Here is a 57,671-nt window from a genome sequence, read left to right as displayed (position 1 = left end):
GCACCCGGGGGTGATCCGGCCCTCCGGGCTGACGCACACCATCTCCGTCATCACCAGGCCGGCGCCGCCCAGCGCGCGGGCGCCGAGGTGGACGAGGTGGAAGTCGCCGGGCAGCCCGTCGGCCGCCGAGTACATGTCCATGGGCGAGACGACGACCCGGTTGCGCAGGGTGAGTCCGCGCAGCCGGAACGGGGTGAACATCGGGGGCGTGCCGGGCGGGCAGCCGAAGCCGCGCTCCACCGCCTCGGTGAAGTGTGCGTCGCGCAGCCGAAGGTTGTCGTGGGTGACGCGGCGGCTGCGGGTGAGCAGGTTGAAGGCGAACTGGCGCGGCGGCTGGCGCAGATACAGGGCGAGGTTCTCGAACCACTCCAGGCTGGCGCGGGCCGCGCGCTGGGTGGAGGCGACCACGGGCCGCCGTTCCGCCTCGTAGGCGCGCAGGGCGTCGGTGAGCGTGGGCTGCTCGCTCAGACAGGCGGCGAGCGCGAGGGCGTCCTCCACGGCGAGCTTGGTTCCGGAGCCGATGGAGAAGTGGGCGGTGTGGGCGGCGTCGCCGAGCAGCACGACGTTGCCGTGCGACCAGCGTTCGTTGACGACCGTACGGAAGGTCGTCCAGGCCGAGTTGTTCGAGCGCAGGGGGCGGCCGCCGAGCGCGTCCGCGAAGATCTTGGCGCAGCGTTCGACGGACTCGGTCTCGTCGAGCTCGTCGAACCCGGTGGCGCGCCACACCTCTTCGCGCATCTCCACGATCACGGTGGAGGCGTCGGCGGAATACGGGTAGCCGTGCAGCTGCATCACGCCTTGCTCGGTCTCGGCGATCTCGAAGCGGAAGGCGTCGAGGGGGAAGTCTGCGGCCAGCCAGATGTAGCGGCAGCGGTGCGCGGTGATGTGCGGGCGGAACACGTCCGCGAAGGCGGTGCGGGTGGTGCTGTGGACTCCGTCGGCGGCGATCACCAGGTCGTGGGTCTGGGCGAGGCGGGCCGGGTCGGGGGCCTCCTCGCGGAAGCGGAGTTCCACCCCCAGGGAGCGGCAGCGGTGGTGGAGGATCTCCAGGAGGCGGCGGCGGCCGAGGGCTGCGAAGCCGTGTCCTGTGGAGGTGTGCCGGATGCCTCGGTGGACGATGTCGATGTCGTCCCAGCGGACGAATTCCGCCTGGAGGGCGGCGTAGACCTCCGGGTCCGCGTGTTCGATGCCGCCGAGGGTTTCGTCGGAGAGGACCACTCCGAAGCCGAAGGTGTCGTGGGGGGTGTTGCGTTCCCACACGGTGATGTTCCTGGACGGGTCCAGGCGTTTGAGGAGGGCGGCTGCGTAGAGGCCGCCGGGGCCTCCGCCCACGATGGCTACGCTCAGGTGCGGCGCCGTGGGGGCTTGTCGCGCAGTTCCCCGCGCCCCCGGGGGTGCTGGTGGCATCGGTGCTACCTCCCTCGCCACTTCGGGGCTCGCTTCTCCGTGAAGGCCGCGTGGAACTCGGCGTAGTCCTCTCCTGTCATCAGGAGGGCCTGGGTGGAGGCGTCCAGTTCGATCGAGGCGGCCAGCGGCATGTCGAGTTCCGACGTGAGCAGCGCCTTCGTCTGGGCGTGGGCCAGGGCGGGGCCGTCGGCCAGGCGGCGGGCCAGTTCGCGGGCCGCCGTGTCCGCGCCGCCCTCGTCGGCGAGCGCGCTGATCAGGCCGATCCGCTCGGCCTCCGGGGCGCGCACCGGCTCGCCCAGCATCAGCAGGCGGGTGGCGTGGCCCAGGCCGACGACCCGGGGCAACAGGTAGGCGGCGCCCATGTCGCCGCCGGAGAGGCCGACCCGGGTGAACAGGAAGGCGAAGCGGGCGGTGGGGTCGGCGACGCGGAAGTCCGCGGCCAGCGCGAGGACGGCGCCGGCGCCCGCGGCGACTCCGTGCACCGCGGCGACCACCGGGAACGGACATTCCCGTACCGCGCGGACGACCTGGCCGGTCATGCGGTTGAAGTCGAGGAGCTGCGCGGTGTCCATGGAGAGGGTGGCGCCGATGATCTCGTCGACGTCGCCGCCGGAGCAGAAGCCGCGCCCCTCGCCGCCCAGCACCAGCGCGCGCACGGCCCGCTCCCGGGACAGCTCGGCGAGCAGGTCACGCAGGTCGGCGTAGGCGCCGAAGGTGAGCGCGTTCAGCTTGTCGGGGCGGGCGAGGGTGACGTGGGCGACGCCGTCGGCAACCTCGACGCGCAGATGCTCCCAGCGCGCGGTGCGGGCGGCGGAGCCGGTGAAAGGACTCATGAGGGCGGCCTCCTCGGGCGGGCACTGCGCGGCTCAGTGAGGTCTGCCACTCGAAGTTATCACTGGTTGGTGACTGTCGTCACGACTGCGCGATACGCCGTTCGGGCGCCGTCACACACGTCACGGGACGTCGACGCCCCGGTAACGGTGCGGGCGGGCATGCGAGGCGGGGTCGCCGGGCGGGTAGGCCGCGGATACCGGGGCACGGCGCCCCGGGCGGCGGGCCCGGCAGGGCTCCGGTGGCTCCCCGTCCCGGGAGCGGGACCGGTCGGGGCGCGCCGTACCATGGGCACTCGAACACGGGAGCGCCCGCTCCATGAACGGAACCGCTGTGCACGAACCCCCCGCCCTTCCCACCTCCTGGCGCGTCGCGCTGCCGCACACGACCGCGGCCGTGCCCGTCGCGCGTGCCCTGGTGCGCACGGCGCTCGCCGAGCGGGAGCACTCCGCCGACTGCGACACGGCGGAGCTGCTGACGGCGGAGCTGGTGGCGAACGCCGTGGAGCACACCTCCGGCGCCACCCCGATCGAACTGGTCCTGCGGCTGCTGCCGACCGGTTTCCAGGTGGAGGTGCACGACGCCGACCCGGAGCCGCCCCGTGACCTCACCCGGCCGAACGTCGACCTGCCCGACCCGTGGCAGGAGCACGGGCGGGGTCTGCTATTGATCCGCTCGCTCAGCTCGTCCTGCGGGCACCGCCCCACCGAGTCCGGCAAGGCGGTGTGGTTCCGGCTGCCGGGCCAGCGGCGCCCGGTCTGACGCGCGGCGTCAGCCGAGGGTGGCGACCAGGACCGCCTTGATCGTGTGCATGCGGTTCTCGGCCTCGTCGAAGACCAGCGAGTGCGCCGACTCGAACACCTCGTCGGTGACCTCCAGCGACTCCAGGCCGTGCGCCTCGTACACGTCCCGGCCGATCGCGGTGCCCAGGTCGTGGAAGGCCGGCAGGCAGTGCAGGAAGCCGACGTCCGGGTTGCCGGTGGCGCGCAGCACGTCCATGGTCACCGCGTAGGGCGCGAGGGCGGCGATCCGCTCGCCCCAGACCTCCTTGGGCTCCCCCATGGACACCCAGACGTCGGTGGCCACGAAGTCGGCGCCCGCGACGCCTTCGGCGATCTCCTCGGTGAGCGTGACGCGGGCCCCGCTCACCGCGGCCAGCTCACGGGCGCGGTCGATCACCTCCTGCGCCGGCCAGTACGTTTTCGGCGCGACGATCCGCACGTCCATGCCGAGCAGGGCCGCGGTGACCAGGTAGGAGTTGCCCATGTTGAAGCGGGCGTCGCCGAGGTAGGCGAAGGCGATGTCCGTGAGCCGCTTGTCGCTGTGCTCGCTCATGGTGAGCACGTCGGCGAGCATCTGGGTGGGGTGCCAGTCGTCGGTGAGCCCGTTGAAGACCGGCACGCCCGCGTACGCGGCCAGCTCCTCGACCTTGGCCTGGCTGTCGCCCCGGTACTCGATCCCGTCGTACATCCGGCCCAGCACCCGCGCGGTGTCCTTCACGGACTCCTTGTGGCCCATCTGCGAGCCGGACGGGTCGAGGTAGGTCGTGGAGGCGCCCTGGTCGGCGGCGGCGACCTCGAAGGCGCAGCGGGTGCGCGTCGAGGTCTTCTCGAAGATCAGCGCGATGTTCTTCCCGCGCAGGTAAGGCGTCTCGGTCCCGGTCCGCTTGGCGGCCTTCAGCTCCGCGGCCAGCTCCAGCAGGCCGCGGAACTCCTCCGCGGTGAAGTCGGCCTCCTTGAGGAAGTGGCGGCCGGCGAGGGGGGTCGGGACTGTCGCCATGGGGGCGCTCCAGGACTGGGGGACACGAACCATGGAAGTCTATACGACGACCTGCAATTCTATACAGAGCCGGTCCCCGCCCGTCCTATACGGCGTCCCGCTCGACCGGGCAGCTCATGCAGCGCGGCCCGCCCCGGCCACGGCCCAGCTCGCTGCCGGGGATCTCTATCACCTCGATGCCCTGTTTCCGCAGGTGGGTGTTGGTGGTGGCGTTGCGCTCGTAGGCGACGACCACACCCGGCTCGACGGCCAGGACGTTGCAGCCGTCGTCCCACTGCTCACGCTCGGCCGCGTGCACGTCCTGGGTGGCGGTCAGCACCCGGATCTCGCTCAGGCCGAGCGCGGCGGCGATCGCCCGGTGCATGTGCTCCGGCGGATGGTCGGTGACCTTCAGTTCCTTCTCGTCGGCGCCCGGCTCGATGGTGTACGAGCGGAGCATGCCGAGGCCCGCGTACTGGGTGAAGGTGTCGCCGTCGACCATGGTCATCACGGTGTCGAGGTGCATCAGGGCGCGTCTCTTCGGCATGTCGAGGGCGACGATGGTGCGCGCCGAGCCGGCCGCGAACAGCTTGTGCGCGAGCATCTCCACGGCCTGCGGGGTGGTGCGCTCGCTCATCCCGATCAGCACCGCGCCGTTGCCGATGACCAGCACGTCCCCGCCCTCGATGGTGGACGGGTAGTCGGCCTGCCCCTCGGACCAGAGGTGGAAGGACTCCCTGCGGAACATCGGGTGGTGCCGGTAGATCGCCTCGAAGTGCACGGTCTCCCGCTGCCGGGCCGGCCACCGCATGGCGTTGATGGCGACGCCGTCGTAGATCCAGGCGGAGGTGTCGCGGGTGAAGAGGTGGTTGGGCAGCGGGCGGAGCAGGAAGTCGTCCAGCTCCATCGCGTGGAAGCGCACGGAGACCGGCTCGGGGTGGGAGTCGAGGAACTCCCGCTTGGTCATGCCGCCGATCAGCGCCTCGGCCAGCTCCGGCGCCGGCAGCGTCTCGAACGCGGCGCGCAGATGGTCGGTGGCCAGCGGGCCGTACTCCTTCTCGTCGAAGACCCGGCCGAGCACGAGCGCGCGCGCATCGGGCAGCTCCAGCGTCTCGGTGAGCAGGTCGCCGAAGAGGTGGACGGTGACGCCTCGGTCGCGCAGCACGTCCGCGAAGCCGTCGTGCTCCGCGCGCGCCCGGCGCACCCAGAGCACGTCGTCGAAGAGCAGCGCGTCCTTGTTGCTCGGGGTGAGCCTTTTGAGCTCGAGGTCGGGCCGGTGCAGGATGACGCGGCGCAGCCGCCCGGCCTCGGAGTCGACGTGGTAGGTCATGCCTCCATCCTGACCGCCCGGACCCGGGTTCACCCCTGCCCTTGCCGAATCCCGTCCGCCGCACGCGGGACGCGGGCGGGGACGGAGGGTCGCCCCTCCGCCCCCGCCCGCCTCACAGGCGCGGGTCGACCGGCTCGGACTCCAGGGCGAGCACCGCGAACACCGGCTCGTGGACGCGCCACAGCGGCTCCCCGCCGGCGAGCCGGTCCAGGGCCTCCAGGCCGAGGGCGTACTCGCGCAGGGCGAGGGACTGCTTGTGGCCGAGGAAGCGGGACCGCAGCCGGGACAGGTTCTCCGGGCGGGTGTACTCGGGACCGTAGATGATCCGCAGGTACTCCCGGCCGCGGCACTTGATGCCCGGCTGCACCAGCCGTCCGGCGCCGTCGCGGGCCAGGGCGCCGACCGGCTTGACGACCATGCCCTCGCCGCCGCGTCCGGTCATCTCCAGCCACCAGTCGACGCCGGCCCGCACCGACTCGGGGTCGGCGGTGTCGACGTAGAGCCGGCGGGTGGTCTGCAGCAGGCCCGTGGCGTCGTGCTCGACCATGCGGTCGATCAGGGCGAGCTGCCGGTCGTGCGGCAGCGCGGCCAGGCTGCGCCCCTGGACGGCGAGGATCTGGAACGGCGCGAGACGCACGCCCTCCAGTCCGTCGGTGGTCCAGCAGTAGCGCCGGTAGGCGTCGGTGAACCCGGCCGCCGCACCGGCGCGCTCGCGCTGGCGGGTCAGCAGCTCACCGACGTCGATCCCGCGGGCCGCGGCGCCCTCCAGGGCCGCGAGGGCGGAGGGGAGGACCGCGCCGGCCGCGGCGCCGACCGCCGCGTACTGGGTGCGCAGCAGCCCGGACGCCTTCAGCGACCACGGCATCAGCTCGGCGTCGAGCAGCAGCCAGTCGGTCTCCAGTTCCTCCCACAGCCCGGCCTCGCCGGCCGCCGTGCGCAGCCGGCCGAGGATCTCCTCGGTGACGTCCGCGTCGTCGAAGAACGGCCGGCCGGTACGGGTGTACAGCGAGCCCGTCCCGCCTTCGGACGCGCCGAACCGGCGGGCCGCCGTCTCCGCGTCACGGCACACCAGGGCCACCGCGCGCGAGCCCATGTGCTTCTCCTCGCACACCACCCGGGCCACGCCGTCCTGCTCGTACCGGGCGAACGCCTCCACCGGGTGCTCCAGGTAGCCGTCGAGCTGCGAGGTGGCGGTGGGCGCCATGGTCGGCGGCAGGTACGGCAGCAGCCGCGGGTCGAGCGCGAACCGGCTCATCACCTCCAGCGCGGCGGCGGCGTTCTCCTCCCGTACGGTCACCCGGCCCATGTGCCGGGTCTCCACGACCCGCCGTCCGTGCACGTCCGCCAGGTCCAGCGGACGCCCCTCGTGCCCGCCGGGCGCCTCGGTGCGCAGCGGCCGCACCGGCTCGTACCAGACCCGCTCGGCCGGTACGTCGACGAGCTCGCGCTCCGGCCAGCGCAGCGCGGTGAGCTTGCCGCCGAACACCGCGCCGGTGTCCAGGCAGATGGTGTTGTTGAGCCAGGTCGCCTCGGGCACGGGCGTGTGGCCGTAGACGACGGCGGCCCGGCCGCGGTAGTCCTCCGCCCACGGGTAGCGCACGGGCAGCCCGAACTCGTCGGTCTCGCCGGTGGTGTCGCCGTAGAGGGCGTGGCCGCGGACCCGGCCCGAGGTGCGGCCGTGGTACTTCTCGGGCAGGCCGGCGTGGCAGACCACGAGCTTGCCGCCGTCGAGGACGTAGTGGCTGACCAGTCCCTCGACGAACTCCCGGACCTCGGCGCGGAACTCCTCGCTCTCGCCCTCCATCTGCGCGACGGTCTCGGCGAGTCCGTGGGTGAGCTGGACCTTGCGGCCCTTGAGGTGGCGGCCGAACTTGTTCTCGTGGTTGCCGGGCACGCACAGGGCGTTGCCCGACTTGACCATCGTCATCACGCGGCGCAGCACGCCGGGGCTGTCGGGCCCGCGGTCGACGAGGTCGCCGACGAACACGGCGGTGCGGCCCTCCGGGTGGACGCCGTCGACGTAGCCCAGCTTGCCGAGCAGCGCCTCCAGCTCCGAGGAGCAGCCGTGGACGTCGCCGACGATGTCGAACGGGCCGGTGAGGTGGGTGAGGTCGTTGAACCGCTTCTCCGTGACGACGGTGGCGTGCTCGACCTCCTCCACGCCGCGCAGCACGTGCACCTTGCGGAAGCCCTCGCGCTCCAGGTGACGCAGGCTGCGCCGGAGCTCGCGGGTGTGGCGGCGGATGACCCGGCGGGGCATGTCCGCGCGGTCGGTGCGGGCCGCGTTGCGCTCGGCGCACACCTCCTCGGGCACGTCGAGCACGATGGCGATGGGCAGCACGTCGTACTGCTTGGCCAGGTCGATCAGCTGGCGCCGCGCGTCCTGCTGCACGCTGGTGGCGTCGACGACGGTGCGGCGGCCGGCCGCGAGGCGCTTGCCCGCGATGTAGTGCAGCACGTCGAAGGCGTCACGGGAGGCGCTCTGGTCGTTCTCGTCGTCGGCGACCAGACCCCGGCAGAAGTCGGAGGAGATGACCTCCGTCGGCTTGAAGTGACGGTCCGCGAAGGTGGACTTGCCCGAGCCGGAGGCGCCGATCAGCACGACCAGGGACAGGTCGGTGACCGGCAGGGCACGGCCGCGCGCGGCCGCGGTGGTGTCGGTGGTGGTCATGCGGCCTTCGCCTCCTTCGGGGTGCCGAGCCGGAACACGGCCATCTGGGTGGGCGGTCCGACCTCGGGGTCGTCCGGCCCGACGGGCAGGAACTCCACGGCGTACCCGTGCCGTTCGGCGACGGTGCGGGCCCAGCCGCGGAACTCCTCACGGGTCCACTCGAAGCGGTGGTCGCCGTGCCGGGCGTGCCCGGCCGGCAGGCTCTCCCAGCGCACGTTGTACTCGACGTTCGGGGTGGTCACGCAGACGGTCCGAGGGCGGGCCGACCCGAACACCGCGTACTCCAGCGCCGGCAGCCGCGGCAGGTCGAGGTGCTCGATCACCTCGCTGAGCACGGCCGCGTCATACCCCTTGAGGCGCTTGTCGGTGTAGGCGAGGGAGCCCTGGAGCAGGGTGACGCGGGACGCCTGCCGCTCCCCCATGCGGTCCAGCTTCAGGCGGCGGGAGGCGATGGTGAGCGCCCGCATCGACACGTCCACGCCGACGATCTCGGTGAACGCCGGGTCCTTCAGCAGCGCCTGCACCAACTGGCCCTGCCCGCAGCCGAGGTCGAGCACCCGGGCGGCGCCGGACGCGCGCAGCACGCCGAGGATCGCCTCGCGGCGCTGCACGGCGAGCGGGGTCGGCTTCTCCTCGTCCTCGGCCTCCGGCGCGACGGCGTTGTCGAGGTCCTCGACCTCGCTGTCGTCCGCCTCGGCCAGCCGTACCAGCTCCAGCCGCTCGTTCGCCTGCCGGGTCAGCGACCAGCGGTGGGAGAGGTAGCGGCGGGTGATCAGTTCCCGCTCGGGGTGGGCGGCCAGCCAGCCGTCGCCGGCGCGCAGCAGCTTGTCGACCTCGTCCGGGGAGACCCAGTAGTGCTTGGCGTCGTCCAGGACGGGGAGCAGCACGTAGAGGTGGCGCAGCGCCTCGGCGAGGGTGAGGTCGGCGGCCAGAAGGGTCAGGCGTATGTAGCGGGAGTCGCCCCACTCCGGGAACTCGGTGTCCAGCGGCACGGGTTCGGCGGTGACCGTCCAGCCGAGCGGCTCGAAGAGGCGGCGGACCAGGTCGGCGCCGCCGCGCGCGGGCAGCGCGGGCACCTCGATGCGCAGCGGCCGCGGGGCGCCCGGCAGCTCCGGACGCGCCGTGCACACGCCGCGCATGGCGCTGGAGAAGACCGAGCCGAGGGCGACGGCGAGCAGCGAAGAGGCCGCGTAGGGGCGGTCGTTGACGTACTGGGCGAGGGCGGCGTCGGGTGCGCCGCCGCGGCCCTTGCCCTTGCCGCGCCGGACCAGTGCCACCGCGTCCACCTCCAGCAGCAGCGCCGCCGTGCAGCGCTCGGCGTCCGCCTCGGGGTAGAGGACGTGCGCCGTGCCGTACGACGTGGAGAACGCCTGCGCCTTCTCGGGATGCTTGTGCAGCAGATGACCGAGGTCGGTCGCCGGGCGCTGCGCGGATCCGGTGGTACTGATCGTCAGGAACACGGAGTCACACCTCGAGACACCTTCTGAGCTGGGGGGACACACCGGGATTTCGGTGTCGGCCCAACGTACAGGGAAGGCGTCGCGGCGGTCCGCGCATTTTTCGCGCGCCTGCCGGGCGGGGCCGCCCCGGGTGGGACGGCTCCGCCCTGTGCTCCGGTCAGGACAGCTGGGACTGGACCTGGGAGGAGATCAGCTCCAGGTGGTCCAGGTCGGACAGGTCGAGCACCTGGAGGTAGACGCGCCGGGAGCCGGCCTCGGCGTAGCGGCCGATCTTGTCGACCACCTCGGCCGGGGAGCCCGCCAGGCCGTTCGCCTTCAGCTCGTCGACCTCGCGGCCGATCGCGGCGGCGCGGCGCGCCACCTCCTGGTCGTCGCGGCCGACGCAGACCACGAGGGCGTTGGAGTAGACGAGCTCGCCGGGGTCGCGTCCGGCCTCACGGGCGGCGTCGCGGACCCGCTCGAACTGGGCAGCGGAGTCCTCGACCGACGCGAAGGGAATGTTGAACTCGTCGGCGAACCGGGCCGCGAGGCGCGGGGTCCGCCTGGCGCCGTGGCCGCCGATCAGCACGGGCACCTTGGACTGGGCCGGCTTGGGCAGCGCGGGCGACTTGGTGAGGTCGTAGTAGGTGCCGTGGAAGTCGTAGGTCTTGCCGGCCTCGGTGGCCCACAGGCCGGTGACGATCTCCAGCTGCTCCTCGAGGCGGGCGAACTTCTCCTTGGGGAAGGGGATGCCGTACGCCTTGTGCTCCTCCTCGAACCAGCCCGCGCCCAGGCCGAGTTCGACGCGGCCGCCGGACATCTGGTCGACCTGCGCGACCTGGATGGCGAGCACGCCGGGCAGGCGGAAGGTGCCGGCCGTCATGAGTGTGCCGAGACGGATCCGCTTGGTCTCGCGGGCGAGTCCGGCGAGGGTGATCCAGGCGTCGGTGGGACCGGGCAGGCCGTCCCCGGAGCCCATGCTCAGGTAGTGGTCGGAGCGGAAGAAGGCGTCGAAGCCGAGGTCCTCGGTGGCCTTGGCGACGGTGAGCAAGGTGTCGTAGGTGGCCCCCTGCTGGGGCTCGGTGAAGATGCGCAGATCCATGCCTCTTATCCTGCACGTTCCCCGGGACGGGGGCGCGCGGGGGCCGTCGGCGTGCCTCGTCGCACGCCGGTGGTACGGCCGGTCGTGACCGGGGGTGGGGAAGATCGTTGGCTCGTTCGGAGCCGGAGCGTCCGGCGCCCGCGCCGGCCCTGTGACGCCGGGGCGTCACCGTGTCGGCCCCGGGCGGGGCCATGGGCCGAGGGGGCCGTCATGTCGGACGAGCAGAGCAGTGTGCCGCAGCGGGGCGGGGCGGCAACCGGAGGGCCGCAGGGGGGTCTGCTCGCGCAGATGGATTTGCTGATGGCGGCGCTGAACGCGGACCTGTCCGCGCTGGACGCGGAGCTTCAGGGGGCCGGCGGGAAGAGCGAGGCGTCAGGGGGGTCAGGGCCGTCAGGGCCGTCAGGCGGAGGGTGCGCGGCGGAGGTCGGGGGGGCCGCCGGGGAGGGCTCGGGGAACGGTCCGGGCGTCTGAGGCGGGCTGCGGGCCGCCCAGCACGTTCGCCCGGCCCTGTTCTTCGTCCTCGGCTCGGACGACCCGACAGCGAGGAGGGCTGTACCGGGCGGGGCGGCCGCGCGGGCCCGAGGACGTCTGAAGCGGACCGCGGCCGAGGGCGCCGACGGACGACCCGACAGCGAGGAGGGCTGTACCGGGCGGGGCGGCCGCGCGGGCCCGAAGACGTCTGAAGCGGACCGCGGCCGAGGGCGCCGACGGGCGGGGCGGAGCGGGAGGGCGAGGGCCGCGGCGCAGGCGGCCGCGGCGGCCAGACGGCGCCGGGTGCCGGACAGGTCCCAGCCGCGCTGCTCCCCGATGGCGCCGCGACCGCACTGCGAGGTCGCGTTCGGCCGGCTTCGGCGGGTGCTCCGACGGGTGCGAGGGAGGCGGGCGGTCAGCCTGCCTCCCGCCGAGGTAGCGCCGCCTCCCGCTCCGCCAGTTTGCGGAGCATGTCCCGGACGCGGTCACGGGCCTCGTCCGCCGCGTCGATGGCCTCGACACAGCTCCAGTACGTCGCCTCGTCGTCGGCGGCGCAGGCGATGCCGACCAGGGCGATGCCGACGTCGCCGAGCAGGCCGCCCAGGTGCATCAGGCACGCGCGGGTGTCGCCCAGCTCGGTGAGCCGGGCCGCGCGCGGCTCACCGGAATCCAGCGGCGCCCGGTCGAGGACGCCGATGCCGTGGCCGGCCAGATCGGCCAACCCTGTTGCCTCACCACGCAGGTGCGGCGGACCCGCGAGGGCCAGGCGGCTCCCTATCGCCTGGGCCAGGGCCTGCGCCTGCCACACCTCGGTCAGCAGATCCGGGACCCCGCCGCCGGCGGCCAGGGCCCTCCTGCTCGTCACGATGAGCCGCACAGCGTCCATGCGCTGCCCCCGTCTGTCCGACGCGCTGCCCACGCGTCCGCATCCGTTGAACTCCCTTGTTCACTACCCAGAGTGAAGCTCTGTGAGACAAAAGGCCAGAGGAAGTCCGAAATCTGTGGACAGCCCTGGGTGTCGGGTCGAATGTTCGACCACGGAGCGTAAGAGCGGAAGGGGTGGCTCCTAGGCGTGGGGCGGAGCGCCGGACCGCTCCGGGTCCGGCAGCGGGAACCTGTGCTCGTTCCGGTCGATCTTCTCGGCCAGCGCGGCCAGCGGGTCGACGCCGAGGACCTCGCAGAACTGGAGGAGGTAGGCGAGCACGTCGGCCACCTCGTCGGTGACGCGGTGCGCGCTGTCCGGGTCGTCCATCACGCGGGCGGACTCCTCCGGCGTCAACCACTGGAAGATCTCCTGCAGTTCGGCGGCCTCCACACCGAGCGCGGCGACGAGGTTCTTGGGCGTGTGGTACGGCTGCCAGTTCCGCGCGGCGGCGAAGTCGGCGAGGCGCCGCTGGAGCGCGGGCAGGCCGGCGGGCCGGGACGCGTCGTCGTGCGGGTCAGTCACGCCTCAGGTGTACCACGGTCGCCCCGGACACCCCGGCGGCCCAGGTCGCGTCGCTCACCGCGCCGACCAGGCGGATGTGCCCCCGCTCGCACATCCGCGACGCCAGCGCCAGCAGGGCCGCGCGCTGAGCCGGATCCTGCGCCCGGTCCAGGCCGTCGGCGAGGACGGTGAGGCACTGCAGGGCGGTCGGGACCTCGCCGGGCACGTCGGCCTCCAGCACACCGGGTCCTGTCAGCAGCACCAGCGCGAGGGCGGTGTAGCGCAGTTCGCCGTCGCCGAGCCGCCGCAGCGTGGTGCGGGCGCCGTTGCCGCGGTCCAGTACGGCCCGCACCAGGCGCCCTCCGGCGCACGGCTCGGCGAGCAGGTCGGCGACGGGTCCGGCGCAGCCGACGCGCACCGCGTCGACGAGCAGGGCGTGGCGGCGGGTGCACTCGGAGCGGGTGCGCCACAGCACGTCGGCGAGGTTCTCGCAGCCCGGGAGCAGCCGCCCGCTGCCCGCCGGGACGGGGTCCCGCATCCGCTCGGGGCGGGGGTCGCAGGGGAAGACGGAGCGCAGCGCCACCAGCATCTGCTCGGCCGCGGCCAGCACGCGGAGCTGCCCCTCGGTCGTGCCGGCCACGCGCAGGGGAAGCAGCGCGGTGCCGAGACGGTCGTCGGGGAGGGGCGCACGGGTGACGGCGGTGGCGCCCGCCGTGTGCCAGGCGGCCTGCACGGAGCGCCGGCTCGGGTCGCGCAGCGCGGTCTCCAGCAGGACCAGGCCGTCGGCGGACAGCCTCTCCCCCACGATGCGCAGTTCGGGTTCCGCCTGGACGGCGACCTCCAGGCGGACCAGGCCTTCGGGACCGTCGGCGGTGCAGCCGATGCGGAAGCCGCGGCGACGCTGGGCGTCGGGCCGGGCCCGCTCCGGGACACAGGCCGACGGGTCCGGGAACACCTCACCCAATTCGGCCCCGCCGCCGAGCCGGGCGAGCGCCTCGTACGCGCGCAGCGCGGTGGTCTTGCCCGTGCCGCTGGGGCCGGCGAGCAGGGTCAGGTCGCCCAGCCGGAACGTGGTGCCCCGGTGCCCGGCGAAGGCGGAGAGCAGCAGCTCGGTGACCCGCGGCAGCGAGGGGCGCCGGGCCTGCCCGGCATCCACGCGCGCGTGTGTGGGCGGCGCGGCGGGCGGCGGGGGCGTCGTCGCGACCGGCTGGGGCGGGGGCGGCGGGGTCATGCGCCGGACGCTAAACGCTTCCGCTGCCGCCGAACCGTTCCCTCAGGGGGTCGTTCCTACGAACGGACGGCGCGCCGATCCGTGCGCGCGGGGCGCGTGGACCGTCACGCGCCGGGCGCCCCTACGCCTTCCATCAGCCCGGTGACCTCCATGCCCTCCGGTGTCAGCAGGAAGACGTTGCGGTCCACACGGTGCATCCCGCTGGCGAGGCCGAAGACGACGCCCGTGCTGAAGTCGAGGACGCGCTTGGCGACGTCCGGTTCCGCGCCTGTCAGGTCGAGGAGGACGGGTATGCCGGACATCAGGGTCTCGGCGACCTCCCGGGCGTCCGCGAACACGTTCACACGGAGGACGACGAAGCGGCGCCGCGCCTCCGTGGGGGCCTCGGGCACGGCGCGGTGGCCGACCGAGGACGGCCATGCGTCGCGGCCCCGCAGCGGCACGACCTGGGCGAGCCCCTCCCACTGTTCGTCGGTGACATCGTGGCTGCTCACCGGCATGCTCCGTCCCCTGTCGCGCTGGCTGTCTGCATCGGCCAATTCTTACCCATGGTCACCCGTTCGGCCCAATAACGACACGCTCCGCCATCGTTTCACCCGCAACACCCCGGTGTCGGGCGGCCGTTGACCCGGCCGCCGAACCGGGCTTGCATGGGCGCATGGCAGGTGGGACGGGCGGTACGACAGGGCCGGTGCTGGGTTTCGAGACCCAGGAGGACTTCGAGGCGTGGCTGGAGGAGCATCAGGGGGACGCGGAGGGGCTGTGGCTGAAGATTCCTCGGAAGGGGTCCGGGCTGAAGGGCGTCGACTACGCCACCGCGCTGGAGTCCGCGCTGTGCTTCGGCTGGATCGACGGGCACAAGAGGAGTCTGGACGAGACGCACTGGGTGCAGCGCTTCACCCCGCGCCGTGCGCGGAGCCGGTGGTCCGCGGTCAACCGGCGGAAGGCGCTGGATCTGATCGAGCAGGGGCGCATGCGGCCGGCCGGGCTGCGGGAGGTGGAGAGGGCGAAGGCTGACGGGCGGTGGGAGGCCGCGTACGCGAGTCAGCGGACGGCGACCGTGCCCGACGATCTGCGGGCGGCGTTGGACGCTGCGCCTGCGGAGGCGCGGGAGTTCTTCGACGCGCTGGACAGCCGGAATCGGTATGCGATCCTGCATCGGATCGAGGAGGCGAAGCGGGCGGAGACGCGGGCGGCGCGGATCGAGAAGTTCGTGGCCATGCTGGCCGAGGGCGAGAAACTGCACCCATGAACGGCGGGGGTGTTCGCCCCCTCCGCGCTTTCCCTTCCCGCCCCGAGGGCTCCGTCCCGGACCCCGCTCCTCGAACGCCGGAGGGGCGCTGGTTCTCAGCCCCTCCGGCGTTCGGTCAGCCCGCCAGGACCGCCTCCGCCGCGGCCACCCCGCAGACCCTCGCCGCCCCGTGCGTCGCGATGTGCACCGCGCCTCGGGGAGTCGACTGGGGCACCCCCATCTCCACGACCACCGTGTCCGGGCCGGCGGCGATCAGTGTGTCCAGGGCCGCCCCCATCCACGGGTGGCGGTGCTCGTCGCGGACCACCGCGACGACCCGTCGGCCGTCCGCCGCGCGCAGCGCCTCGGCCCCGGCGTCGGGCCCGGTGAAGTGGCCGGTGACGGTGCCCGGGAGCAGGCGTTCCAGCTCCGTGCCGACGCCCCACGGCGTCTCGTCGCCCACCGCGATGTTCGGGGCGGGGCTGAACGTGGCGACGTACACGGGGTCCGTGACCGGCGCGGGACCGGCCGCGCGGGTGACGGTGACCGCGCGGCGGGCGGCGGTCAGGCCGATCTCCGGCGCGGGGTCGTCGGCGGCGGGCGGGCGCCGCATGCCGGTGGTCCACGCGGCCAGCGACCTGACCCGGGCGGCGGCGTCGGCGAGCCGCTCCTCGGACAGTTCGCCGGAGCGCACGGCGGTGACGAGGGCGTCTTGAAGCCGCAGCACCGTGTCCTCGTCGGCGAGTCCGCCGCCCACGCAGATCGCGTCGGCGCCGGCCGCGATGGCCAGCACGACACCGTGTTCGAGACCGTAGGTGCCGGCGACGGCGCCCATCTCCATGCCGTCGGTGACGATGAGGCCGTCGTAGCCGAGCTCGTCGCGCAGCAGGCCGGTGAGGATGCGCGGGGAGAGGGTGGCGGGGCGGTCCTGGTCGAGCACGGGCACCCGGATGTGGGCGGTCATGACGGCGCGGGTGCCGGCCTCGATGGCGGCGCGGAACGGGCGGAGTTCCCGCTCGTGCAGCGTGGTGGCGTCCACGTCGATCTGCGGGAGCGCGTGATGGGAGTCGACACTGGTGTCGCCGTGGCCGGGGAAGTGCTTGGTGCAGGCGGCGACGCCGTTGGACTGCAGACCCTCGACGTAGGCGGCGGTGTGCCGGGCGACCAGGGCGGGGTCGTGGCCGAAGGAGCGTACGCCGATCACCGGGTTGTCGGGGTTGGCGTTGACGTCGGCGGAGGGCGCCCAGTTGAGGTTGACTCCGCACGCGGCGAGCCGGCGGCCCAGTTCGCGGGCCACCCGCCGGGTGAGCGCGGGGTCGTCGACGGCGCCGAGGGCGTGGTTGCCGGGGAACGAGGAGCCGGTGCGGACCTCGAGGCGGGTGACGTCGCCGGCCTCCTCGTCGATGGCCACCAGCAGGTCGTCCCGTTCGGCCCGCAGCGCGGCGGTAAGGGCGGTGACCTGCTCGGCGTCGGCGACGTTGCGGCCGAACAGGGCGACGGAGACCAGGCCCTCGGCCAGTCTGCGCCGCACCCAGTCGGGTGCGGTGGTGCCGGTGAACCCCGGTTGCAGCACGGCGAGCGCGTCCCGGGTGAGGGTGCCGGCGCCGGTGGTGAATGTCGTCATCAGGTGGCGTTATCCCTTCACGGCGCCTGCGGTGAGGCCGCTGACGGCCCGGCGCTGCAGGAAGACGAAGAGGATCAGGATCGGCACGGCGAACAGGGAGGAGGCGGCCATGGTGGCGCCCCAGTCGTCGCCGAACTGGGTCTGGAAGCTGGACAGCCACAGCGGCAGGGTCTGCGCGCCGCCGGACTCCTTGCTGAGCACCAGGACGAGGGGGAACTCGTTCCAGGCGGTGATGAAGCCGAACATGGAGGTGGACATGAGACCGGGCGCGAGCAGCGGCAGGATGACCCGGCGGAACGCCTGGGCGCGGGTGCAGCCGTCGACCATCGCGGACTCCTCCAGTTCCTTCGGCACGGCGGCGACGAAGCCGCGCAGCGTCAGAATGGTGAAGGGCAGGATCATCATCATGTAGAACGCGGTCAGCGGCACCAGGCTGTTCAGCATGGAGGCGTCGCGCACGATCATGTAGATCGCGATGACCATGACCTCCCAGGGCGCCATCTGGGCCAGCATGAACCCGATGACGAAGCCGCGCCGCCCCTTGAACCGCATGCGGGCGAGGGCGAAGGAGCCGGCCAGCGCGATGACGAGGGAGAAGAGGACGGCCAGGCAGGTGACGGTGAGCGAGTTGCGGACGAACGTCCAGAAGTGCTCGGCGTCCGTCGCGGTGCCGAAGTGCTCGAACGTGATGTCCGTGGGGAACCAGACCGGGTCCTCCGCGATGATGTCGCCGGTCGGCTTCAGCGCCGTGGCGAACATCCAGTACACGGGGAAGACGCAGGCGGCGAAGACGACGAGGGCGGTGGCGTTGGGCCAGACACGGCCGAAGAGCGAGCGCTTCACAGCTCGTCCTCCTCTTGCTTGAGCACGATCCTGAGGTAGTACGCGGTCAGGCCGAGCATGATCAGGATGGTCAGCACCGCGATCGCCGCGCCCATGCCGTAGTGCTGGTTGCCGACGCCCTCGATGTAGGCGTAGACGGGCAGGATCTCGGTGAGCCGGTCGGGGCCGCCGCCGTTGAAGGTGAAGACCTGGACGAACGCCTTGAAGATCCAGATGATCTCCAGGAACGTCGTGGCGTAGAGGAACGGCCGCAGGAACGGCAGGGTGACGGTGGTGAAGCTGCGCCAGGCGCCGGCGCCGTCGAGCGCGGCCGCCTCGTACAGCTCGCCGGGGATGGTGGTGGTCGCCGCGTAGAGGTTGATCGCGACGAACGGCACGGACATCCAGACGATGAGCAGGGTGACGACGAAGAACGTCGACATCTGGCTGCTGGTCCAGCTGTAGTCGGCCATGGAGTGCCAGCCGAGTTTGTCCAGGACCCAGTTGACGACGCCGAAGCGCTGCGCGAACAGCCACTGGTAGACGGTGGTGGCGGCGACCACGGGCATCGCCCAGGCCAGCACCAGGCCGATCATCAGGGTGAACCGCATCCGCTTGCCGAGGCGGGCGAGCAGCAGACCGACGAGGGCGCCCAGCAGCATGGTGAGGACGACGTTGACGGCCGTGAACAGGATGGAGCGGAGGGTGACCCGCCAGAAGTCCTCCCCGGTGAGGACCTCCTTGTAGTTGTCGATGCCGTTCCACTCGGTGACGTGCTGGATCAGCTGCGCCATGTTGAGGTTCTGGAACGACAGCAGCAGGTCCTTCAGCAGCGGCCAGCCCAGCAGCAGCACGGTGGCCGCGCAGGCGGGCAGCAGCAGGAGGTACGGGGCGAGCGCGCCGGCCCGCGACGCGGCTCTGGGTCGGGACCCGGCGGGTGCGGGGTCGTCCGACTTGCGGACGTCCGCCGGTCCGGAGGGCGGCCGTTCGGTCTGCACGGTCATGCTCGCGATCTCTCTTCTCGGCGTGCTCAACACGGGGCGGGGACCGTCCCGTCGGCCGGTCCCCGCTCCGGTCGGAGCGCGTGCGCTGTTACTGCTGCTGCGCCAGGCGCTTGTTGAACTCGCCCTCGACCTGCTTCGCGGCGGCGGCCGGGGACTTGCCGTTCAGAACGGCGGTCAGGTACGTCTTGATCGGGTTGGGGTCGTTCTCGACGGCGGCCCACTCGGGGATCAGCGGGGTGGTGCCGCCGACGGCGGCGGCGGGCGCGGCGGCCTCGGCGGGCGCGTTGCCCTTGAGGTTGACCTGCAGCGACTCCTTGTTGGGGATGACGCCGTTCTCCTTGGCGAGCTGGCCCTCGAACTTGTCGGAGAGGGCGAGCTTCAGGAACTCCTTGGCGAGCTCCTGCTTCTGGCTGCCCGCGGCGACGGCGAGGTTGGAGCCGCCGAGGAAGACGCCCTCGGGCTTGTCGGCGGTGGCGCCGGGGATGGTGAAGTAGCCGATCTCCTTCTCGATGGCCGGGTTGGCCTCGACGGCGATGCCGGCCTCCCAGCCCATGCCGATGAAGGCGCCGACGTTGCCCTTGGCGAAGACCTCGCCCTGCTGCGGGGTGGCCTCGTCCTTGTCCTTGGGGGCCTTGGACAGGGCCTGGAACTTCTTGTAGGTCTCGGTGGCCGCGGCGACCTTCGGGTCGTCGAGGTTGGAGACGTACTTGTCGCCGTCCTTCTTGACGAGTTCGCCGCCCTCGCCGATGACCAGGCCGACGAAGTGGTACCAGTTCTGGCCGGGGAGGTAGATCGGCTCGGCGTCGGTCTTCTCACCGATGGTCTTGAGCGCGGCGTAGAACTCGTCGCGGGTCTTGGGGGTGTCCTTGAGGCCGGCGTCGGCCCAGACCTTCTTGTTGTAGAGGACGACGCGGTTGGCGAAGTACCAGGGGGCGGCGTACTGCTTGCCCTCGAAGACGGAGGACTCGTTGAGGGACTCGGTCCAGTCGGCGCCGATCTCCTCCTTGAGGTCCGCGAGGTCGGCGAGGCCGCCGGTCTTGGCGTAGGCGGGGGTCTGGGTGTTGCCGATCTCGAAGACGTCCGGGGGGTTCTCCTCGGACAGGGCGGTGGTCAGCTTCTGCTGGATGCCGTTCCACTGCTGGACCTCGAACTTGACCTTCGCCTTGGTCTTCTTCTCGAACTCGGCGGCGAGGTCCTTCTGCCACTGGTCCGGTGAGGAGCCGTCCATGACCCAGACGGTGAGCGTCTGCCCGGCGTAACCGTCCGCGCCGGCCTTCTTGCCGTCACCGCCGTCGTCGCCACCGCACGCAGCGACCGAGAACAACATGCCCGCGACCCCGATCGCGGCTATCAGCTTGCGCTTCACGCGCCACCCCTCCTCAGGAATGCCTTGCACACCCACGCCCTCGCGGTGACCCTGACAACGGCGCAACAGCTCGGCGGGCTGGGACCCGGCTTCCGCTAAATGGTTTAGACCAGCAAGGGGAGCTTGGCCTAGACCTATGGTCATGTCAAGGGTTGTCCAACTCACGGCTGGGTAACGGCAACGGTCCATGTATGGGGCGGAGATGTCCGCCCAAAGAGGGACGGGTTGTAGGGTTGGACTAGACCAAAGCGAGAGCGCGCCGTTATAACGGGATCGCCGAGCGTGCGGCGCCGATCCCCTGGCGGTCCGCCGACGTGCACCGCGGCCGGCCCCTGCCGTCCGCGCGCCGGACACCGCAGCCGGAAGGCAGGACATGAGCACGGACGTCAGCAGCGCCCAGCTCGGCACGGGGGCGCCGGGCCGCCGGGACCGCGTACCGAAGTACTACCGCATCAAGCAGCGGCTGCTGCAGATGACGGACGAGCGCACCCCGGGCTCCCCGATGCCGGCCGAGCGCCTGCTCGCCGTCGAGTTCGGCACGTCCCGTACGACGGTGCGCAAAGCGCTGCTGGAGCTGGTGAGCGAGGGGCGGCTGGACCGGATCCAGGGCAAGGGCACGTTCGTGGCGCGCCCCAAGGTGTACCGGACGCTTCAACTCACCTCCTACACCGAGGACATGAGGGCGCAGGGCCTCAACCCCGCCTCCCGGGTGCTGGACATCGGCTACGTCGCCGCCGACGAGGAGCTGGCGGCACTGCTGGAGGTCGAGCCGGAGAGCAAGGTGCTGCGCATCGAGCGGCTGCGACTGGCGGGCGGCGAACCGATGGCGATCGAGGCGACCCACCTCTCCGCCCGCCGCTTCCCAGGCCTGCGCCGCAACCTGACCCGCTACACCTCCCTCTACACCACGCTCGCCGAGGTGTACGGGGTGCGGCCGGCGGAGGCCGACGAAACCATCGAGACCTCCCCGGCGACCCTCCGCGAGGCAGGCCTCCTCGGCACGGACGTGGGCCTGCCGATGCTGCTGCTGTCACGCCACTCACGGGACGAGAACGGGACGCCGGTCGAGTGGGTGCGGTCGGTGTACCGGGGGTCCCGCTACAAGTTCACGGCCGTTCTGACGCGTCCGGCGCCGTGACATCGGTGTCGGTCGGCCGCCCGCACGGTGACGCGGGTACGCGCACAAGCGGCCGACCGCGCCGCCTCGAAAGTCACGTCGGCCGCTAGACGTCGGGGAGCGGGACCGTCGGGGGCGGTGGGACGAGCACCGTGCGAAGGCGCGTGAGGAGGGCCTGCCACTGCTTGGCGTCGTCCGGGTCGACCCAGTTCGGCGCCGGGCCGCACGGGTCGGCGGCTATGCGGGCGAGGGCTTCGTGAGCGAGCTTCCGTAGCTGGTCGGGAAACGCGGGCATGGGTTCCTGCGGCCCGTCGTCCGGGTCGACGGGTGCCCCTCCGGGGCACTGCGCCGCGACGAGTGCGGCCGCGGCGACCGCCTCGTCCGCGTCCGTGAACAGGTCCGTGGCATCGATCGTCCGGACGAGGACGTCGCGGACCATCGCCACGCGCCGTTCGGGTTCGGCCTCGTCGAGGCCGGCGGCGAAGTCCGCCGCCGCGTCGTTGTCGAAGTGTCCGGTGCCCCACGTACCCATGCCGCTCTCCTCGTGTGCCGTCGGCCGCATCCTCGCGGCGCGGCCCGCCAACCCCGCGGAACGGTCGCTTCAGCGGTTATATCTCGGACATCCGTGGAGCGTGCACGAAATCGTTCGAACAGGGGGCGGTGGGTGGAGTTCCGGTCCTGGGCCGGGGAGGCAGGGGGCGCTCGCGGCCCGGCGGGGGCAGGGGGGTCATGTGAACGACATGTGTGCCCGGACCTCGGCAGTCACCGTCCCGACGGGGGGCGCGGGGCGGCCGGCGAGACGCCTTCGGCGCGGGTCGTAAGTGTCATCACGCAGTCGTACGAGGGGAGTTGAGACGCGGGCGCGAGAGCCGGGCGGACGGGTTCCGGACGGCGTATCCGGCCACGCCGCCTGAACACAATTTCCCCACACCCTCTCTTCTTACCGGCCGCGATGGTCTAGATTGACCCTGCTTCGGCCGTTCGGGCCCGGGGCGACCGATTGAATGATCTTTGAGTCCGGCGCCCTGGGAGGAATTCGTCCCACGGCGCCAGGCGTGGGGGTGATCACACCGCTGGGCCCCGGGGGGGCTCGGGTGCGGGGGCGCACCCGAGGAACCGGCCAGGTTCGCTCGGCTCCATGGACCGGCACGGCCATGTGCCGCTGCCGCCGCGACAGGTTGTTCACGTTGTTCTTCGTCCGTTCGTAGCCGGCATGCCGGCGCGCGGGAGGCGGGGGTCTCCCGTGGCGAGGAACAGCGCGGTTCGGGGGGTGGGGTCCCCCCGGCGGAGACAGTGTCAGGCGAACACGTCGCATCACTGGGAACCTGGGGGGTTCTGTGCGGCAAGGGGGATTGGTCAGCCCGTTCCCGTCGGAGCGGGGTCATCTGGCGGACGGGGAGTTCAACCGTGGCACGGCCGACTGGGAGCACCGCTACCGCCGTACCGTGATCACGAGCGACACGGTGGCGACCGCCGTCGTCGTCGCCGGGATCGGCAACTTCTTCGGCGTGCGGGACGCCGCCGACTGGCACGAGAAGTGGGGCATCCTCGCCTTCGGCACCTGGTTGCTGGTGCTCGGGGCGCTGGCGGTGAGCCGGTCCTGGTCGCCGACCGTGCTCGGCCAGGGCGCCGAGGAGTTCCGGCGGCTCGGCCGCTCGCTGTTCATGGCGACCGTCGTGCTCGCGCTCGGCGGGATCGCCCTGACCTCGCGCAACATCAAACTCTGGATCTTCGTCGCGGTCCCCGCGATCGCGCTCGTCACCATGACGATGCGCTACCTGCTGCGCCTGCGGCTGCACCGGCAGCGCAAGGAGGGCCGCTGCCTGCGTCCGGTGCTCGCGGCCGGGAACCCGGACACGGTGCGCGACCTGATCGCCCGCACCCGCAAGTACCCGCACCTGGGCTGGCGCGTGGACGCCGTGTGCACCACCGACGGCCCCGTCGTCGACGGCGGCCGGCTGGACGGCGTGCCGGTGGTGGGACGGCTGGCGGACGTCGCCGACCACGTCCGCCGCGACGGCTACCGCGTCGTCGCCGTCACCTCCGACCCGCACTGGTCCCCGGACCGGCTCCAGCGGCTGTCGTGGAACCTGGAGGGCTCCGACGCCGAGATGGTCGTCGCGCCGGTACTGATGGAGGTGGCGGGGCCGCGGCTGCACGTCGACGCGGTCCTCGGCATACCGCTGCTGCGCGTCAGCATGCCGGCGTTCACCGGCGGCCGCCGCGCGGTCAAGGGCGTCGTCGACCGGCTCGGCGCGCTGATCCTGCTGGTGCTGTCCGCGCCGCTGATGCTGCTGGTCGCGCTGCTCGTGGCGACGGACAGCCGGGGCGGGGTGTTCTACCGGCAGCGCAGGGTCGGCAAGGACGGCCGCGAGTTCACCATCCTGAAGTTCCGCACGATGATCCCCGACGCGGACCGCGTACGCGCCGCGCTCGCCGACCGCAACGAGGGCGCCGGGCCGCTGTTCAAGATGCGCCGCGACCCGCGGGTGACGCGGATCGGGGCGGTGCTGCGCCGCTACTCGCTCGACGAACTGCCGCAGCTGTTCAACGTGCTCACCGGGTCGATGTCGCTGGTCGGCCCGCGGCCTCCGCTGCCGGAGGAGTGCGCGTCCTACGGCCCGGACATCCGGCGCCGGCTGAAGGTGAAGCCGGGGCTGACCGGACTCTGGCAGATCAGCGGGCGCAGCGACCTGTCGTGGGAGGAGGCGGTCCGGCTGGACCTGCGGTACGTGGAGGACTGGTCCCTCGCCCTGGACACGGTGATCTTGTGGAAGACGCTGCGCGCCGTGGTGCAGGGACAGGGGGCGTACTGATGCGCGGCGGCCGTGGGGCGGCCGGGGTGCGGACCGCAGGCCGAGAGGGCCTGCCCGGGGGGAGGAACGGGTCATGAGAGTCAGCGTGTTCGGGCTCGGCTACGTGGGCTGCGTGTCGGCCGCGTGCCTGGCGAGCATGGGTCACGAGGTCGTCGGGGTGGACGTCAACCCGGTGAAGGTGGACCTGGTCAACGACGGCAAGGCGCCCGTCGTCGAGGAACGGATCGGCGAGCTGATCGCCGAGGTCGTGGGCAGCGGGGCGCTGCGCGCGACCACCGACGTGCGCGAGGCGATCGAGGGCAGCGAGGTGTCCCTCGTCTGCGTGGGCACCCCGTCGGAGCCCAACGGCAGTCTGTGCACGGCCTACTTGGAGCGGGTCACCGAGGAGATCGGCGCGGCGCTGGCCGAGCGGGGCGGGCGGCACACGGTGGTGTTCCGCTCCACGATGCTGCCGGGCACCTGCCTGGGCCTGCTGGTGCCGATCCTGGAGAAGCAGGTCGGCGGCACCGCGGGTGTCGACATCGGGGTCGCGGTCAACCCGGAGTTCCTGCGCGAGGGCACCAGCGTGCGGGACTTCTTCGACCCGCCGAAAACCGTCATCGGCGAACTCGACACGGCGAGCGGCGACATCGTCGCGGCGCTGTACGAGGACCTGCCGGGCGAGGTGTTCCGGGTGCCGGTGCCGACGGCCGAGGCGATCAAGTACGCGGACAACGCCTTCCACGGGCTGAAGATCGGCTTCGCCAACGAACTGGGCGCGGTGTGCCGGGCGCTCGGGGTGGACTCGCACCAGGTGATGGACGTGTTCCTCGCCGACCGCAAGCTCAACATCAGCCCCGCCTACCTGCGTCCGGGCTTCGCCTTCGGCGGCTCCTGCCTGCCGAAGGACCTGCGCAGCCTGGTGCACGCGGCGCACCGGGCCGACGTCTCGGTGCCGATCCTGTCCCACGTCCTGCCGTCCAACGAGGAGCACCTGCAGCGCGCGGTGGAGCTGGTGGAGCGCACGGGGAAGCGCAAGGTCGGCCTGTTCGGGCTGTCGTTCAAGCCGGGCACCGACGACCTGCGTGAGAGCCCGCTGGTGGAGCTGGCGGAGCGGCTCTTCGGCAAGGGGTACGACCTGCGGATCCACGACGCCAACGTCAGCCTGTCGCGGCTGCTCGGCGCGAACCGCGAGTACATCGAGACGCGGCTGCCGCACCTGGCGCAGCTGCTCGCCGACTCCGTCGAGGACGTGCTGGACCACGCCGAGGTCGTCCTGGTCGGCACGAAGGACCCGGCGGTGCTGTCCGCGCTGCCGCACGGCGACGACCCCGTGATCATCGACCTCGTCCGCCTCCCCGACGCCGACGCGCGCCGGGCCGAACCCGGGTACGTGGGCCTTGCTTGGTGAGCCGAAGGGCGCGCGGGGCCGCCGCGCGCTGATCCTGGTGGAGAACCTGTCGGTGCCGTTCGACCGGCGGGTGTGGCAGGAATGCCGCACGCTCCGCGACGCGGGCTGGGAGGTCGACGTCATCTGCCCGCAGGGCACCAAGCGGGACACCGAGCCGGAGGCCGTGATCGACGGGGTGCGGATCCACCGCTACCCGCTGCGCGCGGCCACCGGGGGGCCGGCCGGCTACCTCAAGGAGTACGGCGCCGCGCTGTGGCACACCGCCCGCCTGGCCCGCAAGGTCGGCCCGGTGGACGTGGTGCACGCCTGCAACCCGCCGGACCTGCTGTTCCTGCCCGCGCTACGGTTGAAGCGGCAGGGGGCGGCGTTCGTCTTCGACCAGCACGACCTGGTGCCCGAGCTGTACCTGTCCCGGTTCGGGCGGGGCAAGGACCTGCTCTACCGGGGCGTGTGCGCGCTGGAGCGGGCGACGTACCGGGCGGCGGACGTGGTGCTCGCCACCAACGAGAGCTACAAGGACGTCGCCGTGCGCCGCGGCGGGCGGCGGCCCGAGGACGTGTTCGTGGTGCGCAGCGCGCCCGACACCGAGCGGTTCCACCCGGTGGACCCGGAGCCGGAGCTGAAGCGCGGCAAGCCCCATCTCCTGTGCTACCTGGGCGTGATGGGCCCGCAGGACGGCGTCGACTACGCGCTGCGGGCGCTGGCGAAGCTCCGCGACGAGGTGGGCCGCACCGACTGGCACGCGGTGTTCGTCGGGGCGGGCGACACCTTCGACGCGATGGTGGAGCTGTCCCGGGAGCTGGGACTCGACGGCCAGGTGGAGTTCACGGGACGCGTGCCGGACGCCGACCTGGTGCGCTGGCTGTCCACCGCGGACGTGTGCCTCTCCCCCGACCCGTGCAACCCGCTCAACGACGTGTCGACCATGAACAAGGTCCTCGAGTACATGGTGATGGGCCGGCCGATCGTCTCCTTCGACCTGAAGGAGGCGCGGGTCTCGGCCGGCGAGGCCGCCGTGTACGCGAAGGGCGACGACGAGGGCGAGTTCGCCGCGCTCATCGCCCGGCTGCTGGACGACCCCGAACAACGCTCCCGGATGGGGAAGTCCGGGCAGGAACGGATCAACGGCCCGCTGGCCTGGCGCAACTCGCAGGCGGCGCTGCTGGCCGCCTACGAGGCAGCCGTCGGGGGCGGCGCGGCGGCCCGGAGCGGGCGGGAAAGAGGCACGTCCCTTGAGCGATGACGCGATACGCCTGGTCACCATCGGGCGCATGCTCCACAGGCGCGGCAGGCTGCTGACGGTCCTCGTCGTGCTGGGGGCGCTGACCGGCTTCGGCGTCTCCCTGGTGTTCCCGCCGCGCTACACCACGTCGGCGTCGGTGCTCCTGCCGGGCGCCTGGGAGGAGCGTGTGCTGCTGACCCAGGCGGAGATCGCCACCAGCACGGTCGTGACCGACCGCACGGCCGAGGAGCTGGGCTGGGCCGGGGTCGACGGCGAGGAGCTGCGCGAGCGGGTGCGCGCCGAGGTCACCGACGGCAACATCGTCAAGATCTCCGGTACCGCCGAGAGCCCCGCGAAGGCGCAGCGGCTCTCCGACGAACTGGCCCGGCAGTTCGTGACGTTCTCCGCGCGGATCGTCGACGAGACCGCGGACCCGACGGCGGCGGCCGGACCCGACCAGCTGCGGCAGATGGTGCTCACCACCAGCCGCCGCATCACCGAGCTGGCCGACGCGGCCGACCCCGGCCAGACCGTGGAGAGCGTGCAGACCCGCACCGAGCTGGCCAAGCTGCGCACCGCGCTGCAGGAGGCGGTCGGCGAGCTGAGCCAGGCCGACTCGAACGCGGCCGGCTCCCGGCTGGTCGTGATGGGTCCGGCGGCCAGGCCGACCGGTGAGGCGCCTCCGTCCCGGGTCCAGCTGATCGCCGCGGGGGCGGTGCTGTTCTTCCTGCTGGCGGTGGTCGGGCATCTCACCGCGGCCCGGGTGAACCGCCGGCTGCGCTCCGAGCGGGAGATCGCCGCCGCGCTCGGCTCCGGGCTGCTGGGCGGCGTCGACGTGTCCGCGCGGCGGGGCGCTCACCGTCCTGAGAGGGGCGGCGCCCGGCACCGGTTCCGCCGCCTGCTCGGTCTGGACACCCCCTGGAACGCGCCCGCCCCGCCGGCCGCCGGGGACGAGGCGAGCCTGGGGATCCGCTACCGGAGGGTGTGCGGCCGCATCCGCGACCTGGTGCCGGGCGCGCGGCGGCTGCTGCTCGTCGTGCCCGACGACGACGGCATCGCCCTGCGGGCCGCCGAACGGCTGGCGGAGGAGTCCGGGGGCGACCCCCTGCTGCGGCTGACGGAGGTCTCCCCCGAGGCGCCGCTGGTGCCCGACCGCGAGGAGGAGTCGGGCGTCCTGGTCGTGCTGGGCGCGGGCACCCGCACCGCCGCCGAGCTGGCAGGTGTCGCCGAGGCGTGCGCGGACGCGGGCCACGACGTCGTCGGCGTCGTCCTGGCCGACGCGGTCCGGACCCGTCCGGCGCGGTCCGCCGGCCCGCCGCGGGAGGCCGCGGCACCGGCGCTCGCCCTCGGCGACGGCGCGCGGGGAGGTGCGCGATGACGGGTACGACCGCGGAGCCGACGGCCGCCGCTCCCCTGCTGGACCTTCAGTCCCTGGTGGTGTCGGTGCGCAGACGCCGGCGTCTGTGGGGCTCCCTGGCGCTGCTGGGGCTGCTGCTCGGGGCGGCGGTGGCGGTGCTGCTGCCCCCGCCGCCGACCGCCGTGACGAAGGTGCTGGTCGCCCACCAGGACGACCAGCCGAACGATCCCGGCACCCTGATCCTCACCGACGTGGCGCTGCTGCACACCACGCGGATCGCCGACGCGGCCCTGAAGTCCCTCGGCTCCTCGACGAGCGCGGAGGACTTCATGGAGGAGTACGAAGGCGCCGGCCTGACCAACAACCTGCTGGAGATCAAGGCGACGGGTGACACCGGCGAGGAGGCGGTGGCCCGCGCCGAGGCGGTCGCCGAGGCGTTCGTCGCGGACCATGTGCGGCGCGTCAAGCAGGCCGCGGCGGCCGACGCCTCGACGCTGCTCGCCCAGCGCGACCGCCTGCAGAAGGAACTCGACCAGGTGAACGAGGCGATCGGCGACGGGCCGCCGGAGGGCAGCCCGGAGGAGTCGGCGAACCTGGAGACGCTGTTCGCCCGCCGCGCCGAACTCAGCTCCCGCGTCAGCGACTTCTCGCAGCGTGCGGCGGAGGCCCGGGTGGGCACGCCCCGGCTGATCGCGGGCACGCAGATCGTCGACGCCCCGCACACCGTGAAGCACTCGATGCCGCTCGCCCTCGCCACCAACGGCGGCATGGGGCTGGTCCTCGGCCTGGTGCTGGGCCTGGTGATCGCCGCGGTCGCCTCCGTGGTGGGCGACCGCCCGGTGCTGCGCCGGGAGATCGCGCGCCACCTGGGCGCCTCGGTCACCGCGGAACTGTCCCGGTCCGCGCTGCGGCCGGGCCCGCTGTGGCGGCGCGGGCGCAGGCGCGCGGCGCGGTCCCGGCTCACCTCGTCGCTGGCCCGTACGGTGCGCGGCTCCTCGGAGCCGGTGGCGCTGCTGGAGCTGGGCTGTCCGCGCGGGGCGGGCGTGATCGCCCTGGACCTGGCGCGGACGCTGGCGGCGGACGAGCCGGTGGTCGTGGTCGACGCCCTGCCCCGGCACGGTCTCGCCGGCGGGCGGCGGAAGTCGGGCGACCCGGAGGTGGTCGGCGTGGAGCGGGCCGCGGCCCTGCCGTCCGACCGGCGCCGGATCGGTGTGGCGTCGGTGGCGCCCGGCGCGGCCTGGTCCGACCTCGCCGACCTGGCGGGCCGGGCCGTGCTGGTCGTCCGGGCGGGGCACGGCACGACCGCGTGGCTGCACACCGTGGCGCGGCAGCTCGCCGACCGTCGCGTGGAGGTGGCCGGAGTCGTGCTGCTCGACCCGGATCCGCGTGACCGGACGGACGGGACGCTGTGGGACGGGCCGTTCCCGGCGCCGCGCGTCCGCGAGGGGCGGCCGGCCCGGCAGAACGGTACGGGGTCCAACCCCACCGTGCAGGCGGTCACGGACGGTCCGCGGCGCACGGAACGGCTGCCGATGTGGGCGGCGCGGGTCCCCGACAGCGACCAGGAGGCGCGGTAGCTCATGTGCGGCATCGCAGGCACGTACCGGTGGCCGGACGGCAAGGCGGTCACCGACCGGCTCACCGAGACCCTCGCCCACCGCGGCCCGGACGGCTCCGGGACCTACGCCCACGCGCTGGGCGACGGCGAGGTGCACCTCGGGCACCGCAGGCTGGCCATCCTCGACCTGTCCGGCACCGGCGCCCAGCCGATGGTGTCGGAGGGTCTGGCCCTGACGTACAACGGCGAGCTGTACAACGCTCCTGAGCTGCGGGCCGAGCTGGAGGGCGCCGGGGTTCGGTTCCGGGGCACCTCGGACACCGAGGTGCTGCTGGAGGCGTGGCGGCGCTGGGGCACGGACTGTCTGCCCCGGCTGCGCGGCATGTTCGCGTTCGCCGTGTTCGACGAGCGCACCGGTGAGCTGGTGCTGGCCCGCGACCAGCTCGGCATCAAGCCGCTGTTCCTGCTGCGGCGCGGCGAAGGGCTGCTGTTCGCCTCGGAGTTGAAGGCGCTGGCGGCGGTGACGGGCGGGTCGCTGGAGGTGGATCCGGCGGCGCTGGTGGCGTCGCTGCTGTACTACTGGGTGCCGGACTCGCGGTGCGCGTTCCGCGGGGCGGAGAAGCTGCCGCCGGGGACCTGGCTGCGCTGCCGGCCCGACGGATCGGTGCAGCGCGGGCGGTTCTGGGATCTGCGCGAGGTCGCCGCCGAGGGGCAGGAGCGGGCCCGTTCCGGTGATCTGCCGGACCTGGCGGCTGTGGTGGAGGAGTCGACGCGGCTCCATCTGCTGTCCGACGTGCCCGTGGCGACGTTCCTGTCCGGCGGCCTGGACTCCAGCTATCTGACCGCGCTGGCGGCCCGCGACCGGCCGGGCATCCCCGCGTACACGATCGGGTTCCGGGCGGAGGACGCGCGGTTCGAGGCGATGCCGGACGACCTGCGCTACGCCCGGCAGGTGGCGGAGCGGTTCGGGGTGGATCTGCGGGAGATCGAGATCGCCCCGGACGTGCAGGACCTGCTGCCGCGGATGACGTACCACCTGGACGAGCCGGTCGGCGACCCGGCCGCGATCAACACCTTCCTCATCTGCTCGGCCGCCCGGGAGGCCGGGGTGAAGGTGATGCTGTCCGGGATGGGCGCCGACGAGCTGTTCGCCGGCTACCGCAAGCACCTGGCGAACCTGATCGGGGTGCGCTACCGGCGGGTGCCGGGGCCGGTGCGGCGCGGGGTGGCCGCCGCCGTGGACCGGCTGCCGGTCGCCACCCGCCGGCGCGGTCTGCGGTCGGTGCGGTTCGCGAAGCGGTTCCTGTCGTTCGCGGGCCTGCCGGAGGAGACCGCGTTCCGCCGCAGCTACACCCTGTACGACCGCGAGGAGCTGATCGGGCTGCTCGACCCGGACCTGGCTCCGGCGGTCGACGACGTGCTGACCGAGCACGCCGACGTCTACCGGGACAACGCCCTGGACGACTTCGTGAACCGCATGTGCCTGACGGACGCGCGGATGTTCCTGCCGGGCCTCAACCTCGCCTACACCGACCGGTCGAGCATGGCCGCGTCGACCGAGGTGCGGGTGCCGTACGTGGACGTCGAGGTGGTCAGGGCCGCGTTCGCGGTCCCCGGCGCGCGCAAGATCGCCGGGCGGCAGGGCAAGGCGGTGCTCAAGGAGGCCGCCACGACGGTGCTGCCCCGGGAGATCGTGTACCGGCCCAAGGGCCTGTTCAGCGCCCCGCTGCGGGCCTGGATGAGCCGGGACCTCGCACCGCTGGTGCGGGAGGTGGTGCACGACGGTCTGCTGGTCCGCTCCGGCTTCCTGCGCCGGGACGCGCTGGCGCGCATGGTCGCCGAGGACGCCGCCGGGCAGCGGGACTTCTCCAAGCACCTCTGGCACGTGCTGACCCTCGAGCACTGGTACCGCGACGCGACCTCCAAGGCCGGCCACGACTCCCCCGCCTCGACGGCGTAGAGACAAGAGGAACTCCGTGAAACAGGTAGTGCAGAACTACAAGAGCGGCGAGCTGACGCTGCTCGACGTGCCGGCGCCGCGCTGCAAGCCGGGCGGGGTGCTGGTGCGCAGCGCCTTCTCACTGATCTCCACCGGCACCGAGATGATGAAGGTGTCCGAGGCCGGCATGTCGATGCTGGGCAAGGCGCGGTCGCGGCCGGACCAGGTGGCGAAGGTCGTGCAGAGCGTCGCCGCCAACGGGGTGCCGGCGACGTACCGCAAGGTGATGGGCAAGCTCGACTCGTACACGCCGCTCGGGTATTCGCTGTGCGGGGTGGTCGAGCAGGTCGGCGCCGGGATCGACGACGTCAAGGTCGGCGACGTCGTGGCGTGCGCGGGCAACGAGCACGCGCTGCACGCCGAGCTGAACTGGGTGCCGAAGAACCTCTACACCCCGGTCCCGGACGGGGTCGCGCCCCGGCACGCGGCGTTCGGCACGGTCGGGTCGATCGCGCTGCAGGGTGTGCGGCAGGGTGAGTCGCGGCTCGGCGAGGTGGCCCTGGTGATCGGTCTCGGGCTGATCGGGCAGCTGGTGACGCAGCTGCTGAACGCCTCCGGGGTACGGGTGGTCGGCGTGGACCCCGACCCGGCGCGCTGCGAGCTGGCCGAGCGGCTCGGCGCGGCGGCCTGCGGGGACCCGGGCTCGGCGAGCGTGGAGAGCGCGGTCGCCGAACTCACCGGCGGCATGGGCGTGGACCAGGTGTACCTGGCGGCCGGCGGGAGCAGCAACCAGCCGGTGGAGCTGGCCGCGCGGCTGTGCCGGGACCGCGGCCGGGTGATCGACATCGGCAAGTGCCGGCTCGACCTGCCGTGGAACGCGTACTACGAGAAGGAACTCGACGTCCGCTTCTCCCGCAGCTACGGACCCGGGCGCTACGACCCGGAGTACGAACTGCAGGGCCGCGACTACCCGATCGGCTACGTCCGCTGGACCGAGCGCCGCAACCTGGCGTGCTTCCTCGACCTGATCGCGCGGGGCAGCGTGGACGTCGAGCCGCTGGTGTCGCACGTCGCGGACTTCGAGGACGCCGTGGAGACGTACCGGCGGCTCGAGGAGGGCGACCTCAAGGCGGTGGCCGTGCTGTTCCGGTACGCGTCGGCCGGGGACGCGCCCGCCGTCGAGGCGCCGGAGATGACGGTGCCCGAGGTGCCGCGGCCGTCCGGCCGGACGGCGCCCGCGCGACGCTCGGGCCCGGTGCGGCTGGCGTTCGTCGGCGCGGGGAACTACGCGTCGTCGATGCTGCTGCCGCATCTGACGGGACGCGACGGCGTGGAGCTGTCCACGGTCGTCACCACCACGGCGCTGTCCGCGGCCAACGCGCGGCGCAAGTTCGGCTTCGGGAAGGCCACCACCGACCTGGACGCGGTGCTGGGCGACCCGGCCGTGGACGCCGTGTTCGTGGTGACCCGGCACAGCTCGCACGCCGAGCTGACGCGGCGGGCGCTGCTGGCGGGCAAGGCGGTGTTCGTGGAGAAGCCGCTGGCGCTCACCGAGGAGGAGCTGGCCGGAGTACTGGCGGCGGTGGAGGAGTCCGGCAACGACCGGATCCAGGTGGGCTTCAACCGCCGCTTCGCCCCGCTGCTGCGGGAGGCCCGGGAGCTGTTCGGCGCCCGCACCGGCCCGGCGAGCCTGCGCTACCTGGTCAACGCGGGCCGCCTTGAGCACGGCAGCTGGTACCTGCGGCAGGACACCGAGGGGTCCCGGTTCGCCGGGGAGGGCGGGCACTTCGTCGACACCGCGAGCTGGCTGCTGGACGCCGACCCGGTGTCGGTGTACGCGGCCGCCCCGGCCGGCAACGAGGACCTGCAGATCGTGCTGTGCTACCCCGACGGGTCCACGGCGACGATCAGCTACGTCACCTCGGGTCCTTCGTCCTTCCCGAAGGAGACGCTGGACCTCGTGGCGGACGGCAAGGTGCTGCGGCTGGACGACTTCACGCGGGCCGCCGTGTACGACGGGCGGCGCCGGCAGTGGGTGGGCTCGCGGCTGCCGAAGGCCCGCGACAAGGGACAGAACGCGGAGCTGGCGGCGTTCGTGAGGGCCGTGCGGACGGGCGGGCCGATGCCGGTGCCGCTGGAGTCGCTGGCCGCCACCACGACGGCCACCCTCGCGGTGCCCACGGCGCTGGCGAGCGGTGTCCCGGTCACCCTGGCGGGGGCGCGATGAGCATGAGCGCGGGGTGGTACCTGCGGCGGCTGTCCCGGATGGGGCCGCGGGAGGCCGCCGGCCGGGCGGCCGACGCGGTGCGCCGACGGCGCTGGCGGTCGGGGCTGCCCGAGCGGCCCCCGGTGACGGGCGTCCGGTTCACGGCCGTGCTGCCCGAGGGCGCGCTCGCGGCGGTGGACCCGGACGCGGTGAAGCGTCTGGTCGCCGAGGCGGACCGGCTGACGGCGGGGCGCGCCGAGTTCTTCGGGGTGGTACGCGACGACATGACGGACCCGGACTGGCAGTCCGACCCGAAGACCGGCCGCCGCGCCCCGCTCGACCACGCCTTCGACGTGCCCTACCGGGACGAGGAGACGGTCGGCGACATCAAGCAGATCTGGGAGCCGTCCCGGCACCAGTACCTGACCGTGCTGGCCGCCGCGTACGCGCTCACCGGGAACGACCGGTACGCGGAGCGGACGGCCGCGCATCTGCGGTCGTGGTGGGAGGCCAACCCGCCGCTGCGGGGCGCGCACTGGGTCAGCGGCATCGAGCTGGGCATCCGGCTGCTGTCGTGGGTGTGGATCCGCAGGCTGCTGGACGGCTGGGCGGGCGCGCCCGCGCTGTTCGAGGAGAACCCGGTCGCGCTGGACCAGATCTGGCACCACCAGCGCTGGCTGGCCGCGTTCCCCAGCCGGGGCTCCTCGGCGAACAACCACGCGGTCGCCGAGGCCGCCGGACAGCTCGCCGCGTCCTGCGCGTTCGGCTGGTTCCCGTACTCGCCGCGGTGGCGGGCGGAGGCGCTGCGCGACTTGGACCGGCATCTGCGCGCCAACACCTTCCTGTCCGGGATCAACCGGGAGCTGGCGAGCGAGTACCACGGTCTGGTGCTGGAGCTTGGCCTGGCCGCGCTGGCCGAGGCGGACGCCGCGGGCGTGGCCGTGCCCGCGACGACGCGGCTGGTGCTGCTGCGGATGACGGACGCGCTCGCGGCCGTCGTCGACGACCGGCTGCGCCCGCCCCGCCAAGGCGACGCGGACGACGGGCACGGGCTGGTGCTGGACGGCCCGGACACCGACCGCTGGGGGTCGCTGCTGGCCACGGGCGAGGCGGTGTTCGGCCGGCTCGACTGGTGGCCGGAGGTGCCCGGCGCCGACGTCCGCACCCCGCTGCTGGCCTCGCTGACCGAGCCGTACGGCGAGGGCGTGGCGCGTCCGGGGAGCCGGCCGGCGCACTTCGCGGACGCGGGACTGACCGTGCTGCGGGGGCCCGGGGGGATCTGGTGCCGCTGCGACGGCGGACCGCACGGCTTCCTGTCGATCGCCGCGCACGCCCACGCGGACGCGCTGTCGGTGGAGGTGCGGCACGACGGCGTGGACGTGCTGGCGGACCCGGGCACGTACTGCTACCACGGCCAGCCCGAGTGGCGGAGCTACTTCCGCTCCACGCTCGGCCACAACACGCTCGAGGCGGGCGGCCGGGACCAGTCGGTGTCGGGCGGCCCCTTCCTGTGGACCCGGCACGCCGCGACCCGGGTGCTGAAGGTGGACGCCGACGGGGAGACGGCGCGCTGGTGCGCCGAGCACGACGGCTACCGGCCGCTGCTCCACCGGCGGCAGGTGGAACTCGCCCACGAGCGCCGTGAGGTGCGGGTGGTCGACACGGTGAGCGGCGACCGCCGGGAGGTGCGTCTGGCGTTCCACCTCGGTCCGGACATCACGGCCGAGCTGGAGGGGAGCCGGGCGCGGCTCACCTGGACGCGGGACGGCGAGGACCGCTCGGCCGTGCTGGACCTGCCGGCCGGGCTCACCTGGCGGGCGCACCGGCGCGAGAGCACACCGCCGCTCGGCTGGTACTCCCCCGGGTTCGGGCGCAAGGTGCCGAGCACCACGCTGGTCGGCAGCGGATCCGTCGACAACACGGCCGAGTTCACCACCGTTCTCGGGTTCGACGGCTAGGGGGCCCGATGGTGCTGCGTGGAGGGGGTGTGCGCCGGTGGCGGCGCTGGGCGCCGGCGGCCGGGCTGGCGCTGGCGCTGCTGGCGACCGCCGGCTGCGAGAGCGAGCCCGAGCCGGCGAACAAGCCGGACGGGCGGTCACGGGCGGACGCCCGCACCCAGCCGGAGGGCTCCGGCGGCGCGCCGCGGTCCGTGGCCCGGGTGTGCGAGAGGCCGAAGCCCGGACCGGCGAAGGCGCCGTCCGGCGCGGTGACCGTGGACCCCTCGGTGCCCGGCGACCTCTCCGCGAAGACCGGTTCCAGCCCGGCGGGCACCACGTTCTGGCTGAAGCCCGGCAGGCACCGGCTGGCCGACGACCGGTACGCGCAGGTGGAACCCAAGAAGGGCAACACCTACCTCGGCGCGCCCGGCGCGGTGCTCGACGGCCGGAGGACCAACCAGTACGCCTTCGGCGGAGGGGCGCCCGACGTCACCATCCGTCACCTGACCGTGCAGGGCTTCGTCGCGCCGCACGACGAGGGCGTGGTCAACCACGACTCGGCCGACGGCTGGGTGATCGAGCACTCCCGGGTCCAGTTCAACTCCGGGGCCGGGCTGATGGCCGGGTCGGGGCAGCAGGTGCGGGCGAGCTGTCTGCGCGGCAACGGCCAGTACGGCATGAACGCCTACAAGGGGTCGGGTCCGCTGCGTGACCTCGTGCTGGAGGGCAACGAGATCACCGACAACAACCGGCACGACTGGGAGAAGAAGCGGCCCGGCTGCGGCTGCACCGGCGGCGTGAAGTTCTGGGCCGTCGACGGGGCGGACGTGCGCGGCAACTGGGTGCACGGCAACCGCGGCACCGGTCTGTGGGCGGACACCAACAACAACGACTTCCTGATCGAGGGCAACGTCCTGGAGGACAACCAGGGTGCCGCCCTGATGTACGAGACCAGCTACAACGCGGTGATCAGGAACAACACGATCCGGCGGAACAACTGGGCGGAGGGGAAGCGGTACGCCGAGCGCGGCGACACCTTCCCGTTCGCCACCGTCTACATCTCGGAGTCCGGCGGCGAGCCCCGAGTGAAGGCCCGCACGGACACACTGGAGATCTCCGGGAACCTCTTCGAGGACAACTGGAACGCGATCACGCTGTGGGAGAACGCCGACCGGTTCTGCAACAGCCCCGCCAACACCTCCTCGGCCGACTGCACCCTCCTCGTCGAGGACATCGACCGCTGCGCGCGGCCCGGCATCACCAAGGCGCCGCTGTACGCCGACTGCCGGTGGCGGACCCAGCGGGTGGACGTCCACCACAACCGGTTCCTGCTGGACAGGTCCGCGATGGACTGCACGTCGATGTGCGACCGCATGGCGGTCCTCGCCAACTACGGCACCTACCCGGACTGGTCGCCGTACATGGGCGAGAAGGTCGCCGACGCCATCACGCTGAAGCAGCACAACCGCTGGCGCGAGAACGTCTACGAGGGGCCGTGGACGTTCGTCGCGCACGATCCGAGCGGCGAGCTGGACTTCCGGGAGTGGCAGGGCGCGCCGTACCGGCAGGACGCGGGCAGCACCTACCGTGCCGGGGACGGTGGTTGACGTGCGGGTGGAGCACACGCCGAGGACGGTCGGGACCGTATGGGGGCTGCTGGTCCTCAACACCCTCGGCTCCACCGGGGCGGAGACGATCGTGCCGCTGCCCCGGTCGCTGATCCAGATGGTCACGATGGGCGCGCTGGTCGCCGCGTTCGCGCTGGCGCTGGCCATGAACCCGCGGCTGCGGGTGCGGCCCGGCGCGTTCCTGCTGCTGCTCAGTCTGCTGCTGGTGCCGAGCCTGATCTCCAGCGTGGACCTGAGCGCCGGCTTCGGGGCGCTGTTCCGGTGCGGCCGGTTCGCGGTGTTCGTGGCCACGCTGTGGCTGATCAGCCGCTGGTGGGACGGGTCCACCACGTTCGTGCGGTACCACATCCGCTGGTACTTCCTGGTGCTGTGCTCGGTCGCCGCCGGTCTGCTGCTGTCGCCGGGCGCCGCCCTGCCCGACCTCTACGGCGGACGTCTCGTGGGCGCGCTGTGGCCGCTGACGCCGCCGCAGATCGGGCAGTACGCGGCGGTGGTCGTGGGGCTCGCGGTGCTGATGGTGCTGGGGCGCCGCACCGACCGGCGGAGCGCCGCGCTGGTGATCGTGCCGTCGCTGGCGCTGCTCGCCCTCACGCACACCCGGACGGCGACGATCGGGCTGCTCGCCGGGCTGCTGGTGGCGATCGGCTCGATGGTGCTGACCAGCGCCGCCGCCCGCCGCTGGTTCGGCTGGGCGACGCTGTGCGCGGCGGTCGCCGCGGTCGCGTTCGGGTCGCTGCTCCAGGCGTGGTTCCTGCGCGGCCAGACCGAGGAGAACTTCTCCACCCTGACCGGCCGCGCCAAGGTGTGGGAGGCGCTGCTGGACGCGCCCCGGTCGGGCGCGGAGCGGCTGTTCGGGGTGGGGCTCGGCGACAAGTCGTTCGACGGGCTGCCCATCGACAACAGCTGGCTGGCCGTCTACCACGAACAGGGCCTGCTGGGCGTGGCGCTGGTGGCCGGGTTCGTGCTGGTGCCGGCCACGGTCGCGCTGCTGCGGCCGCCGTCGCTCGCGCGGGCCTGCGCGCTGTTTTTGATCACCTACTGCGGGCTCGCCTCGTACACCGAGGCCGGCCTGGGCGACGCCTCGCCGTACCTGCTGCACCTGGCCCTGGCGGCCTCGCTGCTGGTGGCGCCCGCCGGCCCGTCCGCGTCCGACGCCGGTCCTCCGGCGCCGGATCCCGTCCGCCGGACCGTCGCGCGGCCGGTCCGCGGCAAGGAGGTGGCGTGAATGCACGTCATGGTGGTGCACAACCGCTACGCGTCGGCGCAGCCGAGCGGGGAGAACAAGGTCGTCGACCAGGAGGTGGCGCTGCTGCGGGAGGCCGGCCACCGGGTCGGGGTGTTCGAGCGGCGCAGCGACGACATCGCCGCCCGCTCGCTGCCGGCCAAGGCCGCGATCCCGCTGCTGGTGCCGTGGAACCCGGCGGTGCGCACCCGGCTGGCGGAGCGGCTGCGCGCCGAGCGGCCGGACGTGGTGCACCTGCACAACGTCTTCCCGCTGCTGTCGCCCGCGGTGATCGCCGCCTGCGCGGACGCCGGGGTGCCGGCCGTCGCCACGCTGCACAACTACACCCAGGTGTGCCCGCCGGGCACCCTGCACCGGGACGGCTCGCCGTGCACCGCGTGCGTGGGCCGGGCGCCGCTGCCCGCCGTCCGGCACGGCTGCTACCGCGGCTCCCGGCTGGCGACGGTGCCGCTCGCGGTGAGCCTGTCGGTCAACCGGCGGCGCTGGTGGTCGGGCGTGGAGCGGTTCTTCTGCATCTCGGCGGCGCAGCGTGAGGTCCTCGTGGACGCGGGGATGCCGGCCGGGCGGCTCGTGGTGAAGCACAACTTCGTGCCGGAGACGCCCGTGCGGCGCACCGGTCCTGGCGAGCACCTGCTGTACCTGGGGCGGCTCGCGGAGGTGAAGGGCGTGCGGCTGCTGATGGCCGCGTGGGACGAGCTCGCCGCCGCCGGCGGGGTGGGCGTGCCGCTGGTGATCGCCGGCACGGGCCCGCTGGAGGCGGAGGTGGCGGCCTGGGCGGCGGACCGGGACGACGTGCGCCACGTCGGCCTGTACGACCGGACGCGGTGCCGTGAGGCCGTGGCGGGGGCGGTGGCCGTGGTGGCCCCGTCGACCTGGAAGGAGGCGTTCGGGCTGGTCGTCGTGGAGGCGATGGCGGCGGGGGTGCCGGCCGTCGCCGCCGGGCACGGCGCCTTCACCGAGCTGGTCGAGGACGGGGTGACCGGGCTGCTGCACCGGCCGGACGACGCCGCGTCGCTGGCGGCAGCGCTGCGCCGGGTCACCGCGGACGGCGACGGCAACCGGGAGATGGGCCGGGCGGCCCGGCTCCGGTACGAGCGGGGTTTCAGTCCCGAGGTGGGGCTGGCGCGCCTGGAGGAGGGGTACCGCGCGGCGATCGCGGGACGCGGCGGGGCGGACCCGTCGCGAGGGGACACGCACACGGGTTCGCGCCGGGGGGACCTGCGCGAGCGGGATGGGGGAAGCAGATGACACGTTGCCGACTGTGCGGTTCGACGGCGCTGGAGAGCGTCGTCGACCTGGGGGCGACCCCGCCGTGCGAGAGCTTTCTCGCGGCGGAGCGGCTGGACGCGCCGGAGCCGACGTACCCGTTGCACCTGCGGGTGTGCACGGACTGCTGGCTGGCGCAGATACCGCCGCTGATCACGCCGGAGGAGACGTTCAGCGAGTACGCGTACTTCTCGTCGTACTCGTCCTCCTGGGTGGAGCACGCGCGGGTCTTCGTCGAGGACGCGGCGGCGCGGGTGGGGCTGGGCGAGGACTCGTTCGTGGTGGAGGTGGCGAGCAACGACGGCTATCTGCTGCGGCACGTGGTGGACCGGGGGGTGCGCTGCCTGGGCGTCGAGCCGTCGGTGAACGTCGGCGCGGCGGCGCGGGAGGCGGGCGTGCCCACGCTCACCGCGTTCCTGAGCCCCGAGACGGGCGCGGCGGTGCGCGCCGAGCACGGGCCGGCCGATCTGGTGGTCGCCAACAACGTGTACGCGCACATCCCGGACGTCATCGGCTTCACCAAGGGGCTGCGCGCGCTGGTCGCGGACGACGGCTGGGTGTCGGTCGAGGTGCAGCACCTGCTGACCCTCATCGAGGAGAACCAGTACGACACGATCTACCACGAGCACTTCCAGTACTACACGGTCGCCTCCGCGATCCGGGCGCTGGCGAGCGGCGGGCTGACGCTGGTGGACGTGGAGCTGCTGCCCACGCACGGCGGTTCGCTCAGGCTGTGGGCGCGGCCCGAGGAGGCGGCCGGGGAGCCGGGCCGGCGGGTGGCGGACGTGCTGGCCCGGGAGAAGGCCGCCGGGCTCCAGGAGCTGTCCGGGTACACCGAGTTCTCCGCGCGGGTGGCGAAGGTGCGCCGGGACCTGTTGCGGTTCCTGGTCGACGCGGCGGAGGAGGGCAGGACGGTCGTCGGCTACGGCGCCCCGGGCAAGGGCAACACGCTGCTCAACCACTGCGGGATCCGGCCCGACCTGCTGCCGTACACGGTGGACCGCAACCCGTACAAGCACGGCCGGTACACCCCGGGCACGCGCATCCCGGTCCTGCCGCCGGAGCGGATCGCCGCCGACCGGCCGGACTACGTGCTGGTGCTGCCCTGGAACCTGCGCGCCGAGCTGGTCGAGCAGCTGGCGTACGTGCACGAGTGGGGCGGCCGGCTGGTCTTCCCCATCCCGGAACTGAGCATTGTCGAGGTCGAGCGATGAAGGTCGTACTGTTCTGCGGCGGTTACGGGATGCGCATGCGCGCCGGGGCGAACGACGACATCCCCAAACCCATGGCGATGGTCGGTCCGCGCCCGCTGATCTGGCACGTGATGCGCTACTACGCGCACTTCGGGCACAAGGAGTTCATCCTCTGCCTGGGCTACGGCGCCCACCACATCAAGAACTTCTTCCTCAACTACGAGGAGACCGTCTCCAACGACTTCGTGCTGCGCGGCGGCCGCACCGAGCTGCTGTCCACCGACATCGCGGACTGGACCGTCACGTTCGCGCAGACCGGCATCGAGTCGCCCATCGGGGAGCGGCTGCGCCGGGTGCGGGACCACCTGGACGGTGACGAGATGTTCCTCGCCAACTACGCGGACGTGCTCACCGACGCCCCGCTGCCGGAGATGATCGACCGGTTCTCCCGCCGGGACGCGGGGGCGTCGATGATGGTGGTGCCGCCGCAGTCGTCGTTCCACTGCGTGGAGCTGGGCCAGGACGGCCTGGTGGGCGGCATCACCCCGGTGAGCGAGCTGCCGCTGTGGGAGAACGGCGGCTACTTCGTGCTGCGCCAGGAGATCTTCGACCACATCCCCGAGAACGGAGATCTCGTCGCCGACGGGTGTGCCCAACTGGCCAAGCGGGGAAGGCTCGTTGCGCACCAGCACCGCGGCTTCTGGCAGCCGACCGACACCGTGAAGGAGCGCACGGCGCTGGACGAGGCCTACGCCCGGGGGGACCGGCCGTGGGCCGTGTGGGAGCGTACGGGGGCGGGGGTGAGCGCGTGATCCGGCTGGGAACCGGGCGTCTGGAGCGGATCGTCGCGGTGGGCGCGCACTGCGACGACATCGCCATCGGCGCCGGCGGGACCCTGCTGACCCTGTGCCTGGCCCGCCCGGGCCTCAGGGTCGACGCGCTGGTGCTGTCCGGCGGCGGCACGGAGCGCGAGCAGGAGGAGGCGGAGGCGCTCGCAGCGTTCTGCCCGGGCGCCGACCTCCGGCTGACCGTGGACAAGCTGCCCGACGGCCGGCTGCCCGCGCACTGGGCTGAGGCCAAGGCCGCGGTCGAGGAACTGCGCGCCCGCACCGAGCCCGACCTGGTGCTCGCGCCGCGCACCGAGGACGCGCACCAAGACCACCGGGGCCTCGCGAAGCTGATGACCACCGCGTTCCGCGACCATCTCGTGCTGGGCTACGAGATCGTGAAGTGGGACGGGGACCTGGGCCGTCCGGTGGTGTACCAGCCGCTGGCGCCGGAGACGGCCGAGGACAAGGTGCGGCTGCTGCAGGAGCACTACCCCTCGCAGCGGCACCGGCCCTGGTACGACCGGGAGGCCTTCCTCGGGCTCGCCCGGATCCGGGGCATCGAAAGCAACGCGCGCTACGCCGAGGCGTTCGCCGTCACCAAACTCACTGTCGACCTGGGGGGTTGAAACCTTGCGCGTACTGCTCACCGGACACCAGGGCTATCTGGGCACCGTGATGGCCCCGGTGCTCACGGCCGCCGGACACGAGGTCGTCGGGCTGGACGCCGGCCTGTTCGCCGACTGCGTGCTGGGGCCGACGCCCGCGGACCCTCCGGGGACGCGGGTGGACCTGCGGGACGTCACGGCCGACCACGTGGCCGGGGTGGACGCCGTGATCCACCTGGCCGCCCTGTCCAACGACCCGCTGGGGGCGCTGGCGCCGGAACTGACCTACGACATCAACCACCACGCGTCCGTGCGGCTGGCGAAGCTCGCCCGGGACGCGGGGGTGAGGCGCTTCCTGTACGCCTCGACCTGCTCGGTCTACGGCGCGGCGGGCGGCGACGAGCTGGTGGCCGAGGACGCCCCGCTGCGCCCGGTGACGCCGTACGCGGAGTCCAAGGTGCGGGTGGAGGACGACCTGCACGAGCTGGCCGACGACGACTTCAGCCCGGTGTACATGCGCAACGCGACCGCCTTCGGGTACTCGCCGCGGCTGCGCGCCGACATCGTGCTGAACAACCTGGTGGGCCACGCCCTGCTGTCCGGTGAGGTGCTGGTGCTGTCCGACGGCACGCCGTGGCGGCCGCTGGTGCACGCCGCGGACATCGCCCGCGCGTTCACGGCCGCCCTCCAGGCGCCGCGGGAGGCGGTGCACGACCGGGCGTTCAACATCGGCAGCGAGGTCAACAACGTCACGGTCGCGGAGATCGCCCAGCAGGTCGCGGACGCGGTGGACGGCTCCAAGGTGGTCATCACCGGCGAGACGGGCGCCGACCCGCGCTCCTACCGGGTGGACTTCTCCCGGTTCCGTGAGGCGATCCCGGGCTTCGACTGCGAGTGGACGGTGAAGCGCGGCGCGCTGGAACTCGCCGACGCCTACCGGACGCACGGGCTGACCCGGGAGGCGTTCGAGCAGCGGTTCACCCGGCTCGCCGTGCTGCGCGCCGCGTCCGACGCGGGCACGGTCGACGACACCCTGCGGTGGCGGTCGTGACCACGCCGGGCGAGGAGATGCACGCCCTGGTGGAGCGGATGTACCCGCTCTGCCGGAGCATCACCGGCGACGGGGTGCGCGCCACCCTGGACATCGTCGGGGAGCATCTGCCGCTGGAGGTGCGCGAGGTGCCCACCGGCACGCAGGTGCTCGACTGGACGGTGCCGCAGGAGTGGAACGTGCGGGAGGCGTGGATCGCCGACCCGTCGGGGCGGCGGGTCGTCGACCTCGCCGACTCCAGCCTGCACGTGCTCGGGTACAGCGTGCCGGTGTCGGCGCGGATGGGGCTGTCCGAGCTGCGCCCGCATCTGCACACCCTGCCCGAGCACCCGAAGTGGGTTCCGTACCGCACCAGTTACTACAAGCCCGACTGGGGCTTCTGTCTCGCGCAGGAGACCCTGGACGCGCTGCCGGACGGCGAGTACGAGGTGCGGATCGACTCCACGCTCGCGGACGGGCACCTCACCTACGCCGAGCACGTGGTGCCGGGGCAGGTGCCCGACGAGGTGATCGTCTCCAGTCACGTCTGCCACCCGTCGCTGGCCAACGACAACCTGGCCGGCATCGCGGTGGCGGCCTTCCTCGCCCGGTCGCTGGCCGAGGGCACGCCGTACTACACGTACCGGTTCCTGTTCGCGCCCGGCACCGTCGGGGCGATCACCTGGCTGGCCCGCAACGCCGGACGGGTGGAGCGGGTGAAGCACGGTCTCGTGCTGGCCTGCGCGGGCGACCGCGGCTCGCTGACCTACAAGCGCAGCAGGCGCGGGGACGCGGAGATCGACCGGGTCATGCGGTACGTGCTGGAGACCTCCGGACGCCCGCACGAGATACGGGAGTTCACCCCGTATGGCTACGACGAGCGGCAGTTCTGCTCACCGGGCTTCGACCTCGGGGTGGGGTCGCTCAGCCGGACCCCGTACGCCGGCTACCCGGAGTACCACACCTCGGCGGACGACCTGGACTTCGTGACGCCGGAGGCGATGGAGGACACCCTCGCCGTCTGCCGGGAGGCGTTCGCCGTGCTCGACCGCAACCGGCGGTACGTCAACCTCAGCCCGTACGGGGAGCCGCAGCTGGGGCGGCGCGGGCTGTACGGGGCGCTCGGCGGGCGCAGCGACGCGCAGGAGGCCCAGCTGGCGATGCTGTGGGTGCTCAGCCTCTCCGACGGGGAGCACGCTCTGCTGGACGTGGCCGAGCGGGCCGGTCTGCCGTTCGACACCGTGGCCGCCGCGGCCGACGCCCTGCACGGCGCCGGGCTGGTCAAGGCGTGACACAGATGGCCGCCGAGGGGGACGGGACGACTGTGCCGGCGCGGCCGGCCCGTACCGTGACACGGGCTGTGGCCGGCCGGCTGTCGTGGGGGCTGGCCGACCAGGCGGCCTCCAGCCTGTCCAACTTCGCCGTGGGCGTGTACGTGGCCCGCTCGCTGGGACTGACCGCGTTCGGCGTGTTCAGCCTGGCCTGGGTGACCTACGGCGTGGTGCTCAGCGTCTCCCGGGGTCTGGCCACCGACCCGCTCGTGGTGCGGTTCAGCGGGGTGTCCGAGGCGTCCTGGCGCCAAGCGGTGTCCCGGTCGACGGGCACCTCGCTGGTCGTGGGCGCGGTCATCGGCGCGCTGTGTCTGACGGCCTGGCCGCTGATCGGCGGCGGTGTGGGCGCCGCCTTCGCCTGCCTGGGCGTGGTGCTGCCCGGGCTGCTGCTCCAGGACGCCTGGCGGTACTCGTTCTTCGCGGCCGGCGTCGGCCGCAAGGCGTTCGTCAACGACGTGGTGTGGGGCGTGGCGCTCGTCCCCGCCATGGTCGTGGCGGCCCACGTGGGCACCGTGCCCGCGTTCGTGCTCGCCTGGGGCGGCTCGGCCGCGGTGGCGGGGGCGTACGGCTGGGCGCAGTCCGGCATCCGGCCCCGGCTCACCGGGGCCCGGCTGTGGATCCGCGACCACCGTGACCTCGGCTACCGCTACCTGGCCGAGAACACCTGCGTGAGCGGCGCGGGCCAGTTGCGCGCGTACGGGCTCGGCGCCATCGTCGGCGTCGGCGCGGTCGGCGTCGTCCGGGGCGCCGAGCTGCTGCAGGGTCCGTTCCTGGCCGTGCTGATGGGGCTGACGCTGGTCACCGTGGCCGAGGCGGCGCGGATGCTGCGGCAGGCCCCGCACCGGCTCGGCCGGTTCTGTCTGTTCCTGGGCGGCGGTCAGGCGGTCGCCGCCCTGCTGTGGGGCGGCGTGCTGCTGCTGATGCCGGACCGGGCGGGGGACCTGGTTCTCGGCGACGTCTGGCCCGCCGCCAAGGAGCTCATCGTTCCGGCCACCCTCAGTGTCGCGGGGGCCGGTGTCGGTACCGGAGCGGCCGCCGGGCTGCGCGCGCTCGGCGCGGCCCGGCTCAGTCTCCGGTGCCAGATCTTCGCCTCCGTGTGCTACGTGGGCCTCGGGATCGGCGGTGCGGCCCTCGGCGGCACCGTCGGCTCGGCCTGGGGCGCCGCCGCCGCGTCCGTGTGCGGTTCGGCCGCGTGGTGGCTGCATCTGAGGATCGCCCTGCGCGAGCACCACCGAGATCTCTCATCCGTGAAGTGAGGACGTCATGACCGCGCAACCACGGCTGAGCATCGGCCTTCCCGTGTACAACGGCGAGGAATACCTCGCCGAGTCGCTGGAGGCCCTGCTCGGCCAGACGTACGAGGACTTCGAGTTGGTCATCACCGACAACGCGTCGACCGACGGGACCGAGGACATCTGCCGCCGCTACGCCAAGCAGGACTCCCGGATCCGGTACATCCGGCTGCCCCGGAACATCGGCGCCGCGCCGAACCACAACTACGTCTTCACCCAGTGCCGCGGCGAGCTCTTCAAGTGGGCCTCGCACGACGACCTGTACGCCCGTGACCTGCTGAAGCGCTGCGTGGAGGCGCTCGACGAACGCCCGGAGGTGATCCTCGCGCACAGCGACCAGGCCGTCATCGACGAGGGCGGCAAGGTCAAGGTGCCCTACGCGTACACGCTGAACACCGGCTCGCCGCACGCGCCCGAGCGGTTCCGCAGCCTGCTGTTCGAGCCCGGCGGCGACGACTTCTACGGCGTGATGCGCGCCGACGTGCTGCGCCGGGTCAAGCCGCACGACAGCTACCACCACGCGGACCGCACGTTCGTCGCCGAGATCACCCTGCACGGCCCCTTCCACCAGGTGCCGGAGCTGCTGTACTTCCGCCGCGACCACCCCACCCGCGCCGAGCGGGCGAACCCCTCCAAGCGCGCCCGCTGCGTCAACCTGGACCCGCGCCGGGCGGGACCGCTGCACCCGACGCCCCGGTTGCTCGCCGAGTACGTGTGGGGGTTCGTGTCGGCGGTGAAACGGGCGCCGCTGTCCCCCGCCGACCGGCGTGCCTGCTACCGGCATCTGGCCTCATGGGCGACCAGCCGCGTCCGCCCGGGCGCGGGCGAGCGGGTCGAGGACCGGGCCCCGGTGGACCCGGCCGCGCTCGGCATCTCCGTCGACGCCCTGGTCGCCGGCCGCGAGAGGGGTGCCGCGTGACGTCTCCCCGGGTGGGCCTCTTCGGTCTTTTCGGCTCCGGGAACGTCGGCAACGACGGATCGCTCGTGGCCCTGCTGGACCATCTGCGCGCGGCCCGTCCCGGCGCCGAGGTGGACGCCCTGTGCGGCGGCCCCGAGACCGTCACGGCCCGGTACGGCATACCGGCGGCACGGCTGCACTGGTTCCGCGGCGAGTACCGCACGGCGGCGCGCCCGGGCGACCTCGCGGGCAAGGCCGTGGGCAAGCTCGTGGACGCCTTCCGCATCGCGGCCTGGGTGCGCCGGCACGACGTGGTGATCGTGCCCGGCACCGGCATCCTGGAGAGCACCCTGCCGCTGCGGCCCTGGGGCATGCCGTACTCGCTGTTCCTGGTGTGCGCTGCGGGACGGCTGCTGCGCACACCGGTCGCGCTGGTCGGGGTCGGGGCGTCCGGGACCGGCAGCCGGCCGGTGCGGGCGCTGACCCGGTGGGCGGCGCGGCTGGCCGCGTACCGGTCCTACCGGGACACGCTGTCGCGGGACGCGATACGGGCGATGGGCGTGGACACCCGACGCGACGAGGTGTACGCCGACCTGGTGTTCGCCCTGCCGACTCCCCCGCCGGGCGACTCCTCGGGGCCGCCCGGACCGGTGTGCGTGGGCGTCATGGACTTCGGCGGCAGCAACGACGAACGGGACCGGGCGGACGAACTGCGCCGCCGCTACCTGGACGGCATGACGCGGTTCGTGCGCGCGTTGGCCGCAGAGGGCAGGTCGGTGCGGCTGCTCACCGGCGACGACGTGGACCGGCCGGTGACCGAGGCGATCCTCGAGGCGGTCGACTCGCCGATGGTCACCGCCGCCGCGACGGCGTCGCTGGGGGATCTGATGAAGGAGATGGCGGTCGCGGACACGGTGGTGGCGACCCGCTACCACAACCTGGTGTGCGCGCTGAAGGTCGGCACCCCGGCGCTCGCCGTGAGCTACGCGGCGAAGAGCGACCGGCTGATGGCAGGCATGGGGCTGGGCGAGCACTGCCACCCGGCGCGGGACATCGACGCGGGCCGGCTCCTCGAGCAGTTCCGCGCGCTGGAGCGGAACCGGACGGAGGTCCGGCGGATCCTCGCCGAGGGCAACCCGGTGCTGGCCGGGCGGGTCCGCCGGCAGTTCGAGGCGTTGAACGCGCTCTTACCGGCGTCCGGCGCCGCACCCGACCACGCACGACGGGAGACCCCATGAAGGTGACCGAGGTCCCGGCGATCGCCGGGGCATTTCTGTTCCAGCCGACACCGTTCACCGATGAACGAGGCTTCTTCTGCCGCACGTTCGACGCGGACCTGGCGCGTTCCGTGGGCATCGACCCGGACGCCTTCGTCCAGGACAGCCTGTCCCGTTCGGTGCGGGGCGTGGTGCGCGGCATGCATCTGCGGTCCGGGAAGGGCGAGGCCAAGCTGGTGCGCTGCTCCTACGGCCGTATCTTCGACGTGGTGGTGGACCTGCGGCCCGGCTCACCGACGTATCTGCGCCGGGCCACGTTCGAGCTGTCCGGCGACACGCAGGCCACGCTGTACGTGCCGGCGGGCTGCGCGCACGGCTTCCAGGCGCTGACGGACACCGCCGACACGTCGTACCGCATCGACCGTGAGCACGACCCTTCCCAGGACGTGACGATCGCCTTCGACGACCCCGAACTGGCCGTCCCCTGGCCGCTGCCGGTCACGGTGACGTCCGAACGGGACCGCAAGGCGCCGGGTCTGGCCGAGGTGCTGAGAACGCTGGAGGTGAAGGCGCCATGAACGGCGAGGAGTTGAGGCTGCCCCGGTCGCGGGCGGTGAACGAGCGGCTGCACGCGGCGGTTCCGGGCGGGGCGCACACGTACGCCAAGGGCGACGACCAGTACCCGCAGGACCTGGCGCCGGTCATCGACCACGGCCGCGGCGCCCACGTGTGGGACGTCGACGGCAACGAGTACCTCGAGTACGGCTCCGGGCTGCGGTCGGTGAGCCTCGGCCACGCCCATCCGCGGGTGCTGGAGGCGGTGCGGCGGGAGCTGGACCGGGGCAGCAACTTCGTGCGCCCGTCGGTGGTGGAGGCGGAGGCGGCGGAACGGTTCCTCGCCACGGTGCCGACCGCCGAGATGGTGAAGTTCGCGAAGAACGGCTCCGACGCGACCACGGCGGCGGTGCGGCTCGCGCGCGCCGTCACCGGGCGCAGGCGGGTGGCGCTCTGCGGGGACCATCCGTTCTTCTCGGTGGACGACTGGTTCATCGGCACCACGCCGATGCCGGCGGGCATCCCGTCGGAGACCACGGATCTGACGGTGACGTTCCCCTACGGCGATCTGGCCGCGGTGGAGGCGCTGTTCGACCGGTATCCGGACGAGATCGCCTGCCTGATCCTGGAGCCGGCCACCCAGACGGAGCCGCCGCAGGGTTACCTCCAAGGGCTGCGCGACCTCGCGCACCGCCACGGCAGTGTGCTGGTCTTCGACGAGATGATCACCGGCTTCCGCTGGTCGGAGGCGGGCGCGCAGGGGCTGTACGGGGTGACCCCCGACCTCTCCACCTTCGGCAAGGCGCTGGGCAACGGCTTCGCGGTGTCCGCGCTGGCCGGGCGCCGCGAGCTGATGGAGTGGGGCGGGCTGCGGCACGACGGCGACCGGGTGTTCCTGCTGTCCACCACGCACGGCGCGGAGACGCACGCCCTGGCGGCGGCGATGGCCGTGCAGACGACCTACGTGGAGGAGGGTGTCACCGCGCGGCTGCACGCGCTGGGCGAGCGGCTGGCCGCGGGCGTCCGGGACGCGGCGGCCGCGATGGGCGTCGCCGGACATGTCGTGGTCCGGGGCCGCGCCAGCAACCTGGTCTTCGCGACGCTGGACGCGCGGGGACGGCCCTCGCAGGAGTACCGGACGCTGTTCCTGCGGAGCCTGCTGACGGGCGGGGTGCTGGCCCCGTCGTTCGTGGTGAGCGGCGCGCTGGAGGAGGCCGACGTCGACCGCACGGTGGACGTGGTCGGCCAGGCGTGCGCGGTGTACCGCAAGGCGCTGGACGCGGGCGATCCGACGCCGTGGCTGGGGGGCAGGCCGGTACGGCCGGTGTTCCGGCGGAGGGTGTGAGACGGGGGTGGCGTGGGGCGCCGTTCCAGGGCCGGTGCCCCACGCCCCCTCCCCCGGGCGGCCGGGAGTGCCCGGCGAGCGCTGCCCCGGTGCCGGACCGCGCCCGGCGCGGGGCGCCTGGCGCGGCGCGTCCCGGCGCGAGGCGTCCCGACGCGGCGCGTTGCCGGCACGGCGCGTCCCGGCACGAGGCGTCCCGACGCGGCGCGTTGCCGGCACGGCGCGTCCCGGCACGAGGCGTCCCGACGCGGCGCGTTGCCGGCACGGCGCGTCCCGGCACGAGGCGTCCCGACGCGGCGCGTTGCCGGCACGGCGCGTCCCGACGCGAGGCGTCCCGACGCGGGGCGTTGCCGGCACGGCGCGTCCCGACGCGAGGCGTCCCGACGCGGCGCGTTGCCGGCGCGAGGCGTCCCGGCGCGAGGCGTCCCGGCGCGAGGCGTCCCGGCGCGAGGCGTCCCGGCGCGAGGCTGACGGCGATGGCTGACAGTGATGGGCCGTCAGCCCTTGTGCGGGTGCCGGGCGTCGGCCAGGCGGTCGACCGCCCATGCCACCGCCGGCACCACCGCCAGCGCGGTGCAGCAGCCGCCCACCGTGTCCGTCGGGTAGTGCGCCCCGGTGGCGACCTGGGCCCAGCCCATGAGGGCGCCGGCGGCCGAGGCGGCGGCCAGGGCGAGGACGGTCCCTGACGTCGGACCGAGCCCGGACCGCCCCGCCGCGAGCAGCGCCAGGGCGAGGGCGAACGCCGTGAGGAAGGCGGTGTGGCCGCTCGGGAACGCCAGGTTGTCCTCGCCGTTGATGGTGCGCGCGGCGAGCGGCTTGAGCAGCCGCGTCACCCCGACGGCAAGGCCGGGGCCGACGAGCAGCAGCACGGCGGCGCGGGTCCTGCGGGCCTTCAGGCAACCGACGACACCGGCCGTGAGCAGCAGCAGGGCGCCCCCGGGGTCGCCCAGGAAGTCCGTCGCGTGCGCGAGGTGCCACCAGGGCGCCCCGACCCCGTACGCGGCCTCCCCGATCCGGGCGTCCGTCCGGCCGGGCCCGGTGTCACCGGCGTACCGGACGCCGAGCAGAAGGACCACGAGCGAGGCGAGCACGGCGACAACGGCAAGACGCCCGCGCATCACCACGGGCAGCACCGCCGCAGCGGTCACCTTGCCGTCCGTCACCGTCACCGTGCCGCCCACCCCCGTGCAACGCCCCCTTGTCAGGTTAACCGACGTGCCGGGCACGCGAGTTGGAGGGCGGATCACGCCGAGGGGCGCGCCGTCGGTCACGGCGCGCCCCTCGGCGGTGGGAATCCCTTACTCCGGGTGGTCCGGCTGCTGCTCCGGCGGCTTGCCGCCGCCCCGGCCGCCGCCCTTGTCGCCGCGGTCGGTGCCGTGGGCGTGGCCGCCCGCCCCCCGGCCGGGCTGGGACGCCTTGCGGGCGCTACTGTCCTGCGGTGTGGCCCCGCCCTTGTCGCTGCGCCGCAGCTCGGGCTGTTGCGGGTTCGACATCGGCTTCCTCCTTGCGTCGCCTGCGCGTCCGTGCGCGCCTGCCGCTCCCCGGGTGTCTCGTGCGCGCGGGGCGAAACGCGCTGTCGACCCGGTCAGTCGCGTGAACCGTCGCCCGTGCCCGGTTCGGCGAGGCGCCGGTGGGCCGCCGCCTTCACGCCGTCGGGCAGGACCTTCCCGGCCAGCCCCTGCGCCTTGGTCATCAGCGACCCGGTGACGGCCTTCTTCTCGCCCTCCACGATCGCCTCGAACGCCTGCTCGGCCACCTGCTCCGGCGGGTCCTTCTTCATGGAGCCCATGCGGGTGTCGTCCGCCATGTCCGCCCGGTCGAAGAACTCCGTCTCCGTCGGGCCCGGCATGAAGGCGGTGACCGTCACCCCGGTGTCCTTCACCTCCTCCGCCAGCGCCTGCGCGAAGCTCTGCACGAACGACTTGGACGCGTTGTAGACCGGCTGGAAGGAGCCGGGCATCTGGGAGGCGACGGACGAGGTGAAGGCGAGCCGTCCCCCGCCGTGCGCCGCCATCGCCCGCAGCAGCGGCTTGGCCAGCCGTACGGTCGCGGTGACGTTGAGGTCGATGACCGCCTGGTCGTCGGCGAGGTCGGTGTCGACGAAGGCGCCGCCCTGGCCGACCCCGGCGTTGAGGACGGCGACGTCGACGGTCAGGCCGTCGAGCGCGTCGAGGAGCAGGAAGCGTCCCTCGCCGGTCCGCAGGTCGGCGCGGACCGCGCGCACCTCCCCGCCCGCCTCCCGCAGCCGCTCGGCGGCGGTCTCCAGCTCCTCGTCCTCGGCGTTCACGACGAGGTCGTATCCGTGCGACGCGAACTGCCGGGCCAGCTCGAGGCCGATGCCGCTGGACGCGCCGGTGATCAGTGCGAGTGGCCGTGTCTCAGTCATGCCGGACGGGTAACCTCGCAAGTCCGCCTCACGCACCCCGCCCGCCACCGGCGACGTTTCCCGTGCCGCACCGGCGGATACCCGCGGCGGTGCGGCACCGGACGCACGCTTCCCGCCGCCCGACCTCCGGAGTGACACCGTGACCGTCTCCGTGGTCCTCTACACCGCCGACCTGCGTCTGCGCGACCACCCCCCGCTGCACGCGGCGCTGCGGTCCTCGGACGAGGTGGTGCCGCTGTTCGTGCGGGACCCCGGCATCCACGCGGCCGGCTTCGACGCGCCCAACCGGCGGGCCTTCCTCGCCGACTGCCTGCACGACCTCGACGCCTCGCTGCGGCATCGCGGCGGCCGGCTCGTGATCCGCTCGGGGCCGGTCGTCCGGGAGGTGTGCGCGGTGGCCGCCGCGTGCGGGGCCGCCGAGGTGCACATGGCGGCGGGCGTGACGGCGTACGCCCACCGCCGGGAGGAGCGGCTGCGCAAGGAGCTCGGCGCCGTGGGCGTGGCGCTGCGCGTGCACGAGGCGGTGATCACCGCGCTCGCCCCCGGGGCCGTGACCCCGTCCGGCTCGGACCACTACGGCGTGTTCACCCCGTACCTCCGCCGGTGGTCGCGGGAGACCCTGCGGGGGCCCCTCGCGGCGCCCCGTGCCGTCCGCGTCCCCGACGGGGTGGGCGGTGAGCCGCCGCCCCGCCGCGCGGACGTGTCCGGCACCTCCCCCGGTCTCCCGCCCGGAGGGGAGACGGCCGGCCAGGACCGGCTGGCGCGGTGGTCGCGCTCCGGCGGCATGGCCGCCTACGAGGACCGGCACGACGACCTCGCGGGCGACGCCACGTCGCGGCTGTCGCCGTACCTCCACTTCGGGACTGTCTCCGCGGCGGAGGCCGTCCACCGGGCACGCAAGCAGGGAGGTCCGGGCGCGGAGGCGTTCGTGCGTCAGCTGTGCTGGCGGGACTTCCACCACCAGGTGCTGGCGGCGCGCCCCGAGGCCTCCTGGCGGGACTACCGCACCCGCGACGACCGATGGCGCGGCGAGGAAGAGGCCGCCGAGGACATCGCCGCGTGGCGGGACGGGCGCACCGGCTACCCGGTCGTCGACGCGGCCATGCGGCAACTGCGGCACGAGGGCTGGATGCACAACCGGGCGCGCCTGCTGACGGCGAGCTTCCTGACGAAGACGCTGTACGTCGACTGGCGGATCGGCGCCCGGCACTTCCTGGACCTGCTGGTGGACGGCGACGTCGTGAACAACCAGCTCAACTGGCAGTGGGCCGCCGGCACGGGCACCGACACCCGCCCCCACCGGGTCCTCAACCCCACGGTCCAGGCCAAGCGCTTCGACCCGGACGGCACGTACGTACGGCGCTGGGTCCCGGAGCTCGCGGACGTCGAGGCCGGGCGGATCCACGAGCCCTGGCGCCTCCCGGAGGACCGTCGCGACGCCCTCGGCTACCCCGACCCTGTGGTCGACCTCGCCGAAGGGCTCGCCCGTTTCCGCCACGCGCGGGGCCGCGACTGAGACACCAGGGGCTCAGGTCACGCCGCCGTGTCGGCCAGCACCTCCCGTGCCGCGCGCGTCCCCGACGCGAGGGCGCCCTGCACGGAGCCGGTCGCCCGGTGGTCCCCGCACACGTACCGGCCCGGCCCCAGACGGGTGGTGCGGCTCAGCGGCCAGGGCGGCGCCATCGCCGGCAGCGCGCCCTGGACCGTGCGCACGTCCAGCCGCTGCCAGCCGCCCGTGTCGGTGCCGTACAGCTCGGCGAGCCGCTGGAGCACGGTCCGTTCCCTGCCGGGGTCGTCGGCCCCCAGGACGGACGTGGAGACCAGTGCGGTGCCCGCGGGGGCGTAGGTGGGGGCGACCTGGGAGAGCACGCAGGTGTTCAGGACCGTGCCGGTGCTGTCCACCCGGAGGACCGGTTCGACTGCGGGGCTCGCGTCGGCGGCGTGGTGGTACGTGGTGACCGTGCGGGTGGCGGGCACGGGAAGCCCCGGCAGCAGCCGGGCGGCGGTCGCCGGTTCCGTCGCCACCACCACGGCACCGGCCGGGATCTCGCTCCCGTTCTCCGTCAGCACCCCGTCGTCGGTGAGCGACGAAACGGGCGTGCCGAGTCGCAGGACGCCGTCCGGGAGTCCGTCGGCCAGTTGGGCGGGCACGGCTCCGACGCCCCGGGCCGGCAGGCACAGGGAGCCGCGGACCATGCTGCGCCACACCAGGTGGAAGAAGCGTGCGGAGGTTTCCAGCCGGTCCTCCAGGAAGACGCCCGAGAGGAAGGGCCGGAGGATCTCGTCGACCATGGCGTCCGACACCCCGGCCCGCTTCAGGGCCTGGGAGGTGGAGCCGTCCCGGCGCCGTCGGACGGCCGACGCCGGCAGCAGGGCGTCCCAGGCGGTGAGCCCGGCCAGCGCGGCCAGGTCGCGCGCCCCGGGAAGCCGCCCCGGCGTCAGCGCCTCCGCCGCGCCGGACTCCCTGGTCGGGTCGACGAGCCGGACGGGGCCCGTCGAGGTGTGCGCGACGACGCCCGCGGTGAAGGGCCGCAGGCGCAGACTCCTGAGGTCAAGGCGCCGCTTCACCTGCGGGTAGGAGGTGTTGAACACCTGGAACCCGCGGTCCAGCAGGAACCCGTCCCGCCGGTCGGTGCGCATCCGGCCGCCCACGCCGTCGGACGCCTCCAGCAGCGCCACCCGCCGTCCGGCACGGCACAGGTCCAGCGCGCACGCCAGCCCTGCCAGGCCCGCGCCCACGACGATCACGTCCGGCGCCGCGCGGTGGTGCTCGCTCATGCTGCTCCTCGGTGGGCTCCCCGGCCGCAGCCGGGGAAGGGTCGGGACGCGGCCGCCCGCGCGGCCCTCCCCTCGCCGGTACCCGCGACCGGCGGGCACAGCCCCTCCGGGCGGCCCCTGTCCCCCGGCCGACGGAACCGGCGTCGCCTCCTGGCGGAGCCGGAGGGGGCACGCGCCGTGTACGTGCTCCCCCTCCGGGCACCCGCTCCCGGTGACCGATCGGAGGGCCCCATGGCCGACCTGCTGAGCGAGGAGACCCGCGGGCCGGCCGACCGTGGCCGGCCGGGATGGCCGACGTTGCTGCTCCTGCTCGCGGTGTGCTACGCCGTGGCCGCGCTGGGCAGCCTGGCCGCCGCCGACTCCGGCGACACCTACCAGGCGCTCGAGCGGCCCTCCTGGGCCCCGCCCGGCTGGCTCTTCGGACCCGTGTGGACCGTGCTCTACGGCACCACCGCCGTCGCCGCGTGGCTCGCCCTGCGCGGTGACGGCACGAGGGCCGGGCGCAGGCCGGCCATGGTCCTCTGGTCCGTCCAGCTCGCGCTGAACCTGGCCTGGACGCCCCTCTTCTTCGCCGCCGACGCCTACGGATGGGCGTTCGCCGAGATCTGCCTGCTGTGGCTCGCGCTCGTCGCCACCGTCGTCGCGTTCGCGCGAAGGCGCCGGGCCGCCGCCGTGCTGCTCCTGCCGTACGCGGCCTGGGTGACGTACGCCGGCTCGCTCAACCTGTCGATCTGGCTGCTCAACACCTGACGCGTCACACGCTGAGCGCCGCCCTTACCGTCCCCTCCGCCTCCGCTCCCCCGTCCCCCGACGAGGTGACCCGTCCGGCCTCCAGGACGTAGTACCGCCGGGCGGCGCGCATGGCGAAGCCGACGTGCTGTTCGACGAGGAGCACGGACAGGCCGCCGCGCCGGGTCAGGGCGAGGACGGTCTCCTCGATCTCGGCGACGACGGACGGCTGGATGCCCTCGGTCGGCTCGTCCAGGAGCAGCAGACGGGGGCGGGTGATCAGGGCGCGGGCGATGGCGAGCTGCTGGCGCTGGCCGCCGGAGAGCAGGCCGGCCCGGCGTCCGGACAGCTCCCGCAGGACGGGGAAGAGGTCCAGCGCCTCGGCGACGGCCTCCCTGCCGTCCGGACGGCCGTCGGCGACGAGCTGGAGGTTCTCCGCGGTGGTGAGGTGCGGGAAGGACTGCTGTCCCTGCGGCACGTACGCCACCCCGCGGGCGACCCTCCGGTGCGGGGCGAGGCGGGTGATGTCCTCGCCGTCCAGCAGGACCGTGCCGGCGGACGCCGGGACGATCCCCATGACGGTGCGCAGCAGGGTGCTCTTGCCTGCGCCGTTGTGGCCGAGGACGGCCGCGACGCCGTCCTCGGGCACCTCGACGGTGACACCGTGCAGCACGGTGGTGCGGTCGTACCCGGCCCGCACGGACTGGATCTGCAGCATGCGCGTCACGCCTCCTCGGCGACGGGAACGGCGGCGGGCTCCGGCTCCGAGGCGCGGCCCAGGTAGACCTCCTGGACACGGGCGTCGGCCTGCACCTCGGTGACCGAGCCCTCGCTCAGCACCTTGCCGGCGTGCAGGACGCTGACGCTGCGCGCGAAGGACCGCATGAAGTCCATGTCGTGCTCGATGACGACGACCGTGCGGTCCCCGCTGATCCGCCGCAACAGCTCCCCGGTGGCCTCGCGTTCGTCGTGGCTCATGCCGGCCACGGGCTCGTCGAGCAGCAGCAGCCGTACGTCCTTCACCAGCAGCATGCCGATCTCCAGCCACTGCTTCTGGCCGTGCGCGAGCACGCCCGCCGGGCGGTCGCGCAGGTCGGTGAGGCCGGTGGTCTCCAGCGCCCTGGCCACCTCCTCGGGGACTCCCTTCCTGCGCCGCAGCATCGTCAGCGGGCCGCGCCCGGCCCCGGCCGCGATGTCGAGGTTCTGGAGGACGGTCAGCTCCTCGAAGACCGTCGCGGTCTGGAAGGTACGGCCGATCCCGAGGCGCGCGACGCGGTGCACGGGCCGCCCCAGCAGTTCCTCACCGCCGAAGCGGACCGACCCGCCGGCCTTGACCAGCCCGGTGACCGCGTCGACGAGGGTGGTCTTGCCGGCGCCGTTGGGTCCGATGAGGAAGCGCAGGTCGCCGGGGAGGATGTCCAGGTCGACGCCGTCGACGGCCGTGAACCCGTCGAACGTCACCCGCAGGTCCCGTACGGTCAGTCCCTCGCCGCTCATGCCGCTCCTTCCGTCGCGGGGTTGTGGGTACGCCGTTTCCGCCGCAGTACGGTCACCAGGGAGGCGAGTCCGCCGGGCAGGAAGCCGACCGCCACCACGAACAGCAGCCCCTGGAGGTACGTCCACGCGGCGGGGTAGGCGTCCGACAGCGTGGACTGGGTCCAGGCGACGGCGATCGCGCCGAGCACCGCGCCCAGCAGGCTGGCCCGCCCGCCGACGGCCGCGCCGATGACGAAGCCGATGGACGGCACGACGCCGATCAGCGCCGGGGAGATGATCCCCACGGCGGGCACGAAGAGGGCGCCGGCCAGGCCGGCCATGCCGGCCGCGACGACGTACGCCACCAGCTTCACGTTGGCCGGGTCGTAGCCGAGGAAGCGCACGCGCTCCTCGGAGTCCCTCACGGCGACGAGGAGTTCGCCGTAGCGGCTGACGAACAGCTGGCGCGCGGCGGCCATCAGCACCAGCAGCACGGCCGCGACGACGACGTACACCATCCGCTGGTTGACCGGGTCGTCGAGGGCGTAGCCGAAGAAGCCCTGGATGTCGGTGAGGCCGTTGGTGCCGCCCGTGGTGGCCTGCTGGCCGACGAGCCA

At 73.4% G+C, this 57,671-nt stretch carries 49 protein-coding genes (2 of these 49 cut by a window edge); 26 read left to right on the top strand and 23 right to left on the bottom strand.

The window, feature by feature from the left end; genetic code table 11:
* A protein-coding gene (locus MTR79_RS08915; RefSeq protein ID WP_244789692.1) for a bifunctional salicylyl-CoA 5-hydroxylase/oxidoreductase crosses the window boundary here: on the bottom strand, positions 1-1,407 show its 5' portion. The gene continues 948 nt to the left of window position 1, outside the view; only the first 1,407 of its 2,355 coding nucleotides appear in the window; the start codon lies at positions 1,405-1,407; the stop codon falls past the left edge of the window.
* Positions 1,408-1,412: 5 nt separating this feature from the next.
* Positions 1,413-2,240 (bottom strand): enoyl-CoA hydratase family protein, encoded by an 828-nt coding sequence (locus MTR79_RS08910; RefSeq protein WP_086701554.1) that lies wholly within the window; start codon positions 2,238-2,240, stop codon positions 1,413-1,415.
* Positions 2,241-2,556: 316 nt separating this feature from the next.
* On the opposite strand from MTR79_RS08910, the gene MTR79_RS08905 reads away from it, so the two are divergent.
* Positions 2,557-3,000: an ATP-binding protein gene (locus MTR79_RS08905; protein WP_244789691.1), complete on the top strand. Its 444-nt coding sequence runs from the start codon at positions 2,557-2,559 to the stop codon at positions 2,998-3,000.
* Between the two features lie 9 nt (positions 3,001-3,009).
* Here MTR79_RS08905 and argF read toward each other — a convergent pair whose 3' ends face one another.
* From argF to MTR79_RS08860, 9 genes are all read right to left on the bottom strand, one after another.
* Positions 3,010-4,017, bottom strand: coding sequence for an ornithine carbamoyltransferase (argF, locus tag MTR79_RS08900; protein ID WP_086701556.1), 1,008 nt, complete (start codon positions 4,015-4,017; stop codon positions 3,010-3,012).
* A gap of 85 nt (positions 4,018-4,102) precedes the next feature.
* Positions 4,103-5,326 carry an arginine deiminase gene (locus MTR79_RS08895; protein ID WP_086701558.1) on the bottom strand — a complete coding sequence of 408 codons (1,224 nt, stop codon included), beginning with the start codon at positions 5,324-5,326 and terminating at the stop codon, positions 4,103-4,105.
* A 112-nt stretch (positions 5,327-5,438) separates the two neighbouring features.
* The gene (locus tag MTR79_RS08890; RefSeq protein WP_244789690.1) at positions 5,439-7,997 is read right to left on the bottom strand and encodes a polynucleotide kinase-phosphatase; all 2,559 of its coding nucleotides are present in this window, start codon (positions 7,995-7,997) and stop codon (positions 5,439-5,441) included.
* Positions 7,994-9,457, bottom strand: coding sequence for a 3' terminal RNA ribose 2'-O-methyltransferase Hen1 (locus MTR79_RS08885; protein WP_086701561.1), 1,464 nt, complete (start codon positions 9,455-9,457; stop codon positions 7,994-7,996). The genes MTR79_RS08890 and MTR79_RS08885 overlap by 4 nt, the downstream gene beginning before the upstream one ends.
* A gap of 157 nt (positions 9,458-9,614) precedes the next feature.
* Positions 9,615-10,538 carry an LLM class F420-dependent oxidoreductase gene (locus MTR79_RS08880; protein WP_048456091.1) on the bottom strand — a complete coding sequence of 308 codons (924 nt, stop codon included), beginning with the start codon at positions 10,536-10,538 and terminating at the stop codon, positions 9,615-9,617.
* A gap of 886 nt (positions 10,539-11,424) precedes the next feature.
* Positions 11,425-11,895, bottom strand: coding sequence for a DUF6099 family protein (locus tag MTR79_RS08875; protein WP_086704981.1), 471 nt, complete (start codon positions 11,893-11,895; stop codon positions 11,425-11,427).
* Positions 11,896-12,075: 180 nt separating this feature from the next.
* Positions 12,076-12,456: a nucleotide pyrophosphohydrolase gene (locus MTR79_RS08870; protein WP_048456092.1), complete on the bottom strand. Its 381-nt coding sequence runs from the start codon at positions 12,454-12,456 to the stop codon at positions 12,076-12,078.
* Entirely contained in the window at positions 12,449-13,666 is a 1,218-nt protein-coding gene (locus tag MTR79_RS08865; protein WP_244789689.1) for an ATP-binding protein, read from the bottom strand. Before MTR79_RS08865 ends, MTR79_RS08870 begins: the two co-directional genes overlap by 8 nt.
* A gap of 104 nt (positions 13,667-13,770) precedes the next feature.
* Positions 13,771-14,166, bottom strand: coding sequence for a cell division protein SepF (locus MTR79_RS08860; RefSeq protein ID WP_033274109.1), 396 nt, complete (start codon positions 14,164-14,166; stop codon positions 13,771-13,773).
* 158 nt (positions 14,167-14,324) lie between these two features.
* On the opposite strand from MTR79_RS08860, the gene MTR79_RS08855 reads away from it, so the two are divergent.
* On the top strand, positions 14,325-14,918 hold the full coding sequence (locus MTR79_RS08855) for a YdeI/OmpD-associated family protein (RefSeq protein WP_189363364.1): 594 nt from the start codon (positions 14,325-14,327) through the stop codon (positions 14,916-14,918).
* Positions 14,919-15,033: 115 nt separating this feature from the next.
* Here the strand turns inward: MTR79_RS08855 and MTR79_RS08850 are convergent, their stop codons facing one another.
* From MTR79_RS08850 to MTR79_RS08835, 4 genes are all read right to left on the bottom strand, one after another.
* Complete coding sequence (locus MTR79_RS08850; protein WP_086704751.1) at positions 15,034-16,521, bottom strand: glycoside hydrolase family 3 protein; 1,488 nt, start codon at positions 16,519-16,521, stop codon at positions 15,034-15,036.
* 9 nt (positions 16,522-16,530) lie between these two features.
* Complete coding sequence (locus tag MTR79_RS08845; RefSeq protein ID WP_048456096.1) at positions 16,531-17,364, bottom strand: carbohydrate ABC transporter permease; 834 nt, start codon at positions 17,362-17,364, stop codon at positions 16,531-16,533.
* The gene (locus tag MTR79_RS08840; RefSeq protein WP_086704752.1) at positions 17,361-18,347 is read right to left on the bottom strand and encodes a sugar ABC transporter permease; all 987 of its coding nucleotides are present in this window, start codon (positions 18,345-18,347) and stop codon (positions 17,361-17,363) included. The genes MTR79_RS08845 and MTR79_RS08840 overlap by 4 nt, the downstream gene beginning before the upstream one ends.
* Positions 18,348-18,435: 88 nt before the next feature.
* Positions 18,436-19,713: an extracellular solute-binding protein gene (locus MTR79_RS08835; protein WP_189363363.1), complete on the bottom strand. Its 1,278-nt coding sequence runs from the start codon at positions 19,711-19,713 to the stop codon at positions 18,436-18,438.
* Between the two features lie 373 nt (positions 19,714-20,086).
* Between MTR79_RS08835 and MTR79_RS08830 the strand changes: the two genes are divergently transcribed.
* Complete coding sequence (locus MTR79_RS08830; protein WP_189363362.1) at positions 20,087-20,851, top strand: GntR family transcriptional regulator; 765 nt, start codon at positions 20,087-20,089, stop codon at positions 20,849-20,851.
* Positions 20,852-20,936: 85 nt separating this feature from the next.
* Here MTR79_RS08830 and MTR79_RS08825 read toward each other — a convergent pair whose 3' ends face one another.
* Complete coding sequence (locus MTR79_RS08825; protein ID WP_244789688.1) at positions 20,937-21,362, bottom strand: DUF4259 domain-containing protein; 426 nt, start codon at positions 21,360-21,362, stop codon at positions 20,937-20,939.
* A gap of 805 nt (positions 21,363-22,167) precedes the next feature.
* Between MTR79_RS08825 and MTR79_RS08820 the strand changes: the two genes are divergently transcribed.
* From MTR79_RS08820 to MTR79_RS08720, 21 genes are all read left to right on the top strand, one after another.
* Positions 22,168-23,646: a sugar transferase gene (locus MTR79_RS08820; protein WP_048456100.1), complete on the top strand. Its 1,479-nt coding sequence runs from the start codon at positions 22,168-22,170 to the stop codon at positions 23,644-23,646.
* Positions 23,647-23,719: 73 nt separating this feature from the next.
* Entirely contained in the window at positions 23,720-25,036 is a 1,317-nt protein-coding gene (locus MTR79_RS08815) for a nucleotide sugar dehydrogenase (RefSeq protein ID WP_048456101.1), read from the top strand.
* Positions 25,026-26,279, top strand: a complete 1,254-nt coding sequence (locus tag MTR79_RS08810) for a glycosyltransferase family 4 protein (RefSeq protein WP_086703098.1) — start codon at positions 25,026-25,028, stop codon at positions 26,277-26,279. Before MTR79_RS08815 ends, MTR79_RS08810 begins: the two co-directional genes overlap by 11 nt.
* Positions 26,269-27,636 carry a polysaccharide biosynthesis protein gene (locus tag MTR79_RS08805; protein WP_244789687.1) on the top strand — a complete coding sequence of 456 codons (1,368 nt, stop codon included), beginning with the start codon at positions 26,269-26,271 and terminating at the stop codon, positions 27,634-27,636. The genes MTR79_RS08810 and MTR79_RS08805 overlap by 11 nt, the downstream gene beginning before the upstream one ends.
* Positions 27,633-29,192: a Wzz/FepE/Etk N-terminal domain-containing protein gene (locus tag MTR79_RS08800; RefSeq protein ID WP_086703095.1), complete on the top strand. Its 1,560-nt coding sequence runs from the start codon at positions 27,633-27,635 to the stop codon at positions 29,190-29,192. The genes MTR79_RS08805 and MTR79_RS08800 overlap by 4 nt, the downstream gene beginning before the upstream one ends.
* Before the next feature lie 3 nt (positions 29,193-29,195).
* A complete protein-coding gene (asnB, locus tag MTR79_RS08795; protein ID WP_189363358.1) occupies positions 29,196-31,133 on the top strand; it encodes an asparagine synthase (glutamine-hydrolyzing) in 1,938 nt (645 codons plus the stop codon).
* A 16-nt stretch (positions 31,134-31,149) separates the two neighbouring features.
* Positions 31,150-33,339: a bi-domain-containing oxidoreductase gene (locus MTR79_RS08790; protein ID WP_244789686.1), complete on the top strand. Its 2,190-nt coding sequence runs from the start codon at positions 31,150-31,152 to the stop codon at positions 33,337-33,339.
* On the top strand, positions 33,336-35,276 hold the full coding sequence (locus MTR79_RS08785; RefSeq protein ID WP_244789685.1) for an alginate lyase family protein: 1,941 nt from the start codon (positions 33,336-33,338) through the stop codon (positions 35,274-35,276). Before MTR79_RS08790 ends, MTR79_RS08785 begins: the two co-directional genes overlap by 4 nt.
* Positions 35,277-35,284: 8 nt before the next feature.
* Complete coding sequence (locus tag MTR79_RS08780) at positions 35,285-36,862, top strand: right-handed parallel beta-helix repeat-containing protein (protein ID WP_086703089.1); 1,578 nt, start codon at positions 35,285-35,287, stop codon at positions 36,860-36,862.
* Between the two features lies 1 nt (position 36,863).
* A complete protein-coding gene (locus tag MTR79_RS08775; protein ID WP_244793091.1) occupies positions 36,864-38,108 on the top strand; it encodes an O-antigen ligase domain-containing protein in 1,245 nt (414 codons plus the stop codon).
* Positions 38,109-39,374, top strand: a complete 1,266-nt coding sequence (locus tag MTR79_RS08770) for a glycosyltransferase (protein ID WP_244789684.1) — start codon at positions 38,109-38,111, stop codon at positions 39,372-39,374.
* Positions 39,371-40,606, top strand: a complete 1,236-nt coding sequence (locus tag MTR79_RS08765) for a class I SAM-dependent methyltransferase (protein ID WP_189363355.1) — start codon at positions 39,371-39,373, stop codon at positions 40,604-40,606. Before MTR79_RS08770 ends, MTR79_RS08765 begins: the two co-directional genes overlap by 4 nt.
* The gene (locus MTR79_RS08760) at positions 40,603-41,397 is read left to right on the top strand and encodes a glucose-1-phosphate cytidylyltransferase (protein ID WP_048456111.1); all 795 of its coding nucleotides are present in this window, start codon (positions 40,603-40,605) and stop codon (positions 41,395-41,397) included. Before MTR79_RS08765 ends, MTR79_RS08760 begins: the two co-directional genes overlap by 4 nt.
* Complete coding sequence (locus tag MTR79_RS08755) at positions 41,394-42,041, top strand: PIG-L family deacetylase (protein WP_244789683.1); 648 nt, start codon at positions 41,394-41,396, stop codon at positions 42,039-42,041. Before MTR79_RS08760 ends, MTR79_RS08755 begins: the two co-directional genes overlap by 4 nt.
* 4 nt (positions 42,042-42,045) lie before the next feature.
* Positions 42,046-43,071 carry an SDR family oxidoreductase gene (locus MTR79_RS08750; RefSeq protein WP_086703083.1) on the top strand — a complete coding sequence of 342 codons (1,026 nt, stop codon included), beginning with the start codon at positions 42,046-42,048 and terminating at the stop codon, positions 43,069-43,071.
* Positions 43,059-44,342 carry a DUF4910 domain-containing protein gene (locus MTR79_RS08745; RefSeq protein ID WP_244789682.1) on the top strand — a complete coding sequence of 428 codons (1,284 nt, stop codon included), beginning with the start codon at positions 43,059-43,061 and terminating at the stop codon, positions 44,340-44,342. Before MTR79_RS08750 ends, MTR79_RS08745 begins: the two co-directional genes overlap by 13 nt.
* A gap of 5 nt (positions 44,343-44,347) precedes the next feature.
* The gene (locus MTR79_RS08740) at positions 44,348-45,637 is read left to right on the top strand and encodes a hypothetical protein (RefSeq protein ID WP_086703081.1); all 1,290 of its coding nucleotides are present in this window, start codon (positions 44,348-44,350) and stop codon (positions 45,635-45,637) included.
* A 7-nt stretch (positions 45,638-45,644) separates the two neighbouring features.
* Positions 45,645-46,592 carry a glycosyltransferase family 2 protein gene (locus MTR79_RS08735; protein WP_102641530.1) on the top strand — a complete coding sequence of 316 codons (948 nt, stop codon included), beginning with the start codon at positions 45,645-45,647 and terminating at the stop codon, positions 46,590-46,592.
* An 11-nt stretch (positions 46,593-46,603) separates the two neighbouring features.
* Positions 46,604-47,809, top strand: a complete 1,206-nt coding sequence (locus MTR79_RS08730) for a polysaccharide pyruvyl transferase family protein (protein WP_086703078.1) — start codon at positions 46,604-46,606, stop codon at positions 47,807-47,809.
* Complete coding sequence (gene rfbC, locus MTR79_RS08725) at positions 47,806-48,366, top strand: dTDP-4-dehydrorhamnose 3,5-epimerase (protein ID WP_189363353.1); 561 nt, start codon at positions 47,806-47,808, stop codon at positions 48,364-48,366. The genes MTR79_RS08730 and rfbC overlap by 4 nt, the downstream gene beginning before the upstream one ends.
* Positions 48,363-49,688, top strand: coding sequence for a glutamate-1-semialdehyde 2,1-aminomutase (locus tag MTR79_RS08720; RefSeq protein WP_244789681.1), 1,326 nt, complete (start codon positions 48,363-48,365; stop codon positions 49,686-49,688). Before rfbC ends, MTR79_RS08720 begins: the two co-directional genes overlap by 4 nt.
* A 494-nt stretch (positions 49,689-50,182) precedes the next feature.
* On the opposite strand, the gene MTR79_RS08715 is transcribed toward MTR79_RS08720, so the two are convergent.
* The 3 genes from MTR79_RS08715 to MTR79_RS08705 all read right to left on the bottom strand — a co-directional run bounded on the left by MTR79_RS08715 (position 50,183) and on the right by MTR79_RS08705 (position 52,071).
* Positions 50,183-50,866 carry a phosphatase PAP2 family protein gene (locus tag MTR79_RS08715; protein ID WP_244789680.1) on the bottom strand — a complete coding sequence of 228 codons (684 nt, stop codon included), beginning with the start codon at positions 50,864-50,866 and terminating at the stop codon, positions 50,183-50,185.
* Between the two features lie 117 nt (positions 50,867-50,983).
* Positions 50,984-51,178 (bottom strand): hypothetical protein, encoded by a 195-nt coding sequence (locus MTR79_RS08710; RefSeq protein ID WP_086700352.1) that lies wholly within the window; start codon positions 51,176-51,178, stop codon positions 50,984-50,986.
* Between the two features lie 92 nt (positions 51,179-51,270).
* Entirely contained in the window at positions 51,271-52,071 is an 801-nt protein-coding gene (locus MTR79_RS08705; protein WP_189365644.1) for an SDR family NAD(P)-dependent oxidoreductase, read from the bottom strand.
* Between the two features lie 139 nt (positions 52,072-52,210).
* Between MTR79_RS08705 and MTR79_RS08700 the strand changes: the two genes are divergently transcribed.
* Positions 52,211-53,587 (top strand): deoxyribodipyrimidine photo-lyase, encoded by a 1,377-nt coding sequence (locus MTR79_RS08700; RefSeq protein WP_244789679.1) that lies wholly within the window; start codon positions 52,211-52,213, stop codon positions 53,585-53,587.
* 17 nt (positions 53,588-53,604) lie between these two features.
* Here the strand turns inward: MTR79_RS08700 and MTR79_RS08695 are convergent, their stop codons facing one another.
* The gene (locus MTR79_RS08695) at positions 53,605-54,849 is read right to left on the bottom strand and encodes an NAD(P)/FAD-dependent oxidoreductase (protein ID WP_244789678.1); all 1,245 of its coding nucleotides are present in this window, start codon (positions 54,847-54,849) and stop codon (positions 53,605-53,607) included.
* A 231-nt stretch (positions 54,850-55,080) separates the two neighbouring features.
* Between MTR79_RS08695 and MTR79_RS08690 the strand changes: the two genes are divergently transcribed.
* Positions 55,081-55,599, top strand: a complete 519-nt coding sequence (locus tag MTR79_RS08690; protein WP_244789677.1) for a TspO/MBR family protein — start codon at positions 55,081-55,083, stop codon at positions 55,597-55,599.
* A 4-nt stretch (positions 55,600-55,603) separates the two neighbouring features.
* Here MTR79_RS08690 and urtE read toward each other — a convergent pair whose 3' ends face one another.
* The 3 genes in view from urtE to urtC are tightly spaced (at most 5 nt apart) and all read right to left on the bottom strand, a layout consistent with a single transcriptional unit that may run on beyond the window.
* Positions 55,604-56,296, bottom strand: coding sequence for an urea ABC transporter ATP-binding subunit UrtE (gene urtE / locus MTR79_RS08685; protein WP_086700346.1), 693 nt, complete (start codon positions 56,294-56,296; stop codon positions 55,604-55,606).
* 5 nt (positions 56,297-56,301) lie between these two features.
* Complete coding sequence (gene urtD, locus MTR79_RS08680; RefSeq protein WP_244789676.1) at positions 56,302-57,075, bottom strand: urea ABC transporter ATP-binding protein UrtD; 774 nt, start codon at positions 57,073-57,075, stop codon at positions 56,302-56,304.
* A protein-coding gene (gene urtC, locus MTR79_RS08675) for an urea ABC transporter permease subunit UrtC (RefSeq protein WP_244789675.1) crosses the window boundary here: on the bottom strand, positions 57,072-57,671 show its 3' portion. 537 nt of this gene lie beyond the right edge of the window; the window shows 600 of its 1,137 coding nt (coding positions 538-1,137); its start codon lies beyond the right edge, outside the window — the gene reads right to left on this strand; its stop codon occupies positions 57,072-57,074. Before urtC ends, urtD begins: the two co-directional genes overlap by 4 nt.

It is taken from the genome of Streptomyces sp. BJ20, assembly GCF_022869105.1.
Lineage (GTDB): Bacteria > Actinomycetota > Actinomycetes > Streptomycetales > Streptomycetaceae > Streptomyces > Streptomyces griseoincarnatus.
Note: the sequence above shows the minus strand (reverse complement) of the source record. Positions and strands in the feature narration are given on the sequence as shown.

Coding starts and splice junctions, on each gene's coding strand:
- MTR79_RS08910 (WP_086701554.1), bottom strand. CDS start 2,240: ATGAGTCCTTTCACCGGCTCCGCCGCCCGCACCGCGCGCTGGGAGCAT.
- MTR79_RS08905 (WP_244789691.1), top strand. CDS start 2,557: ATGAACGGAACCGCTGTGCACGAACCCCCCGCCCTTCCCACCTCCTGG.
- argF (WP_086701556.1), bottom strand. CDS start 4,017: ATGGCGACAGTCCCGACCCCCCTCGCCGGCCGCCACTTCCTCAAGGAG.
- MTR79_RS08895 (WP_086701558.1), bottom strand. CDS start 5,326: ATGACCTACCACGTCGACTCCGAGGCCGGGCGGCTGCGCCGCGTCATC.
- MTR79_RS08890 (WP_244789690.1), bottom strand. CDS start 7,997: ATGACCACCACCGACACCACCGCGGCCGCGCGCGGCCGTGCCCTGCCG.
- MTR79_RS08880 (WP_048456091.1), bottom strand. CDS start 10,538: ATGGATCTGCGCATCTTCACCGAGCCCCAGCAGGGGGCCACCTACGAC.
- MTR79_RS08875 (WP_086704981.1), bottom strand. CDS start 11,895: ATGGACGCTGTGCGGCTCATCGTGACGAGCAGGAGGGCCCTGGCCGCC.
- MTR79_RS08865 (WP_244789689.1), bottom strand. CDS start 13,666: ATGACCCCGCCGCCCCCGCCCCAGCCGGTCGCGACGACGCCCCCGCCG.
- MTR79_RS08860 (WP_033274109.1), bottom strand. CDS start 14,166: ATGCCGGTGAGCAGCCACGATGTCACCGACGAACAGTGGGAGGGGCTC.
- MTR79_RS08855 (WP_189363364.1), top strand. CDS start 14,325: ATGGCAGGTGGGACGGGCGGTACGACAGGGCCGGTGCTGGGTTTCGAG.
- MTR79_RS08850 (WP_086704751.1), bottom strand. CDS start 16,521: ATGACGACATTCACCACCGGCGCCGGCACCCTCACCCGGGACGCGCTC.
- MTR79_RS08840 (WP_086704752.1), bottom strand. CDS start 18,347: ATGACCGTGCAGACCGAACGGCCGCCCTCCGGACCGGCGGACGTCCGC.
- MTR79_RS08830 (WP_189363362.1), top strand. CDS start 20,087: ATGAGCACGGACGTCAGCAGCGCCCAGCTCGGCACGGGGGCGCCGGGC.
- MTR79_RS08825 (WP_244789688.1), bottom strand. CDS start 21,362: ATGGGTACGTGGGGCACCGGACACTTCGACAACGACGCGGCGGCGGAC.
- MTR79_RS08815 (WP_048456101.1), top strand. CDS start 23,720: ATGAGAGTCAGCGTGTTCGGGCTCGGCTACGTGGGCTGCGTGTCGGCC.
- MTR79_RS08800 (WP_086703095.1), top strand. CDS start 27,633: ATGACGGGTACGACCGCGGAGCCGACGGCCGCCGCTCCCCTGCTGGAC.
- asnB (WP_189363358.1), top strand. CDS start 29,196: ATGTGCGGCATCGCAGGCACGTACCGGTGGCCGGACGGCAAGGCGGTC.
- MTR79_RS08785 (WP_244789685.1), top strand. CDS start 33,336: ATGAGCATGAGCGCGGGGTGGTACCTGCGGCGGCTGTCCCGGATGGGG.
- MTR79_RS08780 (WP_086703089.1), top strand. CDS start 35,285: ATGGTGCTGCGTGGAGGGGGTGTGCGCCGGTGGCGGCGCTGGGCGCCG.
- MTR79_RS08770 (WP_244789684.1), top strand. CDS start 38,109: ATGCACGTCATGGTGGTGCACAACCGCTACGCGTCGGCGCAGCCGAGC.
- MTR79_RS08765 (WP_189363355.1), top strand. CDS start 39,371: ATGACACGTTGCCGACTGTGCGGTTCGACGGCGCTGGAGAGCGTCGTC.
- MTR79_RS08760 (WP_048456111.1), top strand. CDS start 40,603: ATGAAGGTCGTACTGTTCTGCGGCGGTTACGGGATGCGCATGCGCGCC.
- MTR79_RS08740 (WP_086703081.1), top strand. CDS start 44,348: ATGGCCGCCGAGGGGGACGGGACGACTGTGCCGGCGCGGCCGGCCCGT.
- MTR79_RS08735 (WP_102641530.1), top strand. CDS start 45,645: ATGACCGCGCAACCACGGCTGAGCATCGGCCTTCCCGTGTACAACGGC.
- rfbC (WP_189363353.1), top strand. CDS start 47,806: ATGAAGGTGACCGAGGTCCCGGCGATCGCCGGGGCATTTCTGTTCCAG.
- MTR79_RS08720 (WP_244789681.1), top strand. CDS start 48,363: ATGAACGGCGAGGAGTTGAGGCTGCCCCGGTCGCGGGCGGTGAACGAG.
- MTR79_RS08710 (WP_086700352.1), bottom strand. CDS start 51,178: ATGTCGAACCCGCAACAGCCCGAGCTGCGGCGCAGCGACAAGGGCGGG.
- MTR79_RS08705 (WP_189365644.1), bottom strand. CDS start 52,071: ATGACTGAGACACGGCCACTCGCACTGATCACCGGCGCGTCCAGCGGC.
- MTR79_RS08695 (WP_244789678.1), bottom strand. CDS start 54,849: ATGAGCGAGCACCACCGCGCGGCGCCGGACGTGATCGTCGTGGGCGCG.
- MTR79_RS08690 (WP_244789677.1), top strand. CDS start 55,081: ATGGCCGACCTGCTGAGCGAGGAGACCCGCGGGCCGGCCGACCGTGGC.
- urtE (WP_086700346.1), bottom strand. CDS start 56,296: ATGCTGCAGATCCAGTCCGTGCGGGCCGGGTACGACCGCACCACCGTG.
- urtD (WP_244789676.1), bottom strand. CDS start 57,075: ATGAGCGGCGAGGGACTGACCGTACGGGACCTGCGGGTGACGTTCGAC.